The 40,526-nt window shown below is 61.9% G+C and carries 30 protein-coding genes; 18 read left to right on the top strand and 12 right to left on the bottom strand.

The genetic code is table 11. The features are described from left to right. The first annotated feature begins 465 nt into the window (after positions 1–465). From rpsB to carA, 8 genes are all read left to right on the top strand, one after another. Entirely contained in the window at positions 466–1,230 is a 765-nt protein-coding gene (rpsB, locus tag VGG64_01625; protein ID HEY1598271.1) for a 30S ribosomal protein S2, read from the top strand. Positions 1,231–1,446: 216 nt separating this feature from the next. Then, on the top strand, positions 1,447–2,277 hold the full coding sequence (gene tsf / locus VGG64_01620) for a translation elongation factor Ts (protein HEY1598270.1): 831 nt from the start codon (positions 1,447–1,449) through the stop codon (positions 2,275–2,277). Positions 2,278–2,378: 101 nt separating this feature from the next. Next, entirely contained in the window at positions 2,379–3,125 is a 747-nt protein-coding gene (gene pyrH / locus VGG64_01615) for a UMP kinase (GenBank protein HEY1598269.1), read from the top strand. A 111-nt stretch (positions 3,126–3,236) separates the two neighbouring features. Continuing rightward, the gene (frr, locus tag VGG64_01610) at positions 3,237–3,803 is read left to right on the top strand and encodes a ribosome recycling factor (GenBank protein HEY1598268.1); all 567 of its coding nucleotides are present in this window, start codon (positions 3,237–3,239) and stop codon (positions 3,801–3,803) included. A gap of 79 nt (positions 3,804–3,882) precedes the next feature. Continuing rightward, on the top strand, positions 3,883–4,665 hold the full coding sequence (locus tag VGG64_01605) for a glycerophosphodiester phosphodiesterase family protein (protein ID HEY1598267.1): 783 nt from the start codon (positions 3,883–3,885) through the stop codon (positions 4,663–4,665). A gap of 255 nt (positions 4,666–4,920) precedes the next feature. Then, the gene (locus tag VGG64_01600) at positions 4,921–7,041 is read left to right on the top strand and encodes a peptidylprolyl isomerase (protein HEY1598266.1); all 2,121 of its coding nucleotides are present in this window, start codon (positions 4,921–4,923) and stop codon (positions 7,039–7,041) included. 331 nt (positions 7,042–7,372) lie between these two features. Continuing rightward, the gene (locus VGG64_01595) at positions 7,373–8,650 is read left to right on the top strand and encodes an aminotransferase class I/II-fold pyridoxal phosphate-dependent enzyme (protein HEY1598265.1); all 1,278 of its coding nucleotides are present in this window, start codon (positions 7,373–7,375) and stop codon (positions 8,648–8,650) included. Positions 8,651–9,079: 429 nt separating this feature from the next. Next, positions 9,080–10,222 (top strand): glutamine-hydrolyzing carbamoyl-phosphate synthase small subunit, encoded by a 1,143-nt coding sequence (carA, locus tag VGG64_01590; GenBank protein ID HEY1598264.1) that lies wholly within the window; start codon positions 9,080–9,082, stop codon positions 10,220–10,222. On the opposite strand, the gene VGG64_01585 is transcribed toward carA, so the two are convergent. Both VGG64_01585 and VGG64_01580 read right to left on the bottom strand, forming a co-directional pair. Further along, the gene (locus VGG64_01585; protein HEY1598263.1) at positions 10,205–10,603 is read right to left on the bottom strand and encodes a hypothetical protein; all 399 of its coding nucleotides are present in this window, start codon (positions 10,601–10,603) and stop codon (positions 10,205–10,207) included. The genes carA and VGG64_01585 overlap by 18 nt on opposite strands. Positions 10,604–10,625: 22 nt before the next feature. Further along, a complete protein-coding gene (locus tag VGG64_01580; protein HEY1598262.1) occupies positions 10,626–11,594 on the bottom strand; it encodes a hypothetical protein in 969 nt (322 codons plus the stop codon). Positions 11,595–12,196: 602 nt separating this feature from the next. Between VGG64_01580 and VGG64_01575 the strand changes: the two genes are divergently transcribed. Next, positions 12,197–12,658, top strand: a complete 462-nt coding sequence (locus VGG64_01575; GenBank protein HEY1598261.1) for a hypothetical protein — start codon at positions 12,197–12,199, stop codon at positions 12,656–12,658. A 387-nt stretch (positions 12,659–13,045) separates the two neighbouring features. Here VGG64_01575 and VGG64_01570 read toward each other — a convergent pair whose 3' ends face one another. The 5 genes from VGG64_01570 to VGG64_01550 all read right to left on the bottom strand — a co-directional run bounded on the left by VGG64_01570 (position 13,046) and on the right by VGG64_01550 (position 22,698). Beyond that, positions 13,046–14,221: a YncE family protein gene (locus tag VGG64_01570; GenBank protein ID HEY1598260.1), complete on the bottom strand. Its 1,176-nt coding sequence runs from the start codon at positions 14,219–14,221 to the stop codon at positions 13,046–13,048. Further along, entirely contained in the window at positions 14,222–15,706 is a 1,485-nt protein-coding gene (locus VGG64_01565) for a DUF1501 domain-containing protein (protein ID HEY1598259.1), read from the bottom strand. It lies immediately after the preceding gene. 1 nt (position 15,707) lies between these two features. Then, entirely contained in the window at positions 15,708–18,557 is a 2,850-nt protein-coding gene (locus tag VGG64_01560) for a DUF1553 domain-containing protein (GenBank protein ID HEY1598258.1), read from the bottom strand. A gap of 81 nt (positions 18,558–18,638) precedes the next feature. Beyond that, complete coding sequence (locus VGG64_01555; GenBank protein HEY1598257.1) at positions 18,639–19,061, bottom strand: hypothetical protein; 423 nt, start codon at positions 19,059–19,061, stop codon at positions 18,639–18,641. Positions 19,062–19,602: 541 nt separating this feature from the next. Beyond that, positions 19,603–22,698, bottom strand: a complete 3,096-nt coding sequence (locus VGG64_01550) for a PVC-type heme-binding CxxCH protein (protein HEY1598256.1) — start codon at positions 22,696–22,698, stop codon at positions 19,603–19,605. A gap of 426 nt (positions 22,699–23,124) precedes the next feature. On the opposite strand from VGG64_01550, the gene VGG64_01545 reads away from it, so the two are divergent. Continuing rightward, positions 23,125–24,381: an efflux RND transporter periplasmic adaptor subunit gene (locus VGG64_01545; GenBank protein ID HEY1598255.1), complete on the top strand. Its 1,257-nt coding sequence runs from the start codon at positions 23,125–23,127 to the stop codon at positions 24,379–24,381. Between the two features lie 38 nt (positions 24,382–24,419). Here the strand turns inward: VGG64_01545 and ribD are convergent, their stop codons facing one another. Next, positions 24,420–25,556, bottom strand: a complete 1,137-nt coding sequence (gene ribD, locus VGG64_01540; protein ID HEY1598254.1) for a bifunctional diaminohydroxyphosphoribosylaminopyrimidine deaminase/5-amino-6-(5-phosphoribosylamino)uracil reductase RibD — start codon at positions 25,554–25,556, stop codon at positions 24,420–24,422. A gap of 121 nt (positions 25,557–25,677) precedes the next feature. Beyond that, entirely contained in the window at positions 25,678–27,798 is a 2,121-nt protein-coding gene (locus VGG64_01535; protein HEY1598253.1) for a hypothetical protein, read from the bottom strand. A 322-nt stretch (positions 27,799–28,120) separates the two neighbouring features. On the opposite strand from VGG64_01535, the gene VGG64_01530 reads away from it, so the two are divergent. Next, a complete protein-coding gene (locus VGG64_01530) occupies positions 28,121–28,354 on the top strand; it encodes a hypothetical protein (GenBank protein ID HEY1598252.1) in 234 nt (77 codons plus the stop codon). A gap of 43 nt (positions 28,355–28,397) precedes the next feature. On the opposite strand, the gene VGG64_01525 is transcribed toward VGG64_01530, so the two are convergent. After that, a complete protein-coding gene (locus tag VGG64_01525; GenBank protein HEY1598251.1) occupies positions 28,398–29,495 on the bottom strand; it encodes a toxin-antitoxin system YwqK family antitoxin in 1,098 nt (365 codons plus the stop codon). A gap of 296 nt (positions 29,496–29,791) precedes the next feature. Beyond that, positions 29,792–31,426: a hypothetical protein gene (locus VGG64_01520; protein HEY1598250.1), complete on the bottom strand. Its 1,635-nt coding sequence runs from the start codon at positions 31,424–31,426 to the stop codon at positions 29,792–29,794. 292 nt (positions 31,427–31,718) lie between these two features. Here VGG64_01520 and VGG64_01515 point away from each other — a divergent pair, with 292 nt between their 5' ends. From VGG64_01515 to VGG64_01485, 7 genes are all read left to right on the top strand, one after another. Next, entirely contained in the window at positions 31,719–32,168 is a 450-nt protein-coding gene (locus VGG64_01515; GenBank protein HEY1598249.1) for a DUF393 domain-containing protein, read from the top strand. Between the two features lie 102 nt (positions 32,169–32,270). Then, entirely contained in the window at positions 32,271–32,555 is a 285-nt protein-coding gene (locus VGG64_01510; protein ID HEY1598248.1) for a hypothetical protein, read from the top strand. 17 nt (positions 32,556–32,572) lie between these two features. After that, the gene (locus VGG64_01505) at positions 32,573–32,992 is read left to right on the top strand and encodes a hypothetical protein (GenBank protein HEY1598247.1); all 420 of its coding nucleotides are present in this window, start codon (positions 32,573–32,575) and stop codon (positions 32,990–32,992) included. An 85-nt stretch (positions 32,993–33,077) separates the two neighbouring features. Further along, positions 33,078–34,310: a hypothetical protein gene (locus VGG64_01500; protein ID HEY1598246.1), complete on the top strand. Its 1,233-nt coding sequence runs from the start codon at positions 33,078–33,080 to the stop codon at positions 34,308–34,310. A gap of 139 nt (positions 34,311–34,449) precedes the next feature. Further along, positions 34,450–35,685 (top strand): hypothetical protein, encoded by a 1,236-nt coding sequence (locus VGG64_01495; GenBank protein HEY1598245.1) that lies wholly within the window; start codon positions 34,450–34,452, stop codon positions 35,683–35,685. 428 nt (positions 35,686–36,113) lie between these two features. Then, positions 36,114–37,538 (top strand): class II fumarate hydratase, encoded by a 1,425-nt coding sequence (locus VGG64_01490; GenBank protein ID HEY1598244.1) that lies wholly within the window; start codon positions 36,114–36,116, stop codon positions 37,536–37,538. Positions 37,539–38,222: 684 nt separating this feature from the next. Then, entirely contained in the window at positions 38,223–39,077 is an 855-nt protein-coding gene (locus VGG64_01485; GenBank protein HEY1598243.1) for a hypothetical protein, read from the top strand. Positions 39,078–39,192: 115 nt separating this feature from the next. On the opposite strand, the gene VGG64_01480 is transcribed toward VGG64_01485, so the two are convergent. After that, a partial coding sequence (locus tag VGG64_01480; protein HEY1598242.1) for a hypothetical protein occupies positions 39,193–40,526 on the bottom strand: 1,334 nt, incomplete at its 5' end.

Raw genomic sequence — 40,526 nt, 5'->3', positions numbered from 1 at the left:
AGACCCGCAGCAGACTCCGCGGCGCCACGTCGTCCAGACGTTTGAGCAGCGCCAACTCATCGTGAGCGATCGTGGCCAGTTGCATGGCGGCTTCTCGCCCGCTACGGGCAACCGCGATGACAATCGTATCCCGATGGACATCCAAACCGACGTATACTAGCTTTTTCATGGGACCAGTCCTCCGTGGTGGCTCTGCGCATTGTAAACGCAACTCCAGCGTAACCCACGTCAAACGTGAGCGACTGGTCCCAACCATTCTGTCTACCTAGTCCCTCTCCGAATTGACCACCTGCCAGAACATCGGTACACTACTGGGCTTGCCACTGCGAACGGCCCGCAGGGCGGCGGCGCGTGTCTCGTACACGCGGGCGGCTTTTGGCCGAGTCCGAACCGAACGCCGGACGCCCCGGGCGAGCTTTTCGCCCAGCGGGACTTTTGCCGGTGTGCCTAGCGAGGAGCGCCCCCGTGTCTACTGTTCTCGTCAAAGAGTTGATCGAAGCGGGAGTCCACTTTGGCCACCGTGCCAGCCGGTGGAATCCCAAGATGCGGCCCTATATCTACGGCCGCCGCAATCTGATTCACATCATCGACGTCCGCGAAACGATCCGCGGGCTGATCCGCGCCAAGAAGTACATCAGCCAGGTCGCGGGGGGCGGCAGCCTGGTGCTGTTCGTCGGCACCAAGCGGCAAGCGTCCGAGACGATCGATCGCGAAGGGCGCCGTTGCGGCATGCCCTTTGTCAGCGACCGCTGGCTCGGTGGCGCCTTGACCAACTTCCGCACGATTCGCAGCCGGCTCACCCGTCTGGAAGAGCTCGATAAGCTGAAGAACAGCGAAGAGCTGGCCGCCTACTCGAAGAAGATGCAATCGGCCCTGAATCGCGAGCATCGCAAGATGTTGCGCAATCTGGACGGCATCCGCACGATGAACCGTCTGCCCGAATGCCTGATCGTGATCGATCCGAAGAAGGAAAAGAACGCCATCCGCGAGGCCCGTTCATTGGGCATCACGACTGTGGCGCTGATCGATACCGACTGCGATCCGGACCTGGTCGATTTGCCCATTCCGGGCAATGACGACAGCATTCGGTCGATCGAGCTGGTCGTGCAGCAACTGGCTGACGCGATTTTGGAAGGCAAGACGAACGCTGCTACCGGAGCGGGTGGCAAAGACGCCATGCCGGCCGCCTACACCAGCCCGGACGTCGGCGACGACAAAGACGCCGACTAACCGTGCGGGGGTCGGAGCCAACGAATCGTCCCTGGTCGTGCTGTATGGACCGCTAGCGGGGCCACGCATTGCCGGCCAGGAACAGCGTTTGCCCCGTAGGCCCACACCGATCGTTTTCGCACAGACTCTTTTGGCGGGCTTGGCTGCCTGAATGGGCGAGCCCGCTACAATAATTCACCGAGGCTTTCCCAAGCCCTTTAGGGAGATAGAACAAACATGGCAGAAATCACTGCGGCAAAGGTCATGGCGCTACGGCAACGCACCGGACTGCCCATGATGGACTGCAAGAAGGCCCTGCAAGAGACGGGGGGCGACGAAGAAGCCGCCGTCAGTTGGCTGCGCAAGCAGGGAATCAAGACGCAAGAAACCCGCATCGGTCGCGAAACGGCCGCCGGCCGGATCGCCGTGTATGCCGACATGACCAAGGGCGTGGCGGCCATGGTCGAGCTGCAATGCGAGAGCGCGCCGGTCGCCAGCAGCGCGGAGTTCGTGCAGTTGGCCAACGACATGGCCAAGCAGTTGGCCACGGGTCCCGGCGCCAAGACGCCCGAAGAGTTGCTCAAGCAGCCTTCGCCGAGCAAGCCGGGCCATACATTGGGCGAGGTCAAGGACGATATGTTCAATCGCATCCGCGAGGTGTTCAACCTGGCGCGGATCGTGCGCATCGACTCGGCCGCCGGCGCCTATGCCCATCACACCGGTAGCCCCGGCGTGCTGCTGGAAGTCGAAGGAGGAACGCCCGAGTCGGCCAAGGACATCGCCATGCACATCGCGGCGCAGCGTCCGGCGGCACTCTCGAAAGAGGACCTCGACGCGAGCCTGGTGGACAAGGAACGCGAGATTCTCACCGAGGCGGCCCGCAAAGAGGGCAAGCCCGAGAACATCCTGGCGAAGATGGTCGAAGGGCGGATGAAGAACTTCTACGCGGACAAAGTTCTCAGCGAGCAACCGTTCGTCAAGGACGACAAGAAGACTGTTGGCACCGTGGCCAAAGAGGCCGGCATGAAGATGAAGCGGTACGTGCTATGGGAACTGGCCAAGGTGTAGGCGCAGAGCGCGCTACGTTGCGACGGGCTCGGTGTTGGCGGTTGGCGGACGGAAGATGGTTGTTTTCCTAAGTAGATCCTGATTCGAAAGTTGCTCTCGCCATGTCGGACCCGCTGCAGACCCATCGCCGTGTTGTGTTAAAACTTTCCGGCGAAAGCTTTGCCCATGCCGGTGAACGTGGCATCAGTATGGACGCGGTCGTGCACACGGCCGAGCAAACGGCGAAGGCCGCCGAGCGCGGCGTGCAAATCGCGATCGTGATCGGCGGCGGCAATATCTTGCGCGGCGCTCAGTTCGCCTCGGCGAGTAGCAAGATTCAAGAGGCCACGAGCCACTACATGGGGATGCTGGCCACGGTGATCAACGGGCTGGCCCTGCAGGACGCGCTCGAATCGTTGGGTTGTGCCACGCGGCTGTCCTCGGCCATTCGCATGGACGGCGTGGCCGAGCCGTATATTCGTCGCCGCGCCGCCCGGCATTTAGAGAAGGGGCGGATCGTGATCCTGGCCTGCGGCACCGGAAGCCCGTTCGTAACTACCGACACGGCGGCCGCGCAACGCGCGTTGGAACTGGACGCCGATATCTTGCTCAAAGCGACCCGCGTCGACGGCGTCTATAGCGACGATCCAGAGAAGAATCCGCACGCGGTTCTGTATAGCGAGTTGAGCTATCAGGCCGTCCGCGAGCAGAATTTGCGAGTGATGGACCCCACGGCCATTACGCAGTGCATGGAGCACGACATGCCGATCCTGGTCTTCAATTTCCGCAAGGTGGGTAATATCGTGCGGGCCGTCAGCGGCGAGAAGATCGGCACGCTGATCCGCAGCAAGGCCGCCGAGCCGAGATAGGAAATGCAAAATGCAGAATGGTGAATGAAGGAGTTTCAGCCCGGCACCTGGGCCCGCACTCTTCGTTTAATCGTTCATCATTTCTCATCCATCATTATTCAGGTACCTGCCATGAACGCCGACGATATTCTGCTGGACGTGGAAGAGCGGATGGACAAGGCCATCGACGTCTTGAAGCACGCCCTGTCGGGCATCCGCACGGGCCGCGCCAACCCGGGCCTGGTCGACTCCTTGCGAGTCGAGGCGTACGGATCGCCCACGCCGCTGAAGACTTTGGCCAGCGTCGGCGTGCCGCCGGACCAGCCTTCGCAGATCGTGATTCGCCCGTTCGATCCGGGCACGCTCAAAGATATCGAGAAATCGATCCAGGCCGCCGGCCTGGGCTTCAACCCTATGAACGACGGCCGCGTGCTGCGACTGAACGTGCCGCCGCTATCGGGCGAGGTGCGGCGCAAGATGGTCGGCCGCATCAAGGATTTGACCGAAGAAGCCAAAGTCTCGATTCGCAACGTGCGCCGCGACGGCAACAAGTACGCCGATCAATCGGAGAAAGACAAAAAGATCTCCGAGGACGACTGCAAGGGGCTCAAGGACGAGATCCAAGAGTTGACCAAGAAGTATGAAGCCCGCGCCAACGAATTGGCCAGGTCGCGCGAGGCCGAGGTGATGGAGGAGTGAGACGCGGAACGCGACGCGTCGAGCGCGGAACGGATTTGTTTGCGTTCGGTACACGTCGCTCAGCGTGCGCACTATTTCGATGACCACGCTCACCCCCGTCGCCGCCCTGTTGCGGAAGAATCGCGTGCTGGTGGTCGCGCATCGCGGGGCAAGCCGCGTGGCGCCCGAAAATACGCTGCTGGCGTTCGAAGCGGCTTTGCAAGTGGGCGTCGATCTGGTCGAGTTCGACTATTTGCACTCGGCCGACGGCGTGCCGGTCGCCTTTCACGACGAAGAACTCGATCGCCTGACCGATGCTCATGCTGTGTTCGGTGAGGCGAAGATACGGCTAGCAACGAAGACACTGGCCGAATTGAAACGGCTCGATGCCGGGGGCTGGTTTGGTCCGCAATTTGTCGGCACGCGGATTCCCACGCTGGCCGAAGCGCTCGACACAATTCTGACCGGCGCAATGCCGCTGGTCGAGCGCAAGGCGGGGGACGCCGCGACATTTGTGGAACTGATCCGGCAAAAGAATTGCCTGGGACGGCTAGCGGTGATCGCATTCGATTGGGACTTTCTGGCCGATTGCCGGCGTCTGGCGCCGGATCTGACGCTGGGGGCGATCGGCCAGCACGATCTTACGGCGGCGCAGCTCGACGAGATTCAATCATTCGGCGCGGCATTCGTCGGCTGGAACAACGACCATCTAACCAAGCCGTATATCGACGCCATCCACGAGCGGGGACTGAAAGCCTCGGTGTGGACCGTCGACGATGCTGAGCGGGCGCGGCAATTGATCGATTTCGGCATCGACGCGATCACTAGCAACGTACCGGAGAAGATCAAAGCAGTCGTGGCCGCGCATCCGCGGGCACGCTAGCGGGTGCAAGTGCCGGCTACCGCGCCTTCCACGGCATCGACGCCGCTGTCCGCGCTCATGTTTGTGGTCCGCGCGCGAGGATCGACTCTGGCGAGTTGCTAGCAACTGCGGCGACGCCGCAATGGGCACCGATCTTGACCCTTTTCGACTTCCTTTCCTATACTCCCCCGCCCATTGATCCAGATGGGCAGGCGACGGGCACCATTGTGGCTCGTCGTCGCAGCGAGGAATGCAACTTCGACCGGAGGTAAGGCTATGTCAGGCAAGGATGCCCTGGCGCCTGCTGTGCGCATAGGCGGCAAGTGGAAGAATCGTCTGGCCGTTGGCGCCGGATCACTCGTAATCGTGGGCGCAGCGATCCTGGTGCGCAGCGTGTGGGGTCCCGAGCACGCCGGGGCGCAAGCGCCGCCGGTGGCGCGTGGCAAGGCTGCCAAGGGCAAACCGCCGGCCAAGGGGCAAGCTGCCCCCGCGGCGACGCCAGTTGACCAAAAGATGAAGGTTATGGCGGTGGTCAACAATCAGCGGATCACGCGCGACGATCTGGCGCGCGAGTGCCTGTTGCACCACGGCAAGGAAGTCTTAGAGAGCCTGACCAACAAGCATCTGATCGCCGAGCATTGCAAGCAGCGCAATGTCGTCATCACCAACAAGGAAATCGACACCGAGATCGATCGCATGGCCGACCGCTTTGGCCTGCCCACGGATCAATGGTTGAAGATGCTCAAGGACGAGCGGAGCATTACGGCGGCCCAATACGCCAAGGATATCATCTGGCCCACGCTGGCCTTGCGAAAGCTGGCCGAGTCGCGGCTGCAAGTCTCGCAGCAGGATCTGCAGGAAGCCTACGAGACGCAATTCGGTCCGGCCGTGCAAGCGCGTGTCATCGTGACCAGCGATCTGCCGAAGGCTCAATTGCTGCGCGAACAAGTGTTGAAGAATCCGGAAGACTTCGGCAATGTCGCCAAAGAACATTCTATTGATGCCAATAGCGCCAGCGCCAAGGGAATGATTCAACCCGTGCGCAAGCACCTGGGCGATCCGACGATCGAAAAGGTCGCGTTCACGATGCGCGAGGGGGAAATTTCGGAAATCATCCAGGTGCAAGGGCAGTACGTTTTTCTGAAATGCGATGCCCTGGTCGCCGCCCGCCCGGTGCCGATGGATCAGGTGCAAAAGCTGCTGGTCGAGGCCATCCGCGATAAGAAGCTACGGCTGGCGGCCAAAGACGTCTTCGAGGAGTTGCAGCGCGACACGGTGGTGGAGAATATCTTCAACGATCCGCAAAAGCGCGCCGCCTTTCCCGGCGTGGCCGCCACGGTTAACGGCCACCCGATCACAATGGACGAATTGGCGGAAGAGTGCATCGAGCGGCACGGCAAGGACAGCCTCAAGGGGTTGATCAACCATCGGTTGGTCGAGCAAGCCTGCCAGCGGCGCAAGATGCAAATCACGCCGCAGGAATTGGACGCCGAAGTCATGCGGGCTGCGATGATCGGCGTGAAGCCCCGCAAAGATGGCTCGCCCGACGTGGAAGCATGGCGGAAATATGTGATGGAAGAGCAGGACATGACCTGGGATGTGTATATGCACGAGGTCATCTGGCCCGAGGTGGCACTCAAGAAGCTGGCCGGCGATAAAGTGCAAGTCAGCGACGAGGATCTGCACCGCGGGTTCGACGCCAACTACGGGCCGCGAGTGCGTGTGCGAGCGATCGTGCTGAACAATCAGCGCCGCGCGCAAGAAGTTTGGGAAAAAGCTCGCAAATTCGCCCCGATCGAGCAACTGGCCAAGCGCCCCGCCGAACGCACCGCAGGCAGCGTGTGGGTCGATCCGCCGCGCGAAGTGCAGGCCGTGATCGACGAGGCGGCCAAGCTGTACGGTAAGCTGGCGGCGCAATACTCGATCGAAGTCGGCTCCAGCGCGCTCGAAGGCGAAGTGCCCCCCATCCAACGCTTCGGCGGGCGTCCGCTGCTCGAGCAAGAGGCCTTTTCGATGCGAGCCGGCGAACTTTCGGGCATCGTGCAATTGGGTGATAAGTTCGTGATCATTTTCTGCGAAGGCCGGACTAAGCCCGAGAACGTCAAGTTCGAAGAAGTGAAGCACATCATCAGCGAAGACGTGCGCGACAAGAAGATGCGCGTGGCGATCGCCGATGAATTCGCCAAGTTGCAGGACGCGGCCACGATTGATAACTTCCTGGCCAACACGACGCAGTCGCCCAAGCAGGACGAGCGGAACATGTTTCAGCGTGTGAACGCCGAAGCGCCGATCGATCCGACGGTACCGCGCTCGGGCTACACGGGCCCTGCCCCCAGCAAGCTGCCGACCGGCATGTCCCCCGCGAAGGCGACGCCGACCACGCCGTTGCTACGATAGCGCGTGCGGATTCGCGCCAGAAGGCGGCCACATTCTCCGCGGCGCAGTCTGCGGGTGGCGGCCGGAATGCGCGGTGAGCGTCCCCGCGCTCTCGCGGTGCTGCCGGCCCGCGAGTTTTTCTGAGCCACGTGCTTGCCGTTCGTCGTTTTTGTCGGCCGGATGCACCGCTCTTGGGGGCGAAAGCGATCTGGCACGGTGGTGGGGTTGGTGCCGATATGCCGAGCAATCTGGCGCCACGGCCCCCCCTGGCAGTTTTCGACGTGCCTCGCCGAAGGTATCTTCTAGGGACCAGTACGTCCGCACCAAGTCTCCCCCGTTCGGGGTCGCCACGATGAGTAATGACTTTTCTTCGCACCTGGCCGACGACGGCTTGCCGCCGTTCAAAGTGCAACTCGCCGGCCGTATGAGTCGGCTGCCGCCCTATTTGTTCGGGCGGATCAATGCGCTGCTGTACAAGAAGCGCCGCGCCGGCGACGACGTGATCGACCTGGGCATGGGCAATCCCTCGGACCCGCCCCAAGACCTGGTGATCGAAAAGCTGGTCGAGGCTGCGCGCGATCCCACGAGCCATGGCTACAGCCAGTCGACGGGCATCCTTAATTTGCGCCGCGAAGTGGCCAGCAAATACCTGAAGAAGTATGGCGTCCGCCTCGACCCCGAAAGCGAGATCATCGTCTGCCTGGGCTCGAAAGAAGGCTTCAGCCACATGTGCCTGGCGCTGATGGGCCCGGGCGACACGGCCATCGTGCCGTCGCCGACATTCCCGGCGCACGCCCACGCGGTGACATTGGCCTCGGGCAATGTCATCACGCTAGAGGTGGCAGATTGCGAGAAGTTTTTGTCGAACGTGGCCTATACGTGCCAGCATTTGCACCCGTCGCCGAAGCTATTGATTGTCAACTATCCGCACAATCCATCCAGCGTGACGGTCGAGCCGGAATTCTTTGTCGAGGTCGTCAAGCTGGCGCGGCGTTACGGCTTCATGGTGATTAGCGACGCGGCCTACGTGGATGTGGCCTTCGATGGCTATCAACCGCCGAGCTTTCTGGCGGCGCCGGGGGCCGTGGATGTGGGGGTCGAATTCACCACGATGAGCAAGGGCTACAACATGGCGGGCTGGCGCGTCGGATTTTGCGCCGGCAATCCCGAGATGGTTCGCGCGCTGGGCACGATCAAGGCCTATTACGACTACGGCATGTTTCAGGCGATTCAAGTGGCGGCCATCGTCGCCCTGCGGCATACCGAAGCCGCGGTCGAGTCGCAGGCCAACATTTATCAGCATCGCCGCGACGTGCTGGTTGAGGGGCTGCGCCGCATTGGCTGGGACATCACCCCGCCACGCGCCGGCATGTTCGTGTGGGCCAAGATCCCTGATCAGTGGCGCCAGCGCATGGACACGCTCACCTTTGCCATGAAACTGCTGGAAGAAGGGGATGTGGCCGCCAGCCCCGGCTCGGGTTTCGGCCCGGCGGGCGAAGGTTACCTGCGGATGGCACTAGTCGAAAATGAAAGCCGGCTGCGTCAAGCCGTTCGCCAGATCGCCCGCTGCCTGGGCGCCGAGGCACGTACCGAATCACGCGAGCGGACGGCCCCGCCGGTGTCGGGCTGACGCAGAGACGCCGGGCCCCTGTAAACGAGACACCTGGCAAAAGAGCCTTGGCGCGCCCCAATCGTGCGGCGACTTTTCGATCCCGCCTGCCCGGCCTATAATCTTTCCTTGACCGATGGCCCCAACGCGCGTGCCGCTGCGCGCAAAAAAACAGAGGGCCCTTGCTCGCCGGGGCAAGGACCCTCATCAAGGCTGTCCGTTCAGGACCGACTGGCGCCGGTCATGTCCGGAGACCCACAGCCATTAGGAACGTATCGGGCCAGCAGACCGACGGACTTTAGCGGTACGGACCGCGGCACGCTGGTTACCGGAAGTTCGGCGGTACGCAGGGTGTACCGCGGCAGATGGCACGGCTGGGCAAGCCGGCTGAGCGGATTGCGATCGTTATAAACCGAAAATCCTCACTCCCCGATGAACCTTGATTTGCCGATGAGCAACACACCCATCGCCAAGCTGGCCCTGGAAGACGGCACGATTTTTTGCGGCACTTCGTTCGGCGCGACCGGTGAGGTCGACGGAGAAGTCTGCTTCAACACGTCGATGACCGGATATCAGGAAATCATCACCGACCCGAGCTATCGCGGGCAGATCGTCACGATGACGTATCCCGAGATTGGCAACTACGGCGTCAATACCGAGGATGTCGAAAGCGGCCGTCCGCACCTGTCGGGCTTCGTCGTACGCCAATTGAGTCATCGCGTGAGCAATTTTCGCGCGAATGGCTGCTTGCACGATTACCTGGCCGCAGCGGGTGTGGTGGGGCTGGCCGGCATCGATACGCGGGCCCTGGTCCGCCGGATTCGCAGCCGTGGTGCGATGAAGGGGGTGCTGTCGACCGAGGATCTCGACGACGCCAGCCTGGTGGCCAAGGCAAAAAACAGCCGCGGGCTGGTCGGACGCGATTTCGTGCGCGAAGTCATGCCGACCGAGGCCAAAACATGGAGCGAGCGACTCAGCCCGTGGGAAATTCAGGGGCGCGATCAGAAAGCGATCGACGACAGCGCGCGGCCGCACGTGGTAGCCATCGACTACGGCATGAAATGGAACATCGCCCGGCACTTGTACGATCAGGGTTGCCGAGTAACGGTGCTGCCAGGCACGTTTTCGGCCGAGCAGGTGCTCGACGAGCGGCCTGACGGCGTGTTCCTTTCCAACGGTCCCGGCGATCCCGAGCCTTTGGATTATGCGATCCGCACGATACAGGGTTTGCTGGGCCGGGTCCCCATTTTTGGCATCTGCCTGGGACACCAGCTGCTGAGCCTGGCTTGCGGCAGCAAGACGTTCAAGCTGAAGTTCGGGCACCGCGGGGCCAATCAACCGGTCTTGAACCTGGAGACGGGCAGCGTGGAAATTACGGCCCAAAACCACGGGTTCGCCGTGGATGAAGCCAGCCTGCCGTCATCGCTCGAAGTGACGCATCGCAACCTCAACGATCAAACGATCGAAGGCGTACGGCATCGCGACCTACCAGCCTTCAGCGTGCAGTACCACCCGGAAGCGTCCTCGGGGCCGCACGACAGCAATTATCTGTTCCGGCGTTTCCGCGAGATGCTGTCACTCGTCGAACAGTAACGAGACGACATCCAGCGCCGCCAGGGCGTGCGCGGGATCGTGAAGCTCTTCTCCGGCCAGGCAGCGGCGCCACACGCGCAGAGCGTGCCTGACGTATTGCTCGCGCGATTCGTCGACGAGCGCCGGTCCCACGGCCGACTTCACCTGGGGCCACAAAGACTGCAGCTTGGCGAGCGCACCGGCCCGGCCGGCAATGGCCTCGAACACCACATCGTCGAGCAGGCCCAACTGTTCGACCAGGTCGGCACCGGATGTCCCAGGAAGGCGTATGGTGCCTGGTGACGCGTCTTCTTCTGGTGCGCGAGATTGCTGGGGCTCGATCATGGTGGGCGCCGACGGCGGTACCCAGTCGTAGCGAGAAGGTCGGGGACGTGAAGCCATAGTTTGCGATTCCATCTTGCCTTTAACCATTGGTTTTCTGCTTGGTATTTGTCGTTCGCGCGGTCGTGCGACCGCCGGCGAGATCGTTTTGTAGGGATTCGAATTGCGCCATCAAAGAATCGAGCACCGGATCGGTCTCGGCGGCCGCGGCGGGCGGCGCGGCGGCGTTCGCTCGATCTTGCTGGGCACCGGCCGGCCCGGCCTGCTTCTTCGATTCGGGCAGCGTAGAGCTGGCAAGCCCTTTGCGGAGTGACGCGAGTTCCTGGGTCCACCCTCGGTTACTAGCAGTACCTGCCGGAGCGCCTTTATCGGCGTTATCTTCCGGCGGGATTGCGATGTCCGAAACGGGCGTCGCTTCGCCCGCCAACGAGTGCTGATCGGCGGCGCTGGCGGTCTCGGCCGCAGCGACCTGGTCGGATACGTGCGCTGGTTCGACGGGATGTTGTTCCGTGGCACGCGCGGCGGTGTGTGCGGCCAAAGCGGCGCAGAGCGGCGCTTCGAGGTCGGCCAGCTTTTGCCGCTCGAAAGAGAGTTGCTCGTGGTTGGCTACGAGAGCAGCGCAGGCCTGCGACAATTCGCTGAGCACCGATTGGCCGATCGATTGCGTCTGACTGCGCGCGACATCGAGCTCTTCGCGGACTCGTTCGCGTTCGCTCCGCAACGCGTCGGCCTGTTCTGCCAGCGCGCGTCCGGCGTCGGTCGCCAGTCGCTGAACCTGGTCGCGCAGTTCGTCGGCCAGTTTTTCGGCGGTGGCATTCGCGGTGTCCAGTCTTTGTTGCGCAGCCTGGAAAGCCGTGACTTGGCGCTCAAGGTCGTCGCGTCGCGTATCCAACTCGCCTTGCCGCTGGTCGATCAGGACTCGCAACGCGTCCAAATCGTCTAATCTAGCGGCGACGAAATCCTGGAATTCGTCACCAGCCTGGCGCAGCTCGTCCAACCATCCCCGTATCTGATCTCGGTCAATACCCGAAAGTGTCAGATCGGTCGACATGGAAACCACGTTCGCGCAGTGGAAAGGATCGATCCCGAGCCGTCGCCGCTGCGACGATCGGACAAAGGTCGTGCGTAATTGGGCCCACGGCCAGCGCCGCGGCGATTGTCGAAAGTGGATCCGCCCGTCGCGACAATGCGTGGAAAAGTGAGGCGGACAAAATGACATGGCATCCCGCCAGCAAAAACTTAGGTCGAATTCGCAAGACAGGCAAACCGGTGCTATACGAACCCTTTTTGCCACGCGTTGTCGCAAGTCCGTATGTGGCCTGCGTATGGCGGATCGTGTGCCAATGAGTCGCTCGCGCACTTCCCCCCCCAGAATTACCCCAATAGAGGTTTTAACCCGTCCGGATGTGGCGGTCGCGGCGCTCGGCAGCGGCTCCAGGGCCTTGCACGACCGCCGAGATATGCGATGTTTACCGGGTCGTTCGTAGCGTGGATTCGGCTCGATTTCCTGCTTTGCAGCGGGCCGCACGGTAATGAAACGATTGGCGTATCGGCCCGATGCACGGTAGTTGCAACGTGAAAAGTAATATCGGCCGAGGTGTCCGCCGTTGGATGCCGCCACGCCACAGTTGTTCCTTAAGGAGGGGATGTGAGATGCGAGATGTGAGATGTTTTGGCCGCCGCGCGGCGGTTGTAATGCTCTTCGTCGCGGCCGTTGTTGCCGCGTCGGCGCGTGTCGATGCGGGCCAGCCGCGAGTTCAATTGGTAGCGCTCAAGTCGGCCCGCGTTCTGGCCGCCGATCCGAGCTGTTGCACTCCGGTGCAGACCTGCTGTCCGACTCCCTGTATTCGCTACATCGATCGGACCTGCCACAAGCCTTGCTGCGGTGACTGCAAGCCGCCGATCAAGACAGTTTTAAAGGTCGTCAATCCGGTCACTTGCTGCCCGGTGGAAGTGCCCGTTTGCTTGCCGGCCTGTTGCGACGGATGCCCGGTGGTAGATGGTCAACGCGGCTTATTGTGCCGCGGCGTGGTGACCTACGATTGGTGCTGCGGCTATCGCGTCGTCGTGCGTTTCGATCGCTGCGGTGATGTGACGGTTGTCTATCGCGGCTAGATCGGCCGCAGCGCGGACGAGACGCTCGCCCGTGCCAGGCGTCAAGTTGTCTGCTTGAAATCGCCCGCTCACTCTGCCTGGCTCACCAGAGCCGCAGAATGAGTGGGCGATTTTTTTGTTGGCGGTATTTCGAACAGTAAATCGGACTAACGCGGTGCCATGCTCACGCAACACGTGAGCATGTCTGGTTTGAGTGCTCATTCACATGTCCACGCGTTGCGTGGACGTGGCACCCGGCCACGACGATTCCTACGGACGCCAAGCACCGCAGAATACAATGCCCAACATCAGAGCGCTATGCGCCATTAGGGCGGAAAGTCGAGCCGCTCGCATCGCGCGACGACCCGCGCGTTGAAACGGGACGCGGTGAACCGACCTGACCGCGGCCTATCGCGACGGATCGGCCCGTCGCAATGAGGAAGGAAAGCCGGGCGTAGAGACGCGCACTCCGGTATCCCGCAGATCGTCCTTGTCCACGCCAAAGATGGCCAGTTGCCGCGCCGCATGCTCCTGCACGACCAGGTAGCGTCCGTCAGCCGTGAAACAGACTCCTTCAGGGATGCGACCAATCGGCATGTCGACCGACTGCGAGAAGGTTTTGCCTATCCGTTTCCATAGTTGCAATCGGCCATGCTCGGTGCGCTGCGGATCGGTGGACGGAATGTTCGAGCTTTCCATCAGCACGACGGCTACCAGGCGCCCGTCGGGGCTGATATCGAACGACTCGGGCCCGGTTCCGACCGTCAAGTGATCGATCGTCCGCACCGGATCGACGGTCAGATCGATGACGGTCAACAGATCGGCGTCGGGACCCTTTTGATTGCCGCCACCTGCCACTAGACCCAGCGCACCATCGGGCGTGATCTGCACATGGTAAGGCTGCCCGTAGGAGGGCAACTTGCGATCTTCGAGCGCGGCGTGTCCCTCCTTGATCCTTAGCACGCGCACCGCGGCGCCCTTGTTCAAGCTCACTAGCGCCATCGTGCCGGCCGGATTGATGGCTATATCGGCGGGTTCGCTCGTCGGTTCTCCGACAGTCAGCGTCTGACGCACGGTCACGCTCGTCCCGTCGATCGCCAGCAACGAGATCGTGCCGTCGCCGCGATTGGCCACCAGGGCCAGGTCGCCGGCGCGATTGATGGCAACGCCCGAGGGCTGCTTGCCAACGCGCACCGTGCCTACGATCTTCGGTGCTGCGAGCGAGAGGTCGATGATTTGCACAATGTCATCAGGCACAGGATGCTGCGGGTCGTCCGTGTAGCGGCTGACCGAATTGGCCACCAGCGCCCAGCGCTCGTCGGGACTAAGCGCGACATTGGTCGGCGGCCCAACGACGCTATTCGCAACGCCCATCACGTGCCGCACGCGCGGCGGAAATACGGCAAAGTCGAGGATCGTCAAACTATCAGGCTCGGCGTTGTCGACGGTTCGGCCGGCGCCGCTCGATAAATCGTACTTGCCTTCATTGCCCGAAAGCAGAATATCCGCTCGTGCCGTGAGCGTCGTGGCGTACAGCAGGAACAAAACCAAAGCAACGACAGTGCAACGCGGGAGAACGTTCATTCAGGCAAGTACCTCGGAAATTACATGGCCGTGGACATCGGTCAGTCGGCGTTCGATACCGTTGTTGTAATAACGCAACCGCGTGTGATCGAGCCCTAGTATGTGCAGAATCGTCGCGTGAAAGTCGTGAATCGACACCACGTTTTCCACGGCTTTATAGCCCAGTTCGTCGGTGGCTCCATAGGAGAACGGCGCCCGGACACCTGCCCCCATCAGCATGCAAGTAAAGCCGAGCGGGTTGTGATCGCGGCCTGTCGCTCCCTTTTGGTACATGGGCATGCGGCCGAACTCGGTGCAGAATACGACCAGCGTGTCTTTGAGCAGGCCGCGCCGCTTGAGATCTTGCAAAAGTGCGGCCGCCGGCTGATCGAGGATCGGTCCGTGAATGTCATATTGCTCGCGCAGCTTGCGATGACCGTCCCAGTTGCCGACGCCCTCTCCCATGGCGTATGCGCCGTTGAATAATTGCACGAAGCGGACGCCGCGTTCCAACAGCCGCCGCGCGAGCAGGCAGTTGCGGGCAAAACCAGCCTTGACCTTGTTCTGTGTGTCGTCAGCGCCGTACTCGGCCAACACATAGGCCGGCTCGCTGGAAAGATCGGTTGCTTCAGGGATGCTGAGCTGCATCCGCGCGGCCAGCTCGTAGCTGGCGATGCGCGCGGCGAGTTCATTATCGGCAGGAAAACGGGACCGATGTTCCGCGTTCAACTCGGCCAGCAAGCGACGCGTCGCGCGCGACTCGGCCTCGCCGACCCCTGCGGCCGGTTGCAAGTTGGCGATCGGCCGTTGGGCATTGAACGCAGTCCCTTGAAAAACCGCCGGCAGAAATCCTGGCCCCCAATTATTCACCGCCGCCTGCGGCACGCCGCGCGGATCCGGAATGGCAACGTAAGCGGGCAGATCCTGATTCTCCGACCCTAACGCATAGGTTGCCCACGAGCCCATCGAGGGAAAACCATCGAGCGTAAAGCCAGTCGACATGCAGTTCTCGCCCGGCCCGTGAGTGTTGGTCTTCGTCGTCAGCGAGTGAATGAAGCAAAAGTCATCGACCAGCGCTCCTAGGCGTGGCAGCAGGTCGCTCGTCATCTTGCCCACGCCCCCGCGCGGGCGAAACTCATAATGTGGGCGGGCGATGGCGCCGTTCTCGCCCTGAAAAGTGACGGCCGCCTCGGCATTGGGCATGGGCTCTCCGTCGCGCTTCACAAGCTCCGGCTTCCAATCGAACGTGTCCATATGCGACAGCGCGCCCGAGCAGAAAATCACCAGCACGTTTTTGGCCCGCGCGCGCTCCGGTGCTGGCCGTGGTGCGTGCGGCGCGGCCGGATCGATCGCCGGTTGATAGGCGGCCATCGTATCCGAGGCGAGCAGGCGATCTTGATCAAGCAAGGCCGTGAGCGCAATGCCGCTGAGTGCGCTCCCGGCATTGCCGAGAAACGCGCGGCGATCGAGCAAGGCACGTATTGGTGAACTGTCGGTAGGGTGCATGCTAGGGAAGAAACAAAAACTCGTTGCTGTTGAAAACCGCGCGGCAGACCGCCGGCAGGCCGAACTCTTCGGCCACGCGAACCGACGACGCGAGCTCGCCGGCGCTCGGCTCGCGTGCCAGCGTCTCGGCAAACACGCGGCGCACTTGACAGCTTAGGTCTTGCTGTCCCGCATCGCGAACTCGTTTTGCCAGTAGCTCGGCCTGCTGACGGATGAATTCACTGTTGAACAGGTTGAGCGCCTGGATGGCCGTTGTCGAACGACTGCGCCGCGGAGCAGGTTGACCGGCGTCGGGGCAATCGAGCGCGCCGAAGACGCCGTCCTGGGCCATCCGCACCCGATGCACGTAAATCATCCGCCGCCAGGCGTCTGGCCCCCACACCTCGCGCGCATCGTACACGCGCACGTAGTTGTCGTTGGGCTTGAAAACGTTGAAGCCGGGCCCCCCGCGCGTCGGATCCAGGGCGCCACTGGTGGCCAGGATCGAATCACGAATCGGCTCCATTTCCAGGCGCCGTGCGGGAAAGCGCCACAACATCTGTGTGGCCGCGTCGGTTCGCAGCCCCAACTCATGAGCCACGCTCGCCTGACGATAGGTGTTCGAAGTCAGCATCAGCCGGTGCAGAGCCTTGAGCGACCAGTGGGCGTCAATCAACTGCCGCGCGAGCCAATCGAGCAACTCGGGATGCGACGGCGGTACGCCCATCGCGCCAAAATCCGACGGCGTGGCAACGAGGCCTGTGCCAAAGTGTTGCTGCCAGAGACGATTCACGATCACACGCGGCGTCAGAGGATTGCGCGCATCGACCAGCCAACGGGCCAGCGCCATCCGGCGCTCGGCCTCGACGACCGTCGACTCGATCCCGAGCGAGCCGAACACCGCAGGCACGTCGGGCGAGACGCGTTCGCGCCGCTGCATGGGATCGCCACGATAGAGTCGATATGTCGGGCCGGGGGCTGAAAACGTACCGCCGAACACGGCCTTCGGCAGAACTTCCGCGGCGCCGCCGGGCAACAGCACCTCGGCCGGATCGCGCACGGGGCGATCGCCGTAGTGCAGACCAGCAAAGATGGCTTGCATCTGGTAATAGTCACGCTGCGAGATCGGATCGAATTTGTGATTGTGGCAACGCGCGCAGCCGATTGTCAGTCCCAACACACCCGAACCGACCGAGACGATCACTTCGTGCAATTCGTCAACGCGCGCCTGGCGGATCGAGGGCTCGTCTTTGCCAACCTGTCCGGGCAGCACGGCCGGCGCCGCGACGAGAAAGCCGGTCGCCGAGTCGACCCCCAATTGATCGCCCGCCACCTGTTCTACGATGAAGCGATCGAACGGCTTGTCTTCGTTCAGGCTCTTGATTACGTAATCGCGAAAGGGCCACGAGTTTTCGCGCGGTGTGTTGACCTCGAAGCCGTGCGTGTCGGCATAGCGAATGACATCCAGCCAATGCGACGCCCACCGCTCGCCATACTGCGGGCTGGCTAGCACGCGATCCACCAGCTTCTCCCAAGCGTCTGCCGCATCGTCTTCGATGAATTGCTTTACCGCCTCGGGCGACGGGGGAAGCCCGAGCATGTCTAGGTACAGTCTGCGAGCCAACGTGCGACGATCGGCCGCGGGGGACGGACTCAATGCTCGGGTGTTAAGCCCGGCCAGGATAAAGGCGTCGATCGGGTTGCCGCTGGCGACGAATGGATGTTCAATCGCGGGAGGCGCGGTGTCTCGCAGAGGCTGAAATGACCAATGGCTGGTCTCGACTTTCGGTAGCTCGGCGTGGCCTGCCAACTCGTCGGGCCAGGGGGCGCCTTGATCGATCCAGTTGCGCAGTGTGGCGACCTCGGCATCGCTCAGGCGCGGATCCTCGGGAGGCATTCTCGCCTCGCGATCCTTGCTCGTCACACGCGCCAGTAAGTGACTTGCATCCGTGTCGTAGGGTACGACCGCCGGCTCGCCCGACTCACCACCTCGAAAAGCCCAATCGCGCACGTCGAGCCGCAATTGATTTTCTTGGGCGTCAGTGCCGTGACAGCCGACGCAATGCGTGGCCAACAAGGGCCGCACTTCGCTGACAAAATCCACCGGCGCGGCTTGCGCACCTTTGGCCGCCAGATAGTGGCTGCGCACCTGCGCTTGCGATAGCGGCACTGAGTACACCGCCAATTCGTCCACGTCTGCCAGCAGCGACCGCGAAGCCTGCCCGCCGTTCGACCAGTTGCCCAGCGCAGCCGGGTCCAGCAGCACCGGCGGGTGCGGATTAACGACGGTTTCGATGATCAAGCGGCCATCTCGAAATAGTCGCTCGAGTCCGGTCCGTGCATCGTAGGTCACAACCAAGTGCAACCAGCGACCGGGACGAACTGTTTCCGGCTCACTATTCGGATTACTACTAGCGCCCTGGATGGCGAGTTCCAAGGCGCCTGAAGACTTGAGATTGAAATGCAGGTAGCCCGGCTCCCAGTTATCAACGGCGTACAGGGCCGCGGTGGGCTCTGCCGGCAGTCGGGCGACGTTGATCCACATCTCGACACTCACTGCGTCGTGCCGCCCGAGTCGCGGTAGGCGCACGTGGCCGCCGGGGCCCAATCGCAGCGCCTTGCCCAGCGAGCCAAGAGCCGAGTCGACCCCTCGCGAGATCTCGCCCCCTGGCTGCGCAACAAGATCCGGTAAAGAACCGGCAACGGAACTGTCCGACTCTTCAAAACGCCAATGGGCGAGCAGACCTTCCGTGGCGCGCACGCTGTCCGCATAGTCTGCTGCGGCGACGATCGGGATGCCGAGAGCGCTGACGAGCAAGCTCGTCACCACGATCAACTGCGCGCCGAGGGTGGGAAAAGAGGCGGAGGGCATCCGCTTGACAATAGCCGGACTCGACCCGGCGTGCCACTATTGTGGACTGCTCGACCCGGAAAACCGCCCCCCAGCGGGCAGTTAGTTTTCAGACGGCACCTTGGCCAAGGCTTGCATCAAGCGGTCTTGCACGATACTTACGATCCACTGATCGTCGTCAACGGCGCGACTCAACAGCCAGGCACAGACTTTGGAAAGGCTCAGATTTTTCTTCTTGGCCAAGCGCTCGATGCGGAGGGCCACCTGTGGCTCCAGTCGAACATACATCAAGACGACTTCGCCCGAGGATTCATCCGTGGAACTCTTGACGGGCTTCGCCCGTCCGTTGCCATTGACCGTGGACGCATCCAGCCGACGATCGAGCACCGCGATGGCCTCGTGCTCGACTTGCGACGCGTTATCCAACAAAAACGAAGCTGTTCGCGCTTTGGCGTGACCCAGCATGGAACCGACTTTTGCGATGCGCTCGGCAAGCTGTTTACTGACATAGAAATGAAGTCGCACTGCGTGTTGCCTATGGTCCAGGTTTCTTAATTTAGTGGCTACTGCGAACGACGTGCTCATGGGTCACCTAAGCGAAGATGGTGTGATTCTTGAGATAGTAATGGATGTCGAAATCGCCTCGGCAAGAACATTCCGACGAAAATCGCCGGTGCGGAAAGTGTGCCGCATTCTACCGCGCTCCCCTGGGTCCTTACCTTGCGTTTGCCTCAGGATTGGGCCAGGTCTGCCGGGTTTGTCGGCAACTTTCCCTCTTTCCAGGCAAATTTCGCTGACGACGAGGATTTAGGCAAATGGGGTTCCCCTCCGCAAAACCTGTGCGATTTGTAATGTTTGTTCAACATGCCAAGGCCTTAATCACTTCTGGGAATCACGCGGTCCATTGGAAAAGCGCCGTGCCATCCGACGTGCGGCATTTGCGGTGTCACCGTGCCGCGGAACCCTGGTCCGCGGGTTCCAGCGGGATTCGCGGACAAAGCTACAGAATACGGTTCGCAGAGCGGCGGCGCTGAATCAGCGAGGAACTATCGAGCGGCGCGCACGCTTATTTCACGGCCATCAAATAGGCAATCAGATCCGCCAGAGCTTGTTGGCGCTCGGCTGGCGGAACGGCGAGCTGTTCCTCGACCCCTTCGGGCATCAATGACTGGCCACTCGCCGTGAGTTGCTCGATGTTGACGCGTAGCACCGTATCCGTGGCCCCTTCCCCGCGCTTTAACGTAACGCTGGTGGCCGTTTCAGCGTCGATCATGCCGGTAAGCACCCGTCCGTCGGTCGTGGTGAGCAGATAGTTGACGAACTGCGGGTTCACCTCGCGGTTGGGGTCGAGCACATTGACCAGGATCGCCTCGGGCCCACGATTTTTCATCGCTGCCAGGTTCGCGCCGATCTCGTATCCCACGCCTTCGGCCCGATGGCACGCAGCGCACACTTTTTGGAAGTGCTTCTTGCCGGCGATGGGATCCCCGGCCAATTTCAGCAGCGGACGATAGGCATCGATAACGTCCTGTCGTCGGCCTAACTTGATATCGCCCAACAATTCCGTCGCTCGTTGTCGGATCGTGGCGTCCGGATTCTTCAACAGCTGCTGCACGCGCACCGGATCGAGATCGGCCGCTTTGAACCGATCCTCCGCGATGGCGTTCAACAACGCCGGCAATCGATCGGCGCGGGCAAACAACGATTCCGTTGCCTGCGAGCGCAAGCGAGGACTCAACGTCGGCCAGGCAGCGAGGATGATCTCAGCGATAGCGTCATTGTCCGCTCGCCCCAACGCAGCCAAGGCCGCCAGTTGAATTTCTTGCGGTTGACGATGGTCGACCAGATCTTTCCATACTGGCAGCGCCGCCTCGGAGGGGCCCAATGCCAACACGCCAACCGCCCGTACCCGTTCTGCGGCGGGGCGATTGGTATCACGCGCGCGGACTTGCGCATCCTCAAGCAATCGGGCGACTACTTCGCGCGTGCGGCCCGACGGCCGCTTGGCCAGGTAGCGCTCGAGCGAGGCCCCTTGCCGTGCCGCTCCTTCGCTCAAGCCGCGCACGATCTGCCCGGCCAGGTCCGCCTCGGACTCAGGCAACGCGTCGACCGAAGCGAGAACCGCCGTCACATCCGCTTCGCGCCCCGAGGCGCCCGCTTGCGTCGCCAACGTGGCCAGCAACAGCCGGCCGGCATCGGTGGCGCGAAAGGCCTGGTCCATGTACAAATCCTGGTAGACCGCGTCGATGCCGTGGGCCAGCGAACTGACAAGGGCCAATCGCATCCACCGATCTGTGCCGTCGCGGCGGGCTAGTTTCGCCAAGGCCGTGTCGCGCCCCCCGGCGTTCACCTCGCCCAGGCTGAACAGCAATTGGTAACAGACTTCGAGATCTTGTTCCGCGCCGCCCATATGCAGCAACTTGTCGCGCAGCTCGGACGAGTCATTTGCCGTGCGCTCGGCCAGCCGCACCGCATGCCGGCGTACCTGCGGGTGCTCGTCGGCAAGTGCCCCCAGTAGAGCCCGCGGCGCCACGACCTGGAGCCCGGCGAGGGCATAGAGCGCATGCACGCGTCCCTCGGGTGTCGGCGCACTCGCAACCATTTGCTCGATGGCCGGTACGGCGGATTTGTCTTGCCGCTCGAAGAGCAATCGTGCCGCCGTGTCACGCTGCCATCCGTTTGTATGTCCGAGCATCGCGACAAGTTCGCCCGTGGTGGCACGCCCCATTTGCGGCAATGCCGTCTGCGCGAAACCATCGGCGACCACACGATAGATTCGACCCCGGTCTCGACCGCTGGTCAGGTCGAGATGTTTCTTGATCATCGGCGGCAGCGACAACGGATGCTCGATCACCTCGCGATACATGTCGGCGATGTACAAATTGCCGTCGGGAGCATTGGCGAATTGCACCGGCCGAAACCAGATATCTTTCGACGCCACGAACTCACTGTCGACGTCGATTCGTCGGGCGATCATCTCCAGGCCATTGGGTTCGAGGCGTTTGCGATGGGCCAGGTTCGTGCAGGCATCACCCACGATCGCCCACGCTTCCTGCTGCTTCGGCCAGGCGTTGCCACGATAGATCGTGATGCCGGTGGCGCCTGTGAAATAGCCGCTGGCGCGTCCTCCGCCTTCGATCGGCCCTTGGATTTTGCCAGACACGCGCAATCGCGTGCGGACAACACGCCACGGCTCGACCGGGCTGGCGCGATAGATTTCGGCCGCTGGGCCATCGGCGGCGATACTGACCCGCGCGCTCGGAGCTGCCAGGTAAGGATTTCTCGCGACGTAGCGGTCTTCGAACATCACCTGCTGAATATGGTCGCTGTTCGAGCAGACAAACTTATGCCCCCAGTTGTCGAAGCTCATGCCGTATTGGCCGCCGCCGCTGGTAGCCTCGATGGCGAGCGTGAGCGGATCGAAGGCAAAATCGCGACCCCCCAAGGCCAACGGCTTGGCCTTGTCGTCGTCGGCCCGCTTTACCGAAGCGCCGGAACTACTCGTGGCGCCATGGATGCGATTGTCGAGCCCCCATGTCAAGCTGTTCAAAAGTCCTTGGACATTGCTGCGTCCGAAGCCCGTAAAGACCTTCTTCATCACGTCGGCGCGGCCGTCGCCATCGGTATCCTTGAGATAGAAAATATCGGGCGCCGCTCCGACGAAAATACCACCGTCGTAACAAACAACCGCGGTCGGCCACGAGAGCTTGTCGGCGAATACGCTGCTGGTGTCGAATCGGCCATCGCCGTCTTTGTCGGTGAGCAAATGGATCACGCCCGTGTTGCCTTCAGCGTCTTCCGAGTAGTCGTGCATTTCGACGACGTACAACCGGCCCTGCTCATCAAACGACAGGGCGATCGGATCGGTCACCAGCGGTTCGGCGGCCACCAGTTCCACGTGAAAACCTGGCGCCGTGACAAAAGTGCCCGCCGCGTTCGGCGGCTCAACCGGCGCAATCCGGGGCAATTCCGCCGAGAAGTCCTGGTCCTCCACGGCGACCGGCTTCTCTTCGGCTGATGCACCGGTGGCACCCGCGACCAGGAAGCATGCCACCACCATACCGACGGCCACGCGGCCCCAAACGCAGCGGGCCATACCCCGTACCAGAAAATCCCGACCGCATGGTTGGCTGGCGATGAGAGTAATGCGCGTGGACGCCATGGGAAATTCTCGACAAGGAGTGATGCGGGGCGGGCATTCGGGCGATTGTCGGCCAGTGGCCGGCGAGGCGCCATGGTCATAGGATACTCAACAGACGGGCCGTAAGCACCCGTGCAGGTCTGCAAAGCGTTCGTGCCCCAGGAGCCGGATCCGTGTCGACCGATCGCGGGCGAGCCGAACCGCCGGCCTGTACAATAAATGGGAATAAGGGAGCAAACTGGCGCCATGGCGGGGCGCACCCGTGTTCCTAACTCATAGTGAAACGTGTTCGGACTCATGAGCATGATAAATGCCCTTTTCAGTTCCGTCGCGTGCCAGATATCGGGCGGGAATGGGGCGAACCACCTCCCGCCCGTCGAATGCCGTCACCCCTGGTTGCGTCAGGCATTTGATGGTGCCCGCTATGGCGTGGCGGCGATCGGACTCATGCTCGCCGCATGCGTGCTGCCAGGCTGCGGCGAGGAATCGTCGCTAACTCCCTCGGGTAAAGCGCCGCCTGTGGTGGTGGTCAAAGCGGAACGAACTGCGGTGCCGATCGTCATCACGACCCCTGGCATGACGCGCAGCCTGCGCGATGTTGTGATTCGTGCCCGCGTATCGGGATTTCTCAAGGAACAACATTTTCAAGAAGGCGCCGACGTTCATACCGGAGATTTGCTGGTCGTGATCGATGAGGAGCCGTTCCAGTTGGCGCTGGCCCAGGCGCGGGCCGAGCTTGCGCAGGCTGAAGCCCAGCAGGTGCGGGCGCGCGAATCGAAGACGCACGAACTAGCCGCAGCACAGTTGCGACTTCATCAGGCGCAATTCGATCAGGCGGTAATCGAAGAACGTCGGCAATCTCAATCGTTAGCGCGCGGTAACGCCACCCGGTCTGAATTCGATCAGGCCGAGGCGGCTCGCAAGAAAGCCGCCGCCCAGGTCGAAGCCGATCAAGCACAAGAGCGCCAGACGGCCTCGGACCATAAGACCGGGATCTTGGCGAGTGACGCCGCCGTGCAGCAAGCCACGGCCGCCCTGCATCTGGCGGAAGCGAATCTTGCCCATTGCCGCATCATGGCCCCCGCAACGGGTCGGATTGGCGAAATGCACGTCAAGCTTGGCAATCTGGTCAGCGCCGACGACAACACGGTGTTGGTCACGATTCAACAGCTCGATCCGATGGGCATCGAGTTCAAGGTCCCCGCGCGACATTTGCAAGAGGTCACCGAGCTGGCACGGCGCGGGCTGTCACTGCGGCTGACGCTGCCAGGAGATCGCCTGTACGGCGAGCAGGCGCAAGTGATCTTCGTCGATAATACGATCGACGAACCGACGTCGACCGTGTTGGTCAAGGCTCAGGTCGCCAACCCGCAAGAAGTAATTCTGCCTGGTGAGTGCGTGCAGACGAGCGCCACAATCGGTCAGTATCAGGATGTGGTCGTATTTCCTGAACAGGCGGTTTTGCACGGACCCGGCGGCCCGTCGGTCTACGTCGTCGATCAGGAATCGCACATCGTCGCGCTACCGGTTAAACCGATCGACACGTACCAGGGGCTGAGTGTGATCACCGCGGGGCTCGAGGCCGGCCAAAGCGTGGTCGTCGAGGGGACCGAACTCGTGCAGCCAGGCATGGCGGTCACAATGACGGAGCGGTCCATCAAGGTCCCCAGCGCCGCGCCGGTCGAAACAACGGCTGTTCACTAGGCGCTGCAGTTGTCGCCGTGCCGGTGACGTCGGCGGCGCTACGATGCGGCCTGCTCACGGCCCTTTTCCACGTGACCGTGTATGTAGATGTCGCCGGCCACCAATTCGATCCGCGGCCCGTCGAGTCTGAAGGCCTGATTCGGATCGTATAAGCCGGCGCCTGCGATCGGAGCCGGTGCCACCTCGCCGCCGAACATCTTGGGAGCGATGAAAGCGTGAACCTCGTCCACCGCGCGGGCGTCGAAGAACGCGCCCAGCAGGCGGCTTCCCCCTTCGACCAGCACGTTGGTCATGCGCCGCCTCCCCAGTTCGACCAGCAGGGCATCGAGCCGCTGGCGATGCGTGCCGCCGGGACAGATCAAAACTTCGCAGCCGGCGGTGCGCAACCGATCCACGTTCTCGGGAAAGGCCGACTCGGCCGTCGCGATCAAAACGGGTACTTCGGCGGCAGTACGCACTAACTGGCTGTCGCTGCTTAATAGGGCCTGGCTATCGACCACGATCCGCGTCGCCACACGTGCGCCGGCCGGGCGCGCGGTGAGCAAGGGATCGTCCGCGAAGGCCGTGATGCGACCAACGACGATGGCGTCGACCCGGCCGCGCAAACGGTGGGCGATCGCGCGCGATTGTTCGTTCGAAATCCAGCGACTGCTGCCGGTGACGGTGGCGATCCGCCCGTCGAGCGTCATGGCCCACTTGGCGATAATCCAGGGCTGGCCGTGGGTGATCAGCTTGCGGTACGGAGCGTTGAGCTTCTGAGCCTCTGCGCCGAGCACGCCTACGTCTACTTGCAGGCCCGCCGCGCGCAACGCCGCGATGCCACCGCCACTGACCTGGGGAAACGGATCCTGCTCGGCGATGACTACCTCGCGGATCCCTGCCGCCAGAATCGCCTGCGTACACGGCGGGGTTTTGCCAAAATGGCAACAGGGTTCCAGCGTGACGTACATTGTGGCCCCCGCCGCGCGCGAGCCCGCTACAGACAGAGCCACGACCTCAGCGTGCGGGCCGCCAAAGCGACCGTGCCATCCCTCGCCGATTATTTCGGCCCCGCGAGCGATGACGCAACCCACCAGGGGATTGGGCTCGACGAAGCCCCGGCCCTGGGCCGCCAACTCGATGGCCCGGCGCATGTGCCAGGCGTCAAGCTCGCGCGGTCGTTCGCCGGAATTCACGGTACAGGCCCTCGCTCATCGACGCGCGGAGAAACAAGATATCGGAGACCGACCGTGCGATTTTCGCTGGTCACATGCTGCCGCAGCGGCCGAATTCACGAGCACGGCGGATGCCAACACGTCACTCGGCGCCGGGAACCCATAGCGCGGATTTTTTGCCAGGACCGGCCTCGCTCTCGGGGGTCCAGATCTTGCCGGCGTCTGCCGCTGGGCCTGGCGCGGCCATTGCTTCGCCCTGTCCAGGCCCTCGAACGGGGCGCCCGTCTGGCGTCATCAGCCCCGCCTCGACCAGGATTTGCATCAGCGCCTGAGCCACACCGGGCTCGCGCGCGTGATGCATCTGAATGTGCGACAACACTCTACCGAATTCCTCGGGCTCACCCCGCTCCATCCGCAATGCCAACTCCTGCAAGTCGAGCATCGCTGTGGATTGTTTGGCCTCGTCCGCGGCGGCGCGAGCCTGATCGAGATATTGAATTGCCTGGCTGGTGTCGTCTTCCACCCGCGCAAGCAATCCGTACAACTGGGCCCGGTTCACCTTTCCTTTGAGCGAATCGCGCGTCAGGATCGCGAGCACGATCTTGCGGAGGGCAAGTTGCGCGGCGGTGAACAGCGCCCGGCTGTTGGCATTGATCAACGATTCGTCGTCCACGTGTTGCCAATCTACGCGGTGCAATCGCGCCAGCGGCACACGTTCGACAGGCGTCGTTCCGAGTTCGATCGGGGTAGCAGCCGGAAGTTCCAAGCGACGCCGCAGTTCCACGAAGACGTCGCCGACCGACGGTTCTTGAAACGACAACTCCAATATCAAAATCGCGCCCAGCAGGCGGCTCTGCAATCGTGCGTCCGGCCCGGCTTGCTGCGGCGTCTTACCCCCCAGCACAGCCAGCGGCGTGGTCGGCCAACGCTGCAGGATGGCATAGCGGCGCTGCTCGACCAGCAGTTTGTGAACCTGGTCGACGGGTGTGTCCTCGGGCAGCCGCCAGTTCCAACTGAGCGCCCATTGGCCGCTGGGCAGGTCGCCGCGTTTTTCTTCTTCGCCGGCTGGTCCCAATTGTGCGGCACATAGTTCGGCGAGCACGGCCTTGGCCGCGGCCAGGTTCGGCCGGGCAACGCTCATCTCCAGCCGCGCTTCGCGGTCCGTCTGACGACCGAAGATCAGCACGTGACCGAGCACGTTGGGCACGTCATCGCGCGTCAACCCTGCGCCGGTGCGCGGCGCCGGGCGATCGAGCAGCACGTAAGAATGGCGTGGCGGCGGCTCGTTCTGGTCGGTACAGGCAGCGGGATCGACGGGCGTCGACGCGGCGCGCCGGTCCGAGAGCTTTTCGATCAACTCATCGATATTCGTGATCGGATAAGCGACCATCAGCAGGTCAATCCGCTCGGTGTTGCTATCCGCATCGAGTAACTGTGCGAGGGCTTCGGCCTCGACCTGCTCATCGCGCGACACGTCCAGCGATGCCAGATAGCGCAATGCTTCGATCGCACGCTGATGATCGCCCAGCCATGTTTGTAAGATCGCCAGGCTGTGCCAAACCACGGCCGCCTCCGGCACCTTCTCGCCCAACGCGGCCAGATTATCCGCCGCCGCTCGCCAGGCGCCGCGCCGCGCCGGATCGACCGCTGTGAGGAATTGTTCCCTCCAGGGCGCATCGGCCGGAACCTCGAACAGGTCTGGCTCTTCTTTGAAGAGCAGCGGCACTTGAGGCGACGCATTAAGCCGCATCAGCAACGTCAACGTGCGCTCGTCCTGAGGCAGCAAACTGGCCAACAGTAGCAGATGCCCCAAGGCCGTCGGCACGTCGCCGACCGCAATCAGCGATTCGCCGATACTGGCGATCGCGTCGACTACCGTCGCCGGCATGGGGTTGGGACTGGCCGCGATCCCCATTTGCAACGCTTCGATCGCGCCGGGCACGTCTCCTTGCCCCAGCGCGATCAGGGCAGATTCGGCCAACGCCACCGGGTTGGCGGCCGCCGTCGCGAGCACGCCATCGACGACGCGTTTGGCTTCGTCCGTACGCCCCAGCTCCAAAAGCAACTGCGCCTGGGTGGTCAGCAAACAGGCGCGCCCCGGAAATCGGGTCTGTAGTTTCTCGATGTATTCGAGACATGCCAGCCGCTGATCTCCCTCGAGCATGCGCTGGATTTTGTCCAGCTCGCCCAACAGGTCCGCGCAGCAGAATTTCAGTTTTTTGCCCGTGCCGGCCGGACAGGGAGAATAGGGATCGAGCGCCATAGATCACAGTCCGTCTGTAGCAAATAAACCGCCCACACGGGCCAGGCCCGGGCGGGAAAGCTCTGATGGTAACAAAGGGCCGACGGGATTACGACCCGCCAGGAATGCCGCGGCTGCGCGGCACGAGCGTCGTCCTGCCGGATACCATCGGTAGGATCGTCAAAGCCTGCCCGACGTGCCGGGCCGGCGAAGACGGTCGGCCGGCCAATCTTTGAAGACCTGCTAGCGACGCGTCGATGATCTTTACAGAGTCCCGGCCCGCTGGCGCCTTGCCGGCGCGCTGTCACACGCGGGGCGCAACGATCGCGACGAGACACAGACGATGTGGCGGGCATTCTTCCTAGCCTTCGGCTTGACCATGTGCGTCATCGGCGCGGAATGCCTGGTCGTCGATGATTTCGTGCTGGCGTCCCGCACTGCCGCGGCCGCCAACGAAGTTGGCCGCGGTGTCAGCCGGGACATCAAACCGCCAGAATGGGCCCCCTGGAGCTTGCTCTCGGCGGGCGCCGTGACGATTCTGTATTCCTTCACGATTCCGCAACGCGTGAAGGGTTAATCCGCCTTCGGTGCGGGCCACGGCTATGAGGCCGGTGCGTCGTTTAGTGGCTTTTCCGGGACCCGGTCAGGTCTCCCTCTTCGTTCCACTCGTAGGCGTCCCCTTCGCGATGCCCCATCACGAAACTCACGATCGATTTCGGCGCGCCTGTCTCGAACCACATCATCACCTGGCCGGTGGGCACGTCGTTGTCGTATAAGCATTCCGACTTCTTATTGCCCCCTTCGTACCATTCGATAACCGTGCCGTCTTTGGCGCCGTCGGTGAATTCGGCGAAGGTCTGAATCTGGCCGTTGCGATACCACGACCGGTAGAGACCTACCATCTCGCCCTCTTCGTAGGTGGCCTCGATCTTCAGGTGGTGATCGCTTTCATTCGACCACCACTCCTGCCATTCGCCATCCCGATGACCATCGACGTAGAGGCCCTTGGCCTTCAGGCTGGCATCGGGATGCCATTCGGTGAATTCGCCGTCCAGCGTACCCTCGATATAGGTTCTGTCGGCTTTGGGGGATCCGTCGGCATACCATTCGCCGTAATGGCCGTGCTTTGTACCGCTCTTGAAGGCCACCTCGAGCGATTTGTGCTTCGTGCGATAGTAACTAACGGACGTCCCCTCCTTCGTGCCGCGAACGTACTTGGTGACCTCTTGCGGGGTGCCGTCTGGATACCAGCGGCTTTTTGTTCCGTGGGCGTCGCCATTATCAAAGTCCTGTTCGACAGACATCTGTCCGCCGGGATGCCACGTGACGGATTTGCCGTGCTTGACGTCGTCGCGATAGTTCGTTTCTTGTTTCTTCGACCCGTCAGCGAAATATCGGGTTTCTAGCCCCGTCTTGTTGCCGTGGGCGTACGTGCCTTCCCCTTTCTTCTGACCGGATTCGTACCATTCGGTCCAGGGGCCGTCGCGTTCGCCTTTGCGATAGATGTAGCGGCTGGCGAGTTGTCCTTTTTCGTAATAGGTTTCGTTAACGCCGTGGTCGACGGAATTGCCTTTGGCATCCAGTCGCACGTGCCGCTTGGAGCGCAGCGCGCCTGATTTAAAGCGCTCTTCGATTACTTGCGTCTGGGCGGGTGCCTGGGCCGGCGCAGGTGCCGACATCGAGGCGACGAGCAAGCTGAAGAGTGCCGTCGAAACCATGAAACGAACGCCTTGGAAAGACGCCAAAACCGAGCCTGGTCTTGCGGAGCGATTGTATAGACGTGGGAGTCGAAGGCGCGCGAGCACGACCTTCACCACTCTCTAGATTACGCGGCCCGGCGGCGCTTGCAAACACCCCCGGCGGCAAGCCGATGTGGGGGGCTGTGAAAATGCCATGCGCCAGCCGTCATATTCGTGCGCGGCGGCGGAACTTGCCGGATCGGCTCGTCACAGGCCTACGCCAGCCGCAGGCCAGGGGAACCCATCACGCCGCGACGACGTAATGGCGCGCGCTATCACTCGGCCGGCTTTTCCCCCTCGCGGAGGTTGTCGAAGTACGTCCGCGCGTGATCGCGATAACCGCGCGGCAGTTTGGTGTCAGCCAGGGGATCGGCGTCGCTGCCGCGGACCGCCTCAAACTGCGATTGAATCTCTTGTTCGACCCGACCTTTGACATTTGGTCCTTCGACCCGGTCGGTCACCGTGGCGGCGCCGCGGCCGATTTGTTGTTTGACCTTGGTATCGTAGAAGCCGGTGCGTGTTTCCTCTTCGGGGCGGTCGCCTTCGCCCTGACCGCGTCCCAATCCGTTACCAGGCCGATTGCCGAATCGGCCGGCGCCGCGGCAAGCGGCACAGCCCATGCCGTCGCATTCCTTGCAGGCCATGGCATCCTTGGCCTCGGCCAATTGATCGAGGGCTTCGTCCAACAGTTCGGCTTCGGCCAGTTGTTGCGCCATTTCGGCCAGTTCGCTTTGCATCTGGGCCATCGCCTCGGCGGCGCCTTGACCGTCACCCTGCTTGGTGCATTGCGCGCATTGCCCCATTTTTTGGGCCATGCGTTCCAACTGCTTCATTTGCGGCGCCTGCTTGGCGAGCTTGGCCAGTTGCTTCTCCAACTCGTTGGCTTCCTTGGTCTGGCCGGCTGCGCGTTTTTCAGCGATTTGTGATTTCAACTCGTCTTCTAGCTTGCGATGCTTGTCGACCATCGCCTGCAGCTTCTGCTCAATTTGATCGAGCTGCTTGGCGAGGTTGGCCTTGGCCTCGTCGTCGAGCTTGCCGTTTTTCAACTGATCCTTGAGAGCTTCCAGCTCCTTGGCGGCCTGCTTGAGGTCGCCATTCTTGAGCGCGCCGGCCAGCTTATCCGCCGGCCCTCTGCCCAGGTTTTTCATCTGCTCGAGCTGGTCTTTCAATCGATCGTTGCCGCGCAGTTCCTCGCGACGTTGTTCGAGTTCCTTATTCAGGTCGTTCATTTTGACCATTGCCTGGCGCCGGTCATCGTCTCCCTTGGCCAGTTGCTTTAGCCCCGCTTCGAGCTTGGTGAGCGGCTCTTCGAGGTCCTTCAGATCCAGCTCGCGCGCTTCCTTACGGCGCTCTTCGGCCTTCTTCTGCGCGATCTCGACGGCGTGCTTGACTTGCACCTTCTCGGTCGTCTCGGTCGTGGCTGTGGCCGTATCACTGGCCGGGTTCAAAAACACAGCCACCAGAAAGGCGATCGCCGCGGGCAGAATCGGCAGCAGCGCCGCGCGCGACATCGACAGGCGAAAACCTTCGGCCACTTCCACACGCTCCAAGGCGCGGACCGCATCGCCGATCAGCGCGCGGCCGACAGCACTGTCGCGGTCGGCCGCCGACAGCGCGTAGGTGCTCGATACGCGTTCCTTCAACTGAAAGCGGCGATCGATTTCGATCGCGGCATCGATTTCGGATTGTCCGCGAAACCAGACCAAGGCGGCAGCCAACACCACGCCGGCCGCTGCGCCCATCGCGGGCCAGGCCCACACCTTGAGCCCCAGCGGATAAAACTTGTCGACGGCCACCAGCAGGGCGGCCAAGAGTAGCGTGCCGAACAGGCACCAGGGCACGGCCCGCAGAAACTTTTGCGTCGCCAATCGCCGTCTGGCGATCGCGACTTTTTTCGAGAGCTGTTCCATGACAATCGCTCCTGCCAACAGCGAAAAATCGGCCGCTCGCCAGCGCCGGCGTGCGCTTAAAAAAGGCTCCTTGATCATAGGACTTCCCGGGGCCGGAAGCCAGCCAGATAAGACAATTCCCGGGGTCGGTTGCCAGGCCGGCGATCCCGCACCCCACAGCCAGGCTCAGCAAATGCCGGCCATAACCGGGGATCTTTGGCCACGACGGCGGCGAGTCTAGCGATGTATAATTCCTCGGGCCGCTGTTACCCACCCCAAACCGTTCCGGTTCTAACTGCGGAGCACGCCGCAAATGGCCACCGCGACAGAATCCCAAACGCCGTTACACCCGCCATTGCCAGGTCCCGATCAGCGACCGCTGGCCGATGTGGTGATCTATGACGGCGAGTGCCGGATGTGTACTGGCCAGATCGGTTTTCTGGAGCGGTGGTTCGCGGCTGGCCGGCTGGCCTATTTATCGCTCCACGACGCGCGGGTGCCGGTGCGCTATCCTGATCTGTCGCACGACGACCTAATGCGACAGATGTACGTTGTCGATCGGCAGGGAGGTCGTCATGGGGGGGCGGCGGCCATTCGCTATCTTTCACGCCGGCTGCCACGACTGTGGTGGTTGGCGCCGCTCATGCACGTGCCTGGCTCGATGCCGCTCTGGCAAGCACTCTATCGCCAGGTGGCAAACCGGCGCTACTGGTTTGGCCGCCGCGAAGAATGCACCGACGGCAGCTGCAGTCTGCATCGATGAATATCGATGAACGAGAGCACGCCAATCCGGATGGCGCCGACGGTTTCTGTTGGTGAACCGTCCGTAGCGGTCGTCCCGCCTCGTGCCCGATCCCCGCGCCGAATGCAATTCGACTTGCGCCGCATGCTGGCGGCGATGGTGTTGGTTGCGTGCGCAAGCGCCACGCTGCGATGGACCTCTTCTAGCAAAGATTGGATCGCAGGCCTGGCCTGGGTCATCACCGGTGGGTTCGCCTTCAGTGCCTGGGGAATGCTCGTGCAAGGATATCGCGGCGCGCTCAAGGCGACGTTTCTCTATGTCATAGGGCTGTTCTGGTTACCGTTATTGTTTGTTTGCGCGTTTGGCACGCTGGCGTTTTTGATTGCGGGCGTCCGCGAATTATTCTAACCCGTACAGTTACCTTAATGCCCCAACAACCATTGAACGCCGTCAGTTCCGGCCTGATCGCTTGCTTTGCATGCACGTGGATCGTGCTGTTCTGCGTCAATGCCTATGTGCTCTTCAGCCGACGAGACGCGACCTTCAAAAGGAAATGGTTCCGGCGGATGGTTGTGCTGATGAGCGGGCTTTTCATCTTCTTTGTCGTGGCGATCAACGCATCGAGTGGTGTGCAGATGGCATGGCCATTTCTGCTGTGCGTCTTGTTTCCGATCGTTATCCTGATCGCATGGCTTAACTTGAAGTTGACGAAATTCTGCGATCATTGTGGCGCGACAATACTGCCTGGCAACTTCTTGGTGCGGCCGAAGTACTGTCCGCGTTGTGGTACACCGCTGGATGCCATGACCAAGGCCGACGCCGAAGGCTTCGTGAATCGAACATAACCGTGTCGCCCGACGCATTTTTCGATTAACGTACGGGGACTTCGCACAAGCCTTGGAACCGGCCAGCGATTAGGAGGGTGGCAGAATGCAACCGCCAGGCGCCTCTTATCCGTCATCCGGTAGCGCGGCATCACACCGTACCGAAGCGCCACGTCGCAATTTGCGGCCATCGCTGATCATCGTGGGCATCCTGCTGACGATCGTGGGCGTTGTCGTAAAAAATCGCTGGCACGAACGATATCTGGCCCCTTCGGTTCATGCTGTTCAAGCGGCGGGCGGGTACGTCGATCTCGAGCGGATTGAGTCCGACTGGATGCGCGCCCTGCTCGGCGAAGCGTTCCTGGCCAAGGCGGTGTCGCTGTCGCTGGATAACCCAGCGCTATCGGACAAGCAGAATGCCGCCCTCGTACGGAGATTTCCGCACATCGAAAATCTCAGCCTGGATCACGTGGTACTCGGGCCGGCCACAGCGGCCGCGCTGGCCCAGCTTACAAACCTGCGGAGTTTAGGCTTCTATTCGGTGACTGTCACTGAGGACGTGCTGGGCGGACTGAGCGGCAATGCACAATTGCAGCAGATCTTTTTGCACACGGTGCAAGTTGAGGGGCGTGCCATACGGGGGCTCGCTCCACTCCCACAGCTCACAAAGCTATTGTTTGAAAGCTCGACCGTGACGAACGACCAGCTTGCGGACCTGGCCATGTTACCCGCACTGAATACCGTCAATCTGAGCGGCTGTAAAAACTTGACTGACGATGGCCTGGTCCATCTTGGCCAGGTGACAAAATTGTCTTTTCTGGTTTTGAACGACACCCGATTGACCGGAGCAGGATTGAAGAGTCTCAGCTCATGCGGCTCGCTCGGCATTCTCTGTCTCAGCGGAACACAGCTCGAGGACGATGCCTTGGCCCACTTGGCGCCACTGACGCTCTTATCGAACCTGACTCTTGACCGCACGCCGATTACCGATCGAGGGCTGGCGCATTTGCAGGGGATGACCGGCCTTATGATTTTGGATCTTGACGGCACGAACGTCACCGACGACGGGCTCGCGACTCTGCAAACGCTTACCGGCCTGACATGGCTATGTCTCGACAAAACAGCGGTCACGGACCAGGCGCTCGTGGCACTGGCGAAGTTGCCCTCTTTACAAACGTTATCGCTCCACGGCGCGAAGATTAGCGACGACGGGATCGGCAAATTCGCTGGATTTCCCGCGCTGACATCGATCACAGTCCAAGGCACAGGCGTAACCCGGGCCGCTGTTGATACTTTCAAACAGCGACATCCTGGTCTGACGGTCATCGCTGACCAATGATTTCTAGTCGCACCGCGTCTGCCCACGAAGAGGCGCCCCTCGAACGCGCCGTTTGCTGCTGAGGATGCCTCTATCAAGCGCCCCGCCCGCATGCGACGATGAGTGGCGCGAAATCTTTTTTGCCCCCACGGTGCCTGCCGTGCAATCGCCCAGTAACCCACAACCGCAGGGCAGTCCAGCGACGTCGCAGCGCCCTGTCGCGCCTGCGCGGAACTTGCGGCCCTCGCTGATTATCGTGGGCGTGCTGCTGACAGGTGCGGCGATTGCCGTGAAGAACGGTTGGCAGGAACGCTTTTTCGCCCCCACGGTGCATGCCGTGCGTGCCGCGGGCGGGCACGTCCAGTTTGAACACAAGGCGCCCGAGTGGGCACAGGCGCTCTTCGGTCCCGACTGCGCCGCCCAAATGGAATCAGTCAGTTTGCCGGGTACGGCCCTTTCGGACCAGGAATTGGGGCGTTTGCTGCGACGGCTGCCGCAAATCAGCAATCTATACCTCAATAACTCGCGTTTAGCAGACAGCGGCGGCGCTTCATTAGCGAGCTTCACCGGCTTGGTGACTCTCAGTCTCGCCCAGACCGCGATCACCGATGCCACATTGCAGAACCTGAGTGGCTGCGCGTTTCTGAATTACCTCGACCTGGCCGGCACGCAAGTCGACGGCTCCGGTTTGCCCGCACTGGCAAAGCTACCGAACCTGCAAGCGATCTTACTGAGCCGTTGCCCAGTAACCGATACCGCCTTGGCCGAGCTCGCCGCGTTCCCGCGATTGACGAACTTGTATTTGAGCGACTGCCCGGAAATCTCTGACGGCGTGCTCGAGCATCTCGGCCAAGTGCGTGGCCTAAGTATTCTCGACCTGCGTAAGACGCGTATCACGGGCTCGGGACTGAAGTTTCTCGGCCGGCTTGCTGCGCTCACCCAACTCAATCTGGCCGGCACACCACTTGAGGATGATATGTTGCAGGGCATCGCGTCTTGGTCGGCCGCGCGGCTGAACTTGAACCTTAGCGGCAGCGGTATCACCAACCGTGGGCTGCCTCACGTGCAAGGCATCATCGGACTGGTAAACCTCGACCTAAGCGGCACAGCCATCACGGACGAGGCGGCCAATGTGTTGGCGGGCATGACCGGCCTGCAATCACTGCGGCTCGACGACACCGCTGTGACGGACCGGACCTTGGCCGCGCTGGCGAAGCTGCCCAAGCTGTGGTCGTTGTCGCTCCGCAATACTAAGATCACGGACGATGGCATGCAGCTTCTTGTGGCGAACCCCATGCTGCGCGGCGTCAACGTTTTGGGGACAGCGGTGAGCCGAAGCTTTGTCGCTGGTCTGGAACGCTCGCGACCGACATTGTCGATCGTGACGGATCGCTGATACCCGAGCCGACACCCGCCCGACGAAGGTCCGCTGCGACGGTTGCATCGGCCGGCCTGGCCGCCGCACAAGCCCTGTCGGATTCTGCGGACAAGCACTATTATTGACGCGTTGTTCTGGTGTGATCACGTTCGCGGCGGCAGGACCACGCCCGTTCGCGAAGGGATCGCATCGACTCGTCATCTGGTACTGGTACACTATGAATCCTAGATTTCTTGGGATGGTTCCGCGGGTTTGGTAGAATTGGGGCATGGGGACTGTCATAGGTATTTGTATTATCGTCGTGCTGTTTGCGACGACATATTGGCTGCTTCGCGACTCTCAGCGGCGTTTTAATCGCCGTGACGAAGGGCCGGGGCAATTCTATCCGGACGGGGGCCCGTGACTCGTCGTCTTGTTATCCGCGTTTTTTCCAACTGAGGGTTCCCATGTCGGATTTCCGTGTCGAACATGACTCGATGGGGGACGTACGCGTCCCGGCCAAGGCCTACTACAGCGCGCAGACGCAGCGTGCCGTCGAAAACTTTCCCGTGTCCGGCTGGCGCTTGCCGGCGCCGCTGATTCACGCGCTGGGAATGGTCAAGCTGGCCGCCGCGACGGCCAACGGGGACCTTGGCAAGTTGACCGGCACCGGCAAGAACCCGCTCAATGAAAAACAGGTCGCCGCCCTCGTGCAGGCCTGCCGTGAAGTGGCCGAAGGAAAATTCGACGACGAGTTTCCGATCGACGTCTTTCAGACCGGGTCGGGCACGTCGAGCAACATGAACGCCAACGAGGTGATCAGCAATCGAGCAATCGAGATCGCAGGTGGCGATCGCTTCAAAGCCGATAAGCCGATCCATCCCAACGATCACGTCAACATGGGGCAAAGCACCAACGACATGTTTCCCACGGCCATCCACGTGGCCGTGGCGCAATCGGTCGAGCGTGATCTGATCCCGGCGCTGGAAAAGTTGCAGGCCGTACTGGCGCGCAAAGCCGCCGAGTGGGACAAGATCATCAAGATCGGCCGCACCCACCTGGCCGATGCCACGCCGCTGCGCCTGGGACAGGAAGTGGGAGGCTTTGCCCGCCAATTGCAACTGTCTGTCGAGCGGGCCCGTCTGGCGCAGAAATCGATTCTCGAACTTCCGGCCGGCGGCACCGCCGTGGGTGCCGGCATCAATACACATCCCGAGTTCGGCCGTCGCGTGGCCGCGGCGCTGGTGAAGGAGACCGGCATCCCTTTCATCGAAGCCAAGAACCATTTCGAGGCCAATTCCCAGCGTGACGGATTGGTCGAATGTCACGGCCTGCTGCGCACCATCGCCATGACGCTGTTCAACGTGGCCAACAACATTCGCTGGCTAGGCTCGGGCCCGCGCTGCGCCTTCTACGAAGTAATGCTGCCCGATCGGCAGCCCGGCAGCTCGATCATGCCTGGCAAGGTGAATCCCGTGATGTGCGAGAGCATGATGCAAGTCGCGGCGCGGGTAATGGGGAACGACCAGACGATCACCATCAGCGGCGCCGCCGGCGGCCAGTTCCAGCTCAACATCATGATGCCGGTGATGGGCCAGACGACGCTGGAAAGCATTGCGCTGCTGACCGGCGTGACGCGCGCCTTTGTTGATTTCTGCGCCGAAGAGATGCTGGCCAATCCCGAAGCCTGCGAAGCCAGCGTCGAAAAAAGCCTGTCGATGGTCACCAGCTTGATCCCGTATATCGGCTACGACGAATCCGCCAAACTGGCCAAGGAAGCGATGAAGTCGGGTAAGACCATTCGCGAATTGTGCGTCGAAAAGCAGATCCTGCCCGAAGACACACTCAAGAAGGCCCTCGACCCGTGGAGCATGACCGAGCCGCGGGCGTAGGTCATGGAGCGGGCCAAGATGCTGACGGTATCGTTGGTCGGGCTGAGGACGTCGCACAGCCAAACCGTGGCGTTGCCCAGCGGTCAGCGGGGTGTTTCAAGTTCAAATTGCGCAGACGAATCGTGTGTCGAACAATTTTCTTGACCCTGGCATGTTTGCGTATCTATACTTCCGGAACGTAACGGATGCTGGAGCGATCCGTACCGCATTCTGGACCTCGTTGTGTCTAGAAGTTGAGGCAGCTGCTACTGGGGTATTGCCAATGAGTTCTACGGGAATTCGGCCTGATCGTGTCGTTGATCGGCCCCTAACACCCTGGCTCGGCAACCCGCCAGCGTCACGCGTACTACCGCCCTGCAACGAGGCGGAGGAACGCTAATGACAATTCTGACCGCACGCACCTAAGCGCGCGTCCCACAAGCGGCCGTTTTAGATCGGGTTTCTTTCTCGGTCTACTTGGTAATGACCCTTGCCACGCGCGGCGTGACACGTCGTCTCGGTCAATTCGCCATTCCCGCATGGCTTGTGCCGCGTCGGGCACGACTATGTGCGGTAATGCCTTGGGCCTTGCGATGAATCGACCGCTTGGCCTCGTGCCGGCGCAAGACACCAATCATCAATCTGACATCTCATCAACAAACTTTGAATATCTTTGCAACCTAGGAGAGGCTAATGACTATCGCGATGACAATTCATCGAACGGCTCTGACTAAAACCATCGCCACGCGTTTCGCCGCTGCTGCCCGCCGTCGCCAGGTGCAAAGGGGATTCGTCTGGTGCATTGCCATCGGGCTGCCGGTACTCGTGCTTGGCGCTACCGGCGGGGTGTCTGCAGCGGACCTCGTCATTGATCCTTCTGCCAGTTTCCTGACGGGCTCTGGCTACGTAGACAATTTTGATCCCCCAAATCAGAACGTCCAAGAACCGATCACTGCCCAAGTTGTCGGCTCACTTACTACGTCGTTGAATGGCAGCCTGTCTGTCACCATTGGGCCCTCCGGTGACCTGAACTTGTCGACGGTTCAGATCGCGGTCGGAAATACACCCGGGTTGTTTACTCCCGGAAACGTACCCGCGAATTTTGCCGGCCAAATTGTCAATCCCGAGTTCGGTGGCTCATCGATCGGGTATCTGGCAGGCATGCTGCTGTCGTTTGCCGGCAGCGACATTCCGCTTAACGCGGACGGCACGTTCTCGGCCAATCTGCTCAGCGAACAAGTGACGGCCGGAGCCTTGAACTGGGCGACGCCCTCGATTGGCTTTCTCGGCTCTCAGTCGCTCGTCAGCCCCTTGGGGAATGTGACCAGCGGTCTAGGCGAATTCTTGACGCCCGGCCCTGGTGTCGAGCAGTTGACGATTCCGATAGACGTTACGCTGACCGTGCCGGCAGCAGGCCAACTCGTTCATTATGAGTTCACGGGCCAAATCGTAGCGACAGTTCCCGAGCCAGGGGCCTTCTTCCTGGCCGTGGTTGGCGCCGCTTGCGCCATCGCCACCCTCGTACGGCGGCGCCAGCGCGCCGTCTATAGGTCGAAGTAGCATCCTTACGGCACTCGTGATACTAGCTGTGGCGGAGATTCCATTTCGCGCCTGCCGGCGCGCGGGCACCGACGGTGTCTGCAAATAACGGAAGAGTTAGCCCACTGCCCACGATTCACACGTCCAACCCCATCGAGCGCATCAGCGCCAGCGCATTGCTCTTGGTCACGACCCCCGGCCGAAGTTTGTAGTCGAACGTCATCAGGCCGTCGATCAATTGGTCTTCGCAGTGCATGTTTGTGGCACGCGGGGCCAGGTCGTCAGCCACGCGCGTCAGCGCCAGATCGTGCGTAGTCATCAGTCCGATCGTCCCCTCGGCGAGCAGCTTGCGCATCAACGCTTCGGCCCCGGTCAGCCGATCTTGCGAATTGGTTCCCTGCAGGATCTCGTCGAACAAGAACAGCAACGGCCGCTCGTGCCCAGCGAGATCGAGCACTGCCCGCAATCGCTTCAGCACCGCATAGAAGTACGAAGCGCCTTGATGAATCGAATCGCGGAACCGCATCGCCGTTCCCAAGGTCACGGGCGACAGTGTCAGCCGCTGGGCGTGTACCGGTGCACCAGCCAACGCCAGCACGGTGTTGGTGCCCACAGTGCGCAGGAGCGTGCTTTTTCCCGACATGTTCGAGCCGCTGATCAGGATCAAGCACCGTTCGCCCCCCAGCGAAAGATCGTTACGCACGCAGGTGCCGGGCGGCATTAGTGGATGGGCGAGACCCACGCCGGCAAAGAGCGGGCCGCGTTCCACGAGTTCAGGAAACGGATCGGTGGGGCGCTGATAAGCATAGGCGCTCAGGGCCGCCAGGGCTTCGATCTGGCCGGCTGCCGCAAGTGCCGCGGGCACAGCGGGCCGGGCCCGCAAACGCCACATTTCCCACAGCGGCATCCCTTGCACCTTCAGCGCGTGCAAGAAGCTGTTTTGAAGAGTCAGACCATACACCTCGGCGACGAACCCGGCCGGCAGCGTCAGTGCGCGATCGAGCGCCGCGACCAGGTCGCTCAAACCGTGCGGCACATCAGTTCGATCGCGCAGCACGGCGCGTAAGCGATAAAGCACCCCCAGCGCGTGTCCGGCCGGACCAACGTGCTGCCCAATCCCCCGGGCCACTAGCCGGCGCGCGAGATAGAAGCCGGCCTCGAGCACAGCCAACATGACAAGCGCCAGCCACCATTCTCCTCCACGCACAATCCCCATCACGGTTGCGAGGGCCATTCCCCACACCAGCGCCGCGCCGACAACGCGCGCCACGATTGATGGCAATATCGGCGGAGCGTTGGCCCATTGAATCAGCCCTTCGGGCACGACTCGCCCCAAGTCGGCATCGAGCGACGCCAGCGCCTCGCGCAGGTCGAGGCATCCGGACAGCTGGCGAACGAGCTCCTGCCGAGCACGAATCGCGTCCATGTCCGAAGGCGCCCTCATCCAGCCGGCCAGCGTGTCTTGGCCCA

The organism is Pirellulales bacterium, assembly GCA_036490175.1.
Lineage (GTDB): Bacteria > Planctomycetota > Planctomycetia > Pirellulales > JACPPG01 > JACPPG01.
This window is presented reverse-complemented; position numbering and strand designations above follow the sequence as displayed.

Excerpts from the sequence above, each read along its gene's own strand:
- tsf (HEY1598270.1), top strand. The coding sequence starts at position 1,447 with ATGGCAGAAATCACTGCGGCAAAGGTCATGGCGCTACGGCAACGCACC.
- pyrH (HEY1598269.1), top strand. The coding sequence starts at position 2,379 with ATGTCGGACCCGCTGCAGACCCATCGCCGTGTTGTGTTAAAACTTTCC.
- frr (HEY1598268.1), top strand. The coding sequence starts at position 3,237 with ATGAACGCCGACGATATTCTGCTGGACGTGGAAGAGCGGATGGACAAG.
- VGG64_01605 (HEY1598267.1), top strand. The coding sequence starts at position 3,883 with ATGACCACGCTCACCCCCGTCGCCGCCCTGTTGCGGAAGAATCGCGTG.
- VGG64_01600 (HEY1598266.1), top strand. The coding sequence starts at position 4,921 with ATGTCAGGCAAGGATGCCCTGGCGCCTGCTGTGCGCATAGGCGGCAAG.
- VGG64_01595 (HEY1598265.1), top strand. The coding sequence starts at position 7,373 with ATGAGTAATGACTTTTCTTCGCACCTGGCCGACGACGGCTTGCCGCCG.
- carA (HEY1598264.1), top strand. The coding sequence starts at position 9,080 with ATGAGCAACACACCCATCGCCAAGCTGGCCCTGGAAGACGGCACGATT.
- VGG64_01585 (HEY1598263.1), bottom strand. The coding sequence starts at position 10,603 with ATGGCTTCACGTCCCCGACCTTCTCGCTACGACTGGGTACCGCCGTCG.
- VGG64_01580 (HEY1598262.1), bottom strand. The coding sequence starts at position 11,594 with ATGTCGACCGATCTGACACTTTCGGGTATTGACCGAGATCAGATACGG.
- VGG64_01575 (HEY1598261.1), top strand. The coding sequence starts at position 12,197 with ATGCGAGATGTGAGATGTTTTGGCCGCCGCGCGGCGGTTGTAATGCTC.
- VGG64_01570 (HEY1598260.1), bottom strand. The coding sequence starts at position 14,221 with ATGAACGTTCTCCCGCGTTGCACTGTCGTTGCTTTGGTTTTGTTCCTG.
- VGG64_01565 (HEY1598259.1), bottom strand. The coding sequence starts at position 15,706 with ATGCACCCTACCGACAGTTCACCAATACGTGCCTTGCTCGATCGCCGC.
- VGG64_01560 (HEY1598258.1), bottom strand. The coding sequence starts at position 18,557 with ATGCCCTCCGCCTCTTTTCCCACCCTCGGCGCGCAGTTGATCGTGGTG.
- VGG64_01550 (HEY1598256.1), bottom strand. The coding sequence starts at position 22,698 with ATGGCGTCCACGCGCATTACTCTCATCGCCAGCCAACCATGCGGTCGG.
- VGG64_01545 (HEY1598255.1), top strand. The coding sequence starts at position 23,125 with ATGCTCGCCGCATGCGTGCTGCCAGGCTGCGGCGAGGAATCGTCGCTA.
- VGG64_01535 (HEY1598253.1), bottom strand. The coding sequence starts at position 27,798 with ATGGCGCTCGATCCCTATTCTCCCTGTCCGGCCGGCACGGGCAAAAAA.
- VGG64_01530 (HEY1598252.1), top strand. The coding sequence starts at position 28,121 with ATGTGGCGGGCATTCTTCCTAGCCTTCGGCTTGACCATGTGCGTCATC.
- VGG64_01525 (HEY1598251.1), bottom strand. The coding sequence starts at position 29,495 with ATGGTTTCGACGGCACTCTTCAGCTTGCTCGTCGCCTCGATGTCGGCA.
- VGG64_01520 (HEY1598250.1), bottom strand. The coding sequence starts at position 31,426 with ATGGAACAGCTCTCGAAAAAAGTCGCGATCGCCAGACGGCGATTGGCG.
- VGG64_01515 (HEY1598249.1), top strand. The coding sequence starts at position 31,719 with ATGGCCACCGCGACAGAATCCCAAACGCCGTTACACCCGCCATTGCCA.
- VGG64_01510 (HEY1598248.1), top strand. The coding sequence starts at position 32,271 with ATGCAATTCGACTTGCGCCGCATGCTGGCGGCGATGGTGTTGGTTGCG.
- VGG64_01505 (HEY1598247.1), top strand. The coding sequence starts at position 32,573 with ATGCCCCAACAACCATTGAACGCCGTCAGTTCCGGCCTGATCGCTTGC.
- VGG64_01500 (HEY1598246.1), top strand. The coding sequence starts at position 33,078 with ATGCAACCGCCAGGCGCCTCTTATCCGTCATCCGGTAGCGCGGCATCA.
- VGG64_01490 (HEY1598244.1), top strand. The coding sequence starts at position 36,114 with ATGTCGGATTTCCGTGTCGAACATGACTCGATGGGGGACGTACGCGTC.
- VGG64_01485 (HEY1598243.1), top strand. The coding sequence starts at position 38,223 with ATGACAATTCATCGAACGGCTCTGACTAAAACCATCGCCACGCGTTTC.